We start from the raw sequence: 55,976 nt of genomic DNA on the forward strand, positions 1-55,976 counted from the left end.
ATCACGCCGCCGTCGTTGGCCTCGAAGAACTGGTACGGGTTGCGCGGGTTGGTGACCAGCGCGTGCTGGTCGGGGTGCAGGCCGTTGGGGTGCAGCTCGTCGGTGCCGTCGTAGGTCATGTCGGTGCCGCTGACCCCGGCGTCGGTCGACAGCACCACCGCCCGCTTGTGGGCGACGGTCTCGCCGTAGACGTAGGCGCCGCCGGTGTAGACGATGTCCGGGTGCCCGGCCGGGGTGTGCACGAAGACGTCGTACCAGCACTGGCCGGTGCACTGGTTGTAGGTCGCGAAGCCCGGGTCCGCCGGGTTGGCGCTGGTCAGGTCGGCGAACGCGGGGGCGCCGCCGGCCACGTCGTCGCTGCGGAACAGCCGCGAGTACGGGTTGCCGATGTTGCCCTCGTAGACGTACATCCGGGTCTTGCCGTTCGGCAGGGCGGTCACGTCGATCGCGGCCCGGGTCTGGAAGACGGCCGGGTTCAGCGACGGCTTGATCTGCGTCCAGGTGGCGCCGGCGTCCGCCGAGCGCCACACGCCCCGGGCGTACGAGGAGGCGTAGACGACGTTCGCGTCACGCGGGTCGAGCTTGACGTAGCGCACCCCGCGCGGCGAGCAGGCGGCGGTGTTGGCGTACTCCGCGGCGCTGCCGGTGCACTGGGTGGCGTCGGCCGAGCCGTTGTGGATGAACCTCCAGCTCGCGCCGCCATCGGTGGACTTGTAGAGGCCCCACTTCTCGGCGTCGGGCACCGGCCGCGTGACGCCGGTGCAGCAGGAGCCGGACATGCCCCGCAGCGCCGTGGTGGTGGCGACGTAGAGGGTCCTGGGGTCGCCGGGCTTGATCGTGATCTCGCCGATCCCCTTGCCGGCGAGCGCGTCCTTGCCCAGCGGGCCCGTCCAGGTGACCCCGCCGTTGGTGGACTTGTAGAGGCCGACGCCGCCGACGCAGCCGGAGGCGCAGGTGTTGGCCTCGCCCGTGCCGACGTAGATGGTCAGCCCGGTCTTGTCGTTACGGTCGATCTTGACCGAGCCGGCGGCGTTGATGCCGAGCGGCCCGCCCAGGTAGAACCACTTCGGCTCGGGCGCGAGGACGTTCAGGGTGCCCCAGACACCGCCGCCGGCCGGCGTGACGTACGCCCGGCAGAGCAGGGCGTTGCAGTCCGGCGCGATGTCGATCGAGGTGACCCGGCCGCCCGCGACGTACGCGTTCGGCACGTAGTTGCCGGCGTTGCGGAACTCGGTGAACGGGTAGAGGGCCTCGCTCGGGCCGACGTTGACCCAGCCCCGGCTGCCGCCGGCGCGCCGCTCCGCGGCCGAGTACGCCGCCTTCGACCGGTCCATCTGGGCGATGCTGATCGTGCTGGTCGGGTACGCGCGCTCCAGGAACTCCTGCTGCGCGGCGTTGCCCGGGCCGTCCGGCGACATGCCGTCGTTGCCCGGCGCGGCCTGGCGCAGCCGTTCCATGTGGGCGCCGAGCGCGCCGGGCATCTCCCCGTCGCCGGACGCGGCGGCGGGAGCCGGCACCTGGGCGCCGGCGAAGTGGATTCCGACGAGACCGGTCGATGCCACCAGGGCACCGACCGCCAGTCCCACGAGCAGGTGGCGACGTCTGCGCTTCACGAGGGTCCCTCCGGCAGTTAGGGGCCGCCGCACGGTCCTCCGGATTGGCGACCGTCGCTGGCAGCGTCCACGGTGGAGAATGGCAGAGCGCATCGACGTGGGCAATCCCCCGCATGGACCGGGATCAACGTATGGTTGCATCCGCATGGAACGGGCAGTGCGGCACCATGCCAGCGCGTTACGAGAACCACCCGAAATCGCCGTCGTCACCGGCGCCGACTCCGGCATCGGCAAGACCCGCCTCGCCCGCCGCGTACATCACCGGCGCGTCCTGCCCGTCGACGGCGGCATGTTGCCGATGGGACCGCAGGCCAACGCGCTCACCTCCCACGACTGGCGGTCGGTGCGAAAGTGGCGTGACGGCCGTCGACCGGACTGTCCAATCTCGAATCCTCTTGTAGGGTCTCCCCAGCTAGATCAACTACACGGGGAGATGTCGTGCGGGCAGTCAGCAGGAGGACGTTCGGAAAGCTCGTCGGCGCGGCCGGCGCCGGTGCCGCCGGTGCCGGCACGCTGCTCCACGGGCCGGCGCGGGCGGCGGACGGGTGGGTCGCCACCGGCACCGCGGTTGCCGGGCTGAGCAGCTTCGACGACGCCATGAAGTCGTTCATGCAGGCGCGCGGTGTCAGCGCCGGGCAGCTCGCGGTGGCGTACAACGGCCGGCTCGTGCTGGCCCGGGGCTACGGCAACAACTCGGCGGAGACGATCCAGCCGACGTCACTGTTCCGCATCGCGAGCCTCAGCAAGTCGCTCACCGCGGCGGCGGTGCTCCGGCTGGCGCAGGACGGCCTGGTCGGCCTCGACGACCCGGTGACCTCGGTGCTGGACTTCATCCCGCCGACCGGGCAGTCCGTCGACCCGAGGCTGCCGCAGGTGACCCTGCGGCGGCTGCTGCAGCACCTCGGCGGCTGGGACCGGGACCTCACCTTCGATCCCCTGCACGGCCGGGACCACGTCATCGCGCAGGCGCTGGGCGTGCCGCTGGAGCTGCGCAAGGAGGACGTCCTGCGCTACATGGCCGGCCAGCCGCTGCAACACAACCCGGGCAGCACCGTGGCGTACAGCAACTACGGCTACTTCCTCGCCGGCCGCGTCGTCGAGAAGGTCACCGGCCTGTCCTACGAGGCGTACGTCAAGCAGAAGCTCCTCGCGCCGTTGGGCATCACTCGGATGGCGCACGGGAAGGCCCTGACGCGGCTCGCCGGCGAGGTCAGCTACCGGTCGCAGTACACCGGGCGCACCGTGCTGGACGACTCGGGCACCATCGTGCCGGCCCCGTACGGCACCTTCAGCATGAGCCTGCGCGACGCCAACGGCGGGTGGGTCGCCTCGGCGGTGGACATGGTCCGCTGGGCCACCATGCTCGACGGGGCCGGTGGCGTGCTCGACGGCGCCTCGCTGGCCAAGGTCACCGCGGTGCCGTCGACCGGCGTGAACGGCAACGGCTGGTACTACGGCCTCGGCTGGGCCGTGCGCCCCTTCGCCACCAGCGGCGGGACGAAGTACAACGTCTGGCACACCGGCAGCCTGGCCGGCACCTACACCCTGCTGGTCAAGAGCTACCAGGGCATGAGCTGGGCGGCGCTGTTCAACCAGCGCGACGATCCCTCCGGCCTCAACTACGGCGACATCGACGGCGCGCTGTGGGCCGCCTCTCGCCAGGTGACCAGCTGGCCGACGCACAACCTCTGGTCGACGTACTTCAGCCCGTGGAGCGCGGTGGTGGACGACACCACGGCCGGGCGCTTCACCGCCAGCAGCAACTGGGCCGTCTCGTCCAGCCTCACCGGCCGGTACGGCACCAGCTACCGTCGGGCCGTCCCGGTCGCCGCCAGCGACGTCGCCTGGTACAAGGTCGACGTCCCCGAGACCGGCACCTACCGGGTCGACGTCTGGTACCCGGCGTCCACCGGCAACAGCGCCGCCACCCCCTACATCGTGGCCACCTCGACGGGCAACAAGACGGTGCACGTCGACCAGCGGAGCAACGGCGGGAAATGGGCCTCGCTGGGCACCTACACCCTCGCCCAGGGCGACGGCAACAAGGTGGGTGTGAGCCGGTGGACCTCGGGCACCGGCTACGTGGTCGCGGACGCCATACGCGTCACCCGGGTCTGAGCGTTTCGTGGCGGGGCGGGCGGGGCCCGACGCGCGCTCTGCGCTGGTGGCCCGGCCCGCCGAGCGGGCCACCAGCGCCGCGCGGGACAATGGGAGGTCCGCCCGCGTCCCGGCGAGCGGAAGGGTCACGATCGGCAGGAGAACGGTCAGCGTGTCGGAAACACCCCGGTCGTCATCGTCGGCGGCGGACGACCTGCGCGCCGACTGCGCCCGGTGCTTCGGGCTCTGCTGCGTCGCGCCCGCCTTCTCCGCGTCGGCCGACTTCGCCATCGACAAGCCCGCCGGGCGGCCCTGCCCGAACCTGCGGGCCGACTCGCGCTGCGGCATCCACGCCGACCTGCGCGACCGCGGCTTTCCCGGCTGTACAGTCTTCGACTGCTTCGGCGCCGGGCAGCGGGTGGCCCAGCACACCTTCGGCGGCCGGGACTGGCGCGACGCACCGGAGACCGCGGCGAGCATGTTCGACACGTTCGCGGTGATGCGGCCGCTGCACGAGCTGCTCTGGTACCTGACCGAGGCGCTCGCGCTGCGCCCGCCGCACCCGCTGCGCGACGAGCTGACCGGCGCGCTCGCCGAGACCGAGCGGCTGACCCGGGAGCCCCCCGAGACGCTGCGGGCGCTCGACGTGGACGCGTACCGGGGGCGGGTCAACCCGCTGCTGTCGCGCGCCGGGGACGCGGCCCGGGCGCGGGGCGGCCGGGCGGGTGCGGACCGGCGGGGCGCCCAGCTGTTCGGCGTCGACCTGCGCCGGGTCGACCTGCGGCGGGCGAACCTGCGCGGGGCGCTGCTGATCGGGGCCGACCTGCGCGGCGTCGACCTCGGCCTGGCCGACCTGACCGGCGCCGACCTGCGCGGGGCGGACCTGCGCGGCGCGGACCTGTCCGGCAGCCTGTTCCTGCACCAGTCGCAGCTCGACGCAGCCCGGGGCGACCAGCGCACCGCACTGCCGCCCGGCCGGACGCGCCCCGGGCACTGGTCACCGCTGGCGCTCACCCCGGTGCGCCACGCGCCGCGCTCCCCCGGGCGACCCGGCCGTCCCACCCGGCGGCGCTGACCCCGCTTCCGCCCGCCGGCCACCGTCCGGTGCCGCGGCAGGCCGACGTTTCACCCCGTCGGCGACGGGTAGCCGGGACCGGATGGCACGGCGGCGACGGGGAGGCAGCGGTGGGGTATCGGGCACGCGACGGCGAGCTGCCGGTCGACCCGGCGCACGCCGAGGACGAGGCCGGCCAGGCCCGGCTGGTCCAGGTCGAGGCGGACACCGACGTCCCGGCGCCGGACGACACGACGGCGAAGCCCGACCTGGTCACCGAGGACGACGGGTCCGGCGTGGCGGGCGGCGCGTCGGGCAGTTCCAGCGGCGGGTCCGGCATGCCGGGTCACCCGGACGCGGCGCGTTGAGCCCGGGACCGGGCGTTTGCGATCACCCCACGGGGGCAGGAGGGGCGGCATGACCGAACAGAACCGTACCGACCGGGCCGCCACCGACGAGCCGGACGGCGCGACCGCCATGCAGGCGTCGCTGCGTCCGCCGGGTGAGTCCCTGCACAGCACCGACGACACCGGCGACGACTTCGCGGACCTGCCGGCCGAGGACCGGCGCTCGGCCCGGGAGGTCAGCCGCGCCGGCTACGACGTGGCCGACGTCTCCGGCACCGTCGACCCGAACCGCGAATAGCGTCGGCGACGGCCGGCCGCTGACCGGGTCAGCGGCCGGCCGGGACCGCGGCGGCGCGGACCTCGGTCATGCCGCGGTTGGCCAGCGCGTCGGCGCGCTCGTTCTCCGGGTGGCCGTTGTGCCCCTTCACCCACAGCCAGGTGACCCGGTGCCGGGCGCACGCGGCCTCCAGCCGCTGCCACAGGTCGGCGTTCTTGACCGGTTGCTTCGCGGCGGTCCGCCAGCCGTTGCGCTTCCACGAGGCGAGCCAGCTGGTGATGCCGTTGCGCACGTACGTGCTGTCGGTGTGCAGCTCGACGGTGACCGGCCGGGTCAGGCTCTCCAGGGCCTGGATGGCGGCCATCAGCTCCATCCGGTTGTTGGTGGTCGGGGTCGCCTCGCCGCCGCAGAGCTCCCGCTCGTGCGCGCCGTAGCGCAGCACCACGCCCCATCCGCCGGGACCGGGGTTGCCGCTGCACGCCCCGTCGGTCCAGATCTGCACGACCCTGCTGGCCGTCTCGTCCGCCATGTCGGCAACCTACCGAATCCCGACCGGCTCTCCCGCCGTCGGGGCAGCCGACCCGGCGCCGTGGCTGTCGGTCCTCAGACGGGAAGGCCGGCCCGGCGCCACGCCTACCAGGACAACCACGCCCCCACCGTCAGCCGTCGACGTCGGTCCGGCCGCCGAGCATCGGCGGCGGGACCGTCCACGTCGCCGACCGGCGAGCCGGGTCGAGGCGGTCCCGGAGCCGGGCGCCGACGTCGCCGGCAGCGGCGGCGACCATCGGCAGCAGCCGGGTGGAGCTCATCACCGCCAGTTCCTCCGCCGGGGTGGTGGCGCCGTCGAGGAACCGCAGCACGCGCTCGGCCGGGTTGCGGTCGAAGAGCCGGTCGAAGAACTCCGGCCCGCCGACGCCGCCGGCGTCCAGCGCCCGGAGCGCGACCGCGTCCATCCAGCGGTGCCGGCGGGGGTACGCGGGCCCGGGTACCGGCGGCCGGCCGGCGGCGAGGGCAGCGGCGACCTGCTCGGCCTGGCGGCGCATGGCGGAGAAGGTGAAGCCGGTGGAGGGCCGGGTGGCGCCGCCCGCCGTGCCGAGGCGGACCACCCGGGGCGAGGGCCGGGCGTCGAATGGGCCGTCGGTCATGGGGATCACGCCGTTCTCCACCTCCCGCACCCGCAGCCGCGCCGGGTCGAGGCCGAGCAGGTCGCGGTAGCCGGCCAGCGTGGCGTCGTACCCGGCGTCGCTGAGCAGGTCGGGTGAGAACTCCGTGTACTCCACCAGGGCGTACCGGTCGCTGACGGGCAGGACGTAACCGAACGACACGCCCCGGGCGGGCTGCGGGGTGCGGAAGTCCATCAGGACGGCCCGGGCCGGGTCGAAGACCGGCGCCTCGGACTCCAGCCACCAGCCCCGGAAGTGCTGGAGCCAGTTGGTGCGGCCGGGCCGGCGGGGCGACCGGGGCCGGGAGTCCAGCACCCAGGACGCGCGGAGCGCCGGCCGGCCCCCGCCCACGTGCACCGTGACGTGCCCGCCGTCGTCGTGCAGGGTGTCGACGGGCGCGACGATCCGCCGTATGCCGAGCCGCCGCTCGGCCTCGGCAGCCCGGTCGTAGACCGGGCCCGAGCGCAGCATGGCGTACCGCAGCGGGGCGAGGTCCAGGACGCGGCGGCCGGCGGGCGTCGCGACCTCGACCTGTTGCCAGCTCGCGGCCAGCAGCGGGTCCAGGTCGTTGCCGGGGTGGTCCCAGAACGCCCAGGTGCGGTCCTGGCCGCGCCGGTGGACCGGGTCGACGACGGCGACCCGCAGGTCACGCACACCGTGCCGGTCCAGGGCGGCGAGCACCAGCGACGCGGCACCGCCGCCGCCGACCAGGGCCAGGTCGACGTCCAACGGTGCGGAGGCGGTCACGTCGACCACGCTGCCACACCTTCCCGACGACCGGCCACCGGCCGGCCGGGCCGGCGGTCGCGGGCACCCGCCGGGCGCCGGACGGCGGTAGGGTGCCGGCGGTCGCCCGACGGGCACCGTCGCCACCACCGGAGGGTCCGCACCCCATGAGCACCACGGCCGCCAACGCCCTCACCGCCCGCTGGGCGTCCAGCCTGGACGGGGAGCAGACCGTCCTGTCCGGTGCGGGCGTGTACCCGCTGCTGGCGCTGCTCGCCCCCTACGCCGGCGGCCCGGCCCGCGAGGAGCTGCTCGCGGTCGCCCCCGACCCGGCCCGGTTCGACCTGGACCGCTCCCCCACCACCCGGCTCGCGCTCGCCACCTGGGCGCGGCGGGACCTCCGGCTGACCGAGCGGTGGCTGCGGGAGGTGCCGGCGGCCATGCGCGGGGAGTTGACCGGCGACGGGGCGCAGGACCAGCGGGCCCTCGACGAGTGGGCCGCCACCCACACCGACGGCCTGGTCCCCCGGATGCCGGTGCAGGTCACCCCGGACACCGCGATGGTCCTGGCCAGCGCGCTGTCGCTGCTGACCGAGTGGGCCGAGCCGTTCCGGGACGCCCGGTGCGAGCCGGCCGGCGGGCCGTGGCGGGGCCGCCGGCTCGCCGGGCTGGGCCGGCTGAGCCACGACCTCGACGCGCTCGGGGTCGCCGACACCGCCGTCGGCCCGCTGAGCCTGCTGACCGTGCGCGGCGCCGCCGACGTCGACGTGGTGCTCGCCCTGGGCCCGCCCGGGCGCACGGCGGCGGAGGTGCTGCCCGCCGCGATCGGCGGCCTCGGCGCGCCGTCCGCGCTGCCCGCCGCCGCCGGCCCCGGGGTCACCGAACAGGTCGTGGACGCGTACGACGACCGGCCGGAGCTGTACGTCTCCACGGTCGGCTTCACCGTCTCCGCCGACCACGACCTGCTGGAGCGGCCCGCGACGTTCGGCCTGGCGACCGCCACCGGGGACGGCGACCACTTCCCCGGCATCGCCCGGCTCCTGTCCGTCTCGCAGGCGCGGCAGAGCGCGACGGCCACCTTCAGCGCGACGGGCTTCCGCGCCGCCGTGGTCACCGCCCTCTCCACGCGGGCGGGTTCCGCCCCGCCACGGCTCACCGCGCGCCGGCGGCGGGTGCGCCTCGACGTCGACCGCCCCTTCGGGTTCCTCGCCGTGCACCGGTTCACCGGGCTGGTGCTGCTCGCCGGCTGGGTGACCGATCCCGCGGTGCGGGACTGACGCCGAGAGGTCTGGGACACCGACGTCAGGATCGGGACCACGGGGCCGCTGCCTGGTCGCTGTCGAGCTGCCCTCACAGATGGGGCACACCGCGCCGCGCAGCCCGACCGGAGTGTGATGCGACGGGGCGGTCCTACAGACGGGGCAGCTCGACAGCGCCCATGGCACGCCACCAACCCATCGGCAGACCTGTCGAGGCGGTCACCACCCGACCGCCCCGCCCGCCGCCGCCGACGCCGACGGGCGCTGGTCTACCGTGCAGCCATGGCGAACACCGACCCCGATCTGGCCATCGCCGCGGCGGAGGCCGGCGCGGCCGTCGTACGGGCCCGCTACGGCGGCACGTTGGACCGGTTCGACAAGGGCCCCGGCGACTTCGCCACCGTGGCCGACCTGGAGTCGGAGCGGGCCATCCTCGACGTCCTGCGCGGTGCGCGGCCGAACGACGCCGTGCTGGGGGAAGAGAGTGGGCACAGCGGCTCCCGCTCAGCGACCCGGACCTGGCTGGTCGATCCGCTCTGCGGCACGCTGAACTACGCGGCGCGGACCCCGCTGGTCGCGGTGAACGTGGCGTTGCGCGTCGACACGGAGATCACCGCCGCGGCGGCCGCCGACCCGCTCGCCGGGGAGCTGTTCTGGGTCGGCGACGGCCGCGCCCACGTGCGCCGCGACGGCGTCGACGAGGCCCTGGTGCCGTCGGCCCGGTCGCGGCTGGTGGACGTCGACCTCGACCCGCCGTTCCCGAACGCCCCCGTGTTCGACGCGCTGCGGCTGCTCGCCGATCCGGAGTTCGCCACGCGGTTCCGTCCCCGGGTGCTCTCCACGACGCTGGCGCTGGCGTGGGTGGCCGCCGGGCGGCGGGCCGCGTACGTCACCGACCGGGACGTCCGGGACAGCGTGCACTTCGCCAGCGGCATCGCCCTGTGCCAGGCCGCGGGGTGCGTGGTGACCGGCCTGAGGGGGCAGCCCCTGCACACCGGCGTCGGCGGGCTGCTCGTCGCGGCGGACGCGGAGACGCACGCCACCCTGCTGGCCCTGGTCGACCGGCAGTTCCGCGCGACACAGGAGCGGACGGCTGTCCTGCCCTGACCGGCACGCCGGCCGACCGGGCGGCGCGTCAGGCGCTCAGCGGTCCCCCGCCCGGGTGCGGTAGACGACCAGCCGGCGCAGCGGGCCGGACTCGACGTCCGGGTCGTCGAAGTCGTCGGCCGGGTCGGTGGTCATGCCGAGGCGGCGCATGACCGCCTGGGAGCGTACGTTCGTCGCGGTGGTGATCGCCAGGATCTCCGGCAGCCCGACGGTGTCGAAGCCGTACCGCAGGACGGCCCGGGCCGCCTCGGTGGCGTAGCCGTGGCCCCAGGCGGAGCGGGCGAGCCGCCATCCGGCCTCCACCCCGCTGACCGGGAGCCCGTCGTCGACGCGGTCCAGGCCGGCGAAGCCGATGAACCGGCCACCGTCGCGGACCTCCACGGCCCAGAAGCCGTAGCCGAGCGTGTCGATGTCGGCCTGGAACGACCGCGCCGAGGCGGCGGCCTGCTCGGCGTTGAGCAGCGGGCCGAGGTGCTCGCGCACCTCGGGGTCGGCGTTCATCGCCGCCCACGGGGCGAGGTCGGAATCCCGCCAGCTCCGCAGCAGCAGCCGTTCGGTCCTGATCTCCGTCACCGGGCGACCCTATCGGCTCCCGCCGACACCGGGCACGCGGGATTCGCGCGACACCGGCACGCCGCCGTTGACAATAATTAGTTACATATGTCACCTTAAATGCGTACTGCCACGGGGCGGTACGCACGGGGAGGTCCATTACATGTTGAAGAGAGTCGTCGCCTCAGCTGCGGTTGTCGCCTCATCGTTGGCCGCCGGCGCACTGGCGGTTCCGGTGGCCGCCCAGGCCAGCACTCGTTACGGGTGCACCTATCCGCGCGTGTGCTTCTACCTGACCCCCGGGGACTGGACGGCACAGCGGCCGACTGCGGCGTATCAGGACGTTACCAGCACCTGGCAGACTCTCGGCTCGTCAAGCCGTGGCTCCGCCTACGCCTTCAACTCCCGCAACGACGACGTCGCCTACTTCCACTTCACCAATGGCAGGCAGATATGCCTCCGCCCGGACAGTCCGCTCTACCTGTCCCAGTACGGCACCGTTGACAAGATCCGGATTTCCAGTTCGTCAACCTGTTAGCCTCGACCTTTATTGAGGGCCGTCCGGCCGCTGGGCCGGGAGTCGCGAAGGTGCCTTCCGGGCTGGCACGACGAGATTTCTCGAGGTCTCATCTGCCTGTTCCGGAGGGCACTTTTCCGTGCAGGTTGAACACCTCACCACCGGTTCGATGCGCGCAGGGCGGCGGCGCGGACGAGACCGGCCCGCCCGCGCATCGTCCCCGCAACGGGGCCGAGACCGACCCAGCCCCGACAGCCCGGCACTGACGGCATCGACCCCGGCGAACCCTCGCGGGCGGGCCGTGCCGGCATTTCCGCTGCTCCCTCCGCCTCCGGGGTGGACACGTGACGGCAACGAGGATTTCTCATTTTCACCGGATCGGGGGTCCAACCCTCCTAGGGTTGGTCACACCGGTGCTAGTCACGGAGTTGGCCACCCGAACGACGTCCCACGCAGTCAGCGGACGAAAAGTGAGGGAAGACGCGTATGAAGGTCACAACAGTTCTCGTATCGGCGGCGGTCGGCGTGGGCCTCAGCACGCTCCTGCTCCCGGGCGCCGCGCTGGCCGACACCGTCGTGTCACCTGCCACCACTCCGGTCGGCGGGACGGTCGTGCTCACCGCGACGACGTGCAACCCCAAGTCCGGCGACGCGATCTTCCACGTCACCGGTCCCGACCGCGACCAGAACGTCCGGTCCACCACGGCGGCGGCCGGCGGCGGTCTGAGCGCGGAACTCTTCACCGCCGGGTTCACCCTGGGCACCTACACGGTAACCGCGACCTGCGGCGACGGCAGCGCGGCCGGCAGCGCGACGTTCACCGTCACCCCGATCGGCGGCGCCCAGGCCGGCGGCCGCGACGGCACCGACGGGGCCGGCGCGCTCGCCGCCGGTGGCGTCCTGCTCGGCTCCGCCGCCGGAGGCGCCCTGATCCTGGCCCGCCGCCGACGCCACATGGCCGGCGCCACGCTCTGACCGACGGCCGAGCCGTCCATCCTGAGGCGGGTGCCCGCACCGGTGAACGCCGGAGCGGGCACCCGGGCGAACGCGTACGGAGGTGGGAACGTGGGCTGGCGCAGGCCCGGGTGGGCGGTCGCGGTCATCGCCCTGCTCGGCACCACCGGGCTCGCCCTGGTCACCGCCGGGGTGGCGACGGCCCCGCCGCGCCCGCCCCGGCCCGGGGTCGCCGACGCGCCGCCCGGGGCCCGCCCCCCGGCGCCGTCGGTGCCGCCGCTGGACCGGGCCGAACCGGTGGACGTGCGGATCCCGGCCATCGACGTGCGGGCCCCGATCGTCCCGGTCGGCGCCGACGCCGACGGGCGCCTGGAGGTGCCGCCGCTGGACCGACCCACCCTCGCCGGCTGGTACCGGCACGGAGTGAGCCCCGGCGAGACCGGCAACGCGGTGATCGTCGGGCACGTGGACTCCGCCGCCGGGCCGGCGGTCTTCTTCGACCTCGGCCGGCTCCGGGCCGGCGACACGGTGCGGATCACCCGCGCCGACGCCAGCGTCGCGACGTTCGCCGTCGACGGTGTCGCGTCGTACCCGAAGGACCGCTTCCCCACCGACCTGGTCTACGGCCCCAGCGGGGCGGCCGGCCTGCGCCTGATCACCTGCGGCGGCCGGTTCGACCGGCGCGTTGGCAGTTACGTCGACAACGTCGTCGTCTTCGCCACCCGGGTGCCGTGACCCACGGTTCGCCGGGCCCGAGTACGGTGGCCGCGCGGATGCCGGCGACGCGGAGGTGGACGGGTGGCGCAGCGGGTGAGGGAGCGGCTGCGGTTGTCGGCCGTGTTCGACCGGCTGCTCGGCCGGCCGGTCCCCGGGCAGCGCGAGCGGGAGCCGCGACGGTCCAACCCGGACGCCGTGGTGGACTGCGCCGTCTACGTCGACGGACGGCGCGAGCCGGGTCGCCCGCACTACGCCGACGCGTACGCCCGCTGTCGCCGCAGCCGCGGCGCCTTCGTCTGGTTGGGTCTGCACGAGCCGGACCCGGCGGTGATGGCGGCGGTCGGCCGCACGTTCGGACTGGACGACCTGACGGTCGAGCAGGCGCTCACCGACGGCCACCGCCCCACGGTGCGGCGCGACGGCGGCGTGACCCTGCTGGTGCTGCGCACCGCCGGGTACGTGGAGCACGCCGAACTGACCGACACCTCGGAGGTGATCGACACCGGCGACGTGATGGTGTTGCTCGGCGACCGCTTCGTCATCACCGTGCGGCACGGCGCCGCGGGCGCGCTCACCCCGGTCCGCGCCGACATCGAGCGCCGCCCGGCAGTGCTCGCCGAGGGCCCGTGGGCGGTGGCGTACGCGGTCTGCGGCCGGATGGTCGACCTCTACCTGGAGGTCGCCGGGCACGTGGAGCGGGACCTGGAACGGGTCGAGGAGACGGTCTTCGCGCGCGACCGGTCCGCCGACATCCAGCACATCTACCAGCTCAAGCGGGAGATCGTGGAGTTCAAGCGGGCGGTGCAGCCGTTGCAGGCGCCGCTGCGGTCGCTGCTCGACGAGCGCCCCGACAACCCGCCGCGCGGCCTGCGCCGCCGGTTCGTCGACGTGGACGCCCGGCTGACCCGGGCGGTGGACCGGGTCGCCGCCTACGACGACCTGCTCAACTCGATCCTGCAGTCCCGGTTGGCGCAGCTCGCGGTGGACCAGAACAACGACATGCGCAAGATCGCCGCCTGGGCCGCCATCGCCGCCACCCAGACCGGGATCGCCGGGATCTACGGCATGAACTTCGCCACCATGCCCGAGCTGAACTGGCGCTACGGCTATCCGGCCGCGCTGGGCCTGATGGCACTGGTCGCGGTCACCCTGCACCGCCTCTTCCGCCGCTCCGGCTGGCTCTGACCGGAGGTCGCCACCCGCCCGGTCAGGCCGAGCCGGAGATTCCCCGGCAGCGGCCTCGCGAGTTGGCCTGACCGTCGGCCGCTACCCTCGCCCACGTGATGTGGCAGCGGTACATGGCGGCTGTGGAGCGACGACCGGCTGCACGCCAACAGCGCCGGCCACGAGCGGATCGCCGCCGCGCTCGCGCACACCGTCGGGCTGCCGGAGACCGACGACGGTTGGACGCGCCCGCTGGAGATCGCACCGCGCCGTCGGCGCCACGAGGTGTTCCGCGCCGAGTTGGCCTGGACCCGCCGGCACCTGCTGCCCTGGCTGGTCCGGCATGCGCGCGGGCGGTCCTCCGGCGACGACCGGTCGCCAGGCGACCCGTGCCGCTGCCGGTCGAGAAAGCGATGACCGAGAACACAGCAACTGAGGAGTTGCACCATGCCGGGTGACCTAGACACGTTTCACGGCCTACCGGTCGTCGACTTCACCAGTGACGGTGACCTGCGGGAAGCAGCGTCGGTGGCATGGCGCGTGAGTGGTGGCGGGTGCGACAGCGACCAGAGCTTCGCGGAGACGTGGCAGCAGTTCCTCCAGGCGGTCGACCTCGCCGGGGTACGAGCCCTGGTATTCGGCGGCTGGGCGGACGCATATGAGTTCGACCCCGCGCCCATTCTCGACCTGGCCGTCGCCGCAGCGGACCGACTGACCGGCCTGCGAGCCTTTCACTTCGGGGACATCTCCTACGAGGATTGCGACATCTCCTGGATCCGGCAGACCGATGTGACCCCCCTGCTGAGCGCCTACCCACTGCTGGAGCGGTTCGAAGCGCGCGGCGGGCCAGGCATGGCCGTCTCACCGCTGCGCCACACTTCGCTGCAGTACCTAGAGTTCGAGAGCGCTGGCCTTCCGGTCCAGGTGGCGCGCGGACTCTGCGCCTCCGAGTTGCCCGCGCTGAAGGAACTGGAGCTGTGGCTCGGAGTCCGGGATCGCGGGGGCGACACCGCCGTTGCTGACCTGGCAGCGCTGCTCTCCGGCGAACGCTTCCCTGCGCTGCGTCACCTGGGACTGCTCAACAGCATGCTGCAGGACGAGATTGCTGCGGCGGTCGCCGAGGCTCCCGTCGTCGCACAGTTGCGGTCCCTGGCCCTGTCCATGGGCGCCCTGTCGGACACCGGCGCCGCGGCGCTTCTCAACGGCCGGCCGCTCACTCACCTGAGGTGGCTCGACCTCCAGCACCACTACCTCAGCGCGGCCATGATGCGTCGGCTGCGGGATGCCCTGGAGCCTTCCGGGGTCGAGATCGACCTCAGCGACGGTAGGAAGGACCCGGGCGACAGCAGGTGGCGCTACGTCGCGCTCCCCAGATGACATGTCGGCGGTCGTCATTGCGAGGGTTCCAGTCCGTCGACGCTCGGGGAAAGTCCCTGCGAGCCTGACCGACCGATCGGCCCACCGGCAGGGCCGATTTCCGTCGCGCCGACTGGTCCGATCCGGCCCGCGCCACGCGCCCGCGTGTACCGGCCGGCCGGACGCCCAGCACCTGCCGGCGTTTGACCGCCGGGGCCGGGGGAAGACGGTGCGCCCAGGGCCGATTCCCGAGGAGCGACGATGGCGGACGCAGGACGGGCCAGGAAGGCCACCGGGGCGCGCAAGGCCCCGATGAAGCGGACGGCGGCGGCGAAGAAGGTGGCGACGGCCACGAAACGGGCCACCGGGACGACCGCGGCCAAGACCCCGGGTGAGAAGCCGACATCGACGACGCCCCGGGTGGCCCGGAAGAAGGCCACCTCCGCCACGGCGGCCCCCACCCGCACCCGGAAGGCGCCGGCCACGGGCGCGCCGGCGAAGAAGGCGCCCGCGAAGAAGACGGCGAAGGCCGCCGCGACCCGTGCCGGCGCGGCCACGAAGGCACCGGCCCGCAAGGCAACGACCATGGAGTCCTTCGGCAACCGGCGGACAGCCCGGACGAGCGGCCGCTGACCCGGCCCGCACGACGGTGTTCCGGCGGCGAACCGGCGGCGGACCGAGCCGTCGGCGTACGGCGCCGGGGTCGGACGCCCGCGTGCCGGGTCCGGACGCCGGTCGCGGCGGACCGTCGGCCAGAATGGGCCCGTGGCGACCAGACCCCGCCGGAGCGCGGCCGACGACCCCGACCGGACCTGCCCGTGCGGGTCCGCCCAGCCGTACGCGCGGTGCTGCGGGCGACTGCACCGGGGCGAGGCCGACGCGGCGACGGCCGAGGCGCTGATGCGCTCGCGGTACAGCGCCTTCGCCGTCGGCGACACCGCCTACCTGCTGCGGAGCTGGCACTCCTCGACCCGGCCGCGCCGGCTCGACCTGGATCCGAGCCAGCGCTGGACGGGGCTGGAGATCGTCGACGCCGACCGGGGCGGGCTGTTCGACACCACGGGCGTCGTCGAGTTCCGCGCCCACTACCGCGCGGGCGGTCGGCCGGGGACGCAGACCGAGCGCAGCCGATTCGTCCGCGAGGACGGGCGCTGGGTCTACGTCGACGAGTTGCCCGGCTGACACCGGCCCGGCAGCCGCCGGGCCGGTGCGCCGCGGCTACCCGCCGGTGGGGAGGCCGGTGCGCAGGCCGAGGCCGTCGACCGCCGCCGAGACGAGTTCGTCCGGCGCCAGCGAGACGTCGAGCACCAGCACCGACTCGTCCGGGTGGGGCTGCTCCAGGGTCGCCAACTGCGACTCCAGCAGGCTCGCCGGCATGTAGTGCCCGGCACGCCGGGCCATCCGGTCCCGGATCACCTCGGCCGGCCCGTCCAGGTGGACGAACTCGACGCTCGGCGGCCCCTGGCGCAGCACGTCGCGGTAGGAGCGCTTCAGCGCCGAGCAGGCCAGCACCGTCGACACGCCCTCGGCGGAGCGGGCCGCCATCCATGCGGCCAGGTCGCGCAGCCAGGGCAGGCGCGCGGCGTCGTCCAGCGGCACGCCGGCCCGCATCCGCGCCACGTTGGCCGGCGAGTGGAACTCGTCCGCCTCGGCGAAGGTCAGGCCGGTACGGTCGCTGATGCCCCGGGCCACGGTCGTCTTGCCGGCCCCGGACACCCCCATCACGACCACGTGCCGGGTCGCGGCCGGGCCGCCCGGGCGGCTCTCACCAGTCATGGACCGTCCCGTCCTTGAGCCGGTTGAACGGCAGGTAGGCCGGCACGTACGGGAACTTCGCCGCGGCTTCCTCGTCGAGTTCCACGCCGAGCCCCGGCTGCTCGCCCGGGTGCAGGTAGCCGTCGGTGAAGGTGAACGACTGCCGGAAGACCTCGTTGGTGAGCGGCCCGTGCTGCATGTACTCCTGGATGCCGAAGTTGTGGATGGCGAGGTCCAGGTGCAGCGCGGCGGCCATGCCGACCGGCGAGATGTCGGTCGGGCCGTGGATGCCGGACTTGATCTGGTACTGGGCGGCGAAGTCGAGCAGCTTGCGCATGGCCGTGATGCCGCCGGTGTGGGTGACGGCGGAGCGCACGTAGTCGATCAGTTGCTCGCGGATGAGGGTCTGGTAGTCCCACACCGTGTTGAAGATTTCCCCGATGGCCAGCGGGGTGGTGGTGTGGTGGCGCACCAGCCGCAGCGCCTCCTGGTTCTCCGCCGGGGTGCAGTCCTCCAGCCAGAACAGGTCGTACGGCTCCAGGGCCTTGCCCAGCTTCGCGGCCTGGATCGGGGTCATCCGGTGGTGGCCGTCGTGCAGCAGCGGCAACTCCGGGCCGAACTCGTTGCGGACCGCCTCGAAGACGCCGGGCAGGTGGCGCAGGTAGGCGCGGGTGTCCCAGTCCTCCTCGGCCGGCAGCGGGGTGCGCTGCGCCGGCTCGTAGTCGTACCGCTTGCCGTCGGCGCTGGGCTGGGCGGCGACGCCGTACACGGCGTTGATGCCCGGCACGGAGGTCTGCACGCGGATCGACCGGAAGCCGAGCTCCAGGTGCCGGCGGATCGAGTCGAACAGCTCCGGGATGTCGCGGCCGGAGGCGTGGCCGTAGGCCATGATGCCGGTGCGGGAGGCCCCGCCCAGCAGCTGGTACAGCGGCATGCCGGCGGCCTTGGCCTTGATGTCCCACAGCGCCACGTCCACCGCCGCGATGGCCGCCATGGTGACCGGCCCGCGCCGCCAGTACGCCGAGCGGTACAGGAACTGCCAGGTGTCCTCGATGCGGTGCGGGTCGCGGCCGATCAGCAGCGGGACGACGTGGTCGCGCAGGTACGAGGCGACCGACAGTTCGCGGCCGTTGAGGGTGCCGTCGCCCAGGCCGGTGATCCCGTCGTCGGTGGTGATCTTCAGGGTGACGAAGTTGCGGTCGGGGCTGGAGACGATGACGTCAGCGGCGACGATCTTCACGGGATGCCTTTCTTCTACAGGTGCGCGGGGCGGCTAACGGAGAACACTGCCCGTCTCGTGGCCGTCGAGAAGGGACAGTTCGGCGCGGCGGGGCAGCCCTTCGCAGTCGCCTCGGCTGGAGACCGCGAAGGCGCCGAGGGTGGCCGCGCGGCGCAGGCGACCGGCCAGGTCGAGCCCGTCGAACCAGCCGGACAGGTAGCCCGCGGTGAACGCGTCCCCGGCGCCGACGGGGTCGACGGCGGTCACGGTCAGCGCCCCGACGTGCTGGACGCCGTCCGGGGTGTGCGCCCGGGCCCCGTCGGCGCCCAGCTTGACCAGGACGGTGTCCACGCCCCGCCCGAGCAGGTCCGCCACGACCGTGGCCTCGTCGGCCCCCGGGTCGCCGACGAGGTCGAGCTCGTCGGCGGAGGCGATGACGACCGAGGCGTACCCCGCCAGCGGGGTGAGCACCTCGCGGGCGGCGTCGCGGGACCAGAGGCGGGCGCGGTAGTTGACGTCGAGGCAGACGGGGATGCCCGCCTCGGCCGCGGCCTCGGCGGCCCAGCGGGTGGCCGCGCGGGCGGTGTCGGACAGCGCCGGGGTGATCCCGGTCAGGTGCAGCATTCCGGCGCCGGCGGCCAACGGCGTCCGCAGGTCGTCGGCCCGCAGCGCCGACCCGGCCGATCCGGCCCGGTGGTACTGCACCCGGGTCAGGTCGGCGGTGCGCTGCTCCAGGAACATCAGGCCGGTCGGCCGGTCCGGGTCGCGGGTCACGCCGTCGACACCGACGCCCTCGGCGCGCAGCTGCCGCAGCGTGTACTCGCCGAACTCGTCGGTGCTCACCCGGCCGGCCCAGGCGGCCCGGTGGCCCAGCCGGGCCACCCCCACCGCCACGTTGGACTCGGCGCCGGCCAGGTGCATGGTCAGCGGCCCGCCGGCGGCGAGCGGGCCGGCGGAGCGCAGCGACACCATGGTCTCGCCGAAGGTGAGCAGGTCGGGCGCGGTCATGACGCGGCCGGCTCCCGCACGGCGGCGAGGTAGGTGCGGGCCCGCGTCCGCAGCGCGTCCAGGTCACCGCCGGAGGCGGCGTCGCCGACCAGCGGCCCGCCGACGCCGACCGCGATCGCGCCGGCCTTCAGGTAGCCGGGCACGTCGGCCAGGCCGACGCCGCCGACCGCGACGAACGGGATGTCCGGGAACGGATCGCGCACCGCCTTGAGGTACGCCGGGCCGCCGACCGACGACGGGAACAGCTTGATCGCCGACGCGCCCATCCGCATCGCGGTGTACGCCTCGGTCGGGGTGAACGCGCCGGCGGCGACCGGGATGCCCCGGCGGGCCGCCTCGGGGATCGACTCGACCACGGCCGGCGTCACCACGAACTGGGCGCCCGCGGCGGCCACGTCGGCCACGTCGGCGGCGGTGAGCACGGTGCCGGCGCCGACCAGGGAGCCGGCGGGGGCGACCCCGCGCAGCGCCTCGACGGCCCGCAGAGCGTCCGGCGTGGTGAGGGCCACCTCGACGAGGCGTACGCCCTCCTCGAGCAGGGCGGTGCCGGCGGCGATCGCGCCGGCGGTGTCGGTGCCCCGGATGACCGCGAGGATGCGGGCGTCGGTGAGTTCGGCGGTGAGGTCGAGGGTCATGTGATCACCATTCTGCGTAGGAGCCGTCACGGTGCCGCCACGTGGGGCTGCGCCACGAGTGGCCGCGCTTGTCCGCCGTTCGCACGGCGTGTTCGTCGATCTCGATGCCGAGTCCGGGCGCCGTGAGCCGCTCGACGTACCCGTCGACGAACGTCAGCGGGGTCTTGTCGAGGCAGTAGTCGAGCACCTCGGCGCCGAGGTTGTAGTGGATGCCGATGCTCTGTTCCTGGATCAGGTAGTTCGGCGTGGCGAAGCCGACCTGCAGGCAGGCCGCGAGGGCGATCGGCCCGAGCGGGCAGTGCGGGGCGAGCTGCACGTCGTACACCTCGGCCAGCGCGGCGATCTTGCGGACCTCGGTGATGCCGCCGGCGTGCGAGAGGTCCGGCTGGGCGACCGCGATGCCGGCCTGCAGCACCGGCAGGAACTCCTGCCGGCTGTAGAGCCGCTCCCCCGTCGACACCGGCGTGGTGGTGGAGCGGACGAACTCGCCGATGAGGTGCGAGTTCTCCGGGACCACCGGTTCCTCGAGGAAGAACGGCCGGTACGGCTCGAGCAGCGGGGCGACCCGGCGGGCGGTGGCGAGGGTGAAGCGGCCGTGGAAGTCGACCGCCACGTCCCGCTCGTCGCCGAGCACCTCGCGGGCGGCGGCCACCCGTTGGACGACGCCGTCGAGTTCGGCGACCGACGCGACCGGGCTCATCTTCCCGGACGCGTTCATCTTCACCGCGGTGAGGCCGGTCTCGACGGCGGCGGCGATCTGGTCGCGGACCTCGGCGGGTTCGTCGCCGCCGACCCAGCCGTAGACCCGGATCCGGTCCCGGACCGGGCCGCCGAGCAGCTGGTGCACCGGCGCGCCGAAGTGCTTGCCGGCGATGTCCCACAGCGCCTGGTCGAGCCCGGACACGGCGCTGGCCAGGATCGGCCCGCCCCGGTAGAACGAGCCCTTGGTCATGACCTGCCAGTGGTCCTCGATGCGCAGCGCGTCCTGGCCGATGAGCAGTTCGCTGAGCTGCTCGACGGCGGTGCGGACGGTCTCGGAGCGGCCCTCGCAGGTCGCCTCGCCCCAGCCGACGATGCCGGAGGAGGTCTGCACCCGGACGAACAGCCAGCGCGGCGCGACGAGGAAGGTCTCGACCTTTTCGATTGTCGTCATGGCGTCCTCAGCCCTTCGTGGCGCCGGCGGTCAGGCCGGAGACGATGTACTTCTGCACGAACAGGGCGATCACCATGATCGGCACGGTGACCACGGTGGCCGCGGCCATCAGGCCGCCCCAGTCGATGCTGGCGTAGCCGACGAAGTCGAAGATCGCCACGGGGAGCGTCTTGGTGTCGGCGCCGGAGAGCACGAGGGCGAACATGAAGTTGTTCCAGGAGAAGATGAAGGACAGGATCCCCGCGGTGGCGATGCCGGGCACCGACAGCGGCAGGGTGATCCGCCGGAACGCGCCGATGTGGGTCAGCCCGTCGACGAGCGCCGCCTCCTCGAGTTCGCTCGGCAGGCCGTCGAAGTAGCCCATCATGATGTAGACGATCAGCGGCAGCGACACGAACATGTGGCTGAGGATCAGCACGGTGAACCCGCCGACCATCTGCAGGTTCGAGAAGACGTAGTACCAGGGCACCAGCAGCGAGACGCCGGGGATGACCCGGGCCATGAGCACGACGAGCGCGGACTTCTTCATGTTGAAGCGGCTCATCGAGTACGCGGCGGGCACGCCGAGCAGGAGCGACAGCACGGTCGCCGCGAACGCCACCCAGAGGCTGTTGCCGATGAACTGGACGTAGTTCGCCTGCTCCAGCACCGTGCCGTAGTTGTCCAGGGTGGGCGAGAAGGAGAACGCCTTGTCGGTGTCGTAGATGTCGACGTTGGTCTTCAGCGACGCGAGGATCATCCAGAGCAGCGGCGCCATCAGCGAGAACACCACGACGACCAGGGCCACCGCCCGGAAGACCTTGAACGGCCTGCTCGGCTTCATCGGTCCAGCCCCTTCTTGCGGTAGGTCAGGGCCCACATCACCCCGATGATGATCAGGAAGAAGATGATGAGGACCGTCGACGAGACGCCGTAGTCGTTGTAGTCGAAGCTGAGGCCGTAGGCGTAGACGTTGAGGGTCTCCACCTCGTGGAACGACCCGCCGCCGCGCCCCTTGGTGGCGTAGAGGATGTCGAAGGTCTTCAGGGCGTCGATGCCGCGCAGCAGGACCGCGACGATCACGGTAGGCATCAGCAGCGGCAGGGTGACGTGCCGGAACCGCTGCCAGGTGCTGGCGCCGTCGATCAGCGCCGCCTCCTGCGGCTCGTCGGACAGCGACGTCAGGCCGGCGAGCAGGATCAGCACGACCATCGGCGTCCACTGCCAGATGTCGATGAACATCGTCGTGGGCAGGGCCGAGCTCTGCCCGGACAGCCAGGGCTGGGGGCCGATCCCGACCCAGCCGAGCACCTGGTTCGCCATGCCGATGTTGGGGTCGAAGATCAGCCGCCACATCATGCCGACCGCGACCGGGGTGGCGACCAGCGGCAGCAGGATCGCGACGCGGACCCACTTCTCACCGCGGAACGGCCGCCACAGCAGCAGGGCGATCGCCATGCCGAGCACGACCTCGAAGAGGAGCACGACGCCGGTGAAGAGGGCGGTGCGCCACACGGCCGGCCAGAAGCGGTCGGTGTCGGTGAGCACGTCGAGGTAGTTCTGGAAGCCGATGAACTCGCTCTCGGCGCGTACCGAGCCCTCGGCGTCGGTCAGGCTGAGGTACCCGGTCCAGGCCACCGGGAAGACGATCAGCACGGCGACGAACGCCATGGCGGGTGCCGCGAAGAGCCACTTGCGGTGCTCGTTGGCCCAGCGCGACCAGGCCGAGGTCTCCGGGGACGCCGGACGCGCCTCGGTCGATCTTTTGACTGGTGTGGTGACGGCTGACATGAGGTCTCCGGGTGGGGGGTCAGGGCCAGCGTCCCGACGCGGGGTGGCGGAGCCGGTCGGCTCCGCCACCTGCGCTTCGGGCTACTTCGCCTCGTCGTCGAGGAACTTCTGGAACGCCTCGTTGGCCGCGTCCGCCGAGGCGGCCGCGTCCTTGCCGGTGATCGCGTCGACGATCGGCTGGCCGACGATCTCCCGCGCCTGGGCGACCTTCACGACCAGCGGACGGTCGTGGCCCACGCCGTTGGCGGTGCTGACCGTGGTGGCCTCGGCGAGGTCCTTCGGGTAGCTCGCCGAGCCCTCCGGGTTCTCCCAGACGGACGTACGGGCGCTGGGAACGCCGGCCTTCTGCTGCGCCAGCGCCTGCTCCTTGCCGGCCGCCCACTGGATGAACTTCCAGGCGTTGTCCTGGTTCTTGGACGTCTCGTTGACGCCGAGCGCCCACGAGGGGATGTTGTACGGCTTCGAGCCGGCCGGGCCGGCCGGGAAGGCGGCGAACCCGACGGTCTCGGAGACCTTCGACTTGGCCGGGTCGGTGGCGTTCTTGTAGAGCGAGTTGGCCTCGGTGTAGAAGGCCGCCTTGCCCTGGGTGAAGATCGCCATCGCCTCGGACCAGCTCATGTCGGTGCTGATGTTCTCCGGGCCGTGCTCGCGCAGCAGCCCGCCGTAGTAGGCGTACGCCTGCTTGGCCTGGTCGGTGTTGACCGACGCCTTGCCGTTGGCGTCGACGAAGTCGCCGCCGAAGCTGTAGAGGAAGCTGGAGAACTGCGTTACGGCGGCCGCCTTGCCGGTGCGGGACACGAAGCCCGCAACGCCCGGGTTGTCCGCCTCGACCTTGGCCGCCTGCGCCTTGAGCTCGTCGAGGGTCTTCGGCGGGGCCGTGAAGCCGGACTTCTCCAGCAGGTCCTTGCGGTAGTAGAGGACCTCCTGCTCGGTGATGATCGGCACCCCGACCAGCTTGTCCTCGTAGCTGGTGGCCTGCACCGGCCCGGTCTGGAAGTCGCCGAACTCGAACGCGCTGTCCGACTTGGCCTTGTCGGTCAGGTCGGCCAGGTACTTGTTCTTGGCGAACAGCTTCCCCTCCTGCAGGGGCCGGTACATCATCACGTCGATGTCGCTGGATCCGGCGTTCAGCTTGACGTTGTACTGGTCGGAGAGCTGGTCCTCGCCGAGCTGGGTCACCTCGACCTTGAGGCCCGTCTGCTTCTCGAACTCCGGCAGCGCCTTCTTGATGTTGTCCGTCCAGACGTGGTTCACCAGCGTCACGCGCACGGTGTCCGAGCCGCCGGCGTCGTCCCCGCCACCGCAGGCGGACAGGCCGAGGGCGACGACCATCGCCAGGGAAGTCCCGATAACTGATCGACGTCTCACGTCCATCTCTCCTTATGCCGTGGCCGTGGCCGGGCCCGACGTGGGGCCGCCACCTCCCTGTTTACATCCGCTTAACGTCGGGATGCTAGGCCGAAAAAGCAGATTTATTCAAGAGGTAGACCCAACTGATATGATCCGCCGTGTGAAACCGTCCTCCCCAGGGGTCGCAGTCGCCCCGATCGCCCCTGCCGAGGCCGGGCTGCACGCACGCGTCCTCGACCACCTCGGCACGGCCATCTGCGGTGGCGAACTGGCGGCCGGGGCCGTCCTCAACATCGACGAACTGGTCGAGCGGTACGCCGTGTCCCGCTCGGTCGTCCGCGAGGTCCTGCGGGTGCTCGCCTCGATCGGGTTCATCGAGACCCGCCGACGGGTCGGCGTCATGATCCGTCCGACGGACGCCTGGAACGTCTTCGACCCGCAGGTGATCCGCTGGCGGCTCGCCTCGTCCGGCCGCATCGCCCAGCTCCGCTCGATCACCGAGCTGCGCACCGCCATCGAGCCGCACGCCGCCCTGCTCGCGGCCAGCCGGGTCGGTCACGACGAGGCGAGCGACCTCGTCGGGCTCGCGGCGAAGATGTGGGCCGCCGGCAAGGCCGGCGACGAGGAGCGCTTCCTGCGGCTCGACATCGAGTTCCACCGGCGGGTGCTGGTCGCCTCCGGTAACGAGATGTTCGTCCGGTTGCAGGAGCTGGTCGCGGAGGTGCTCACCGGCCGGCACCAGCACCACCTCATGCCCCACCACCCGCACGAGCAGGCCCTCCAACTGCACGCGGAGGTGGCCCAGGCGATCCAGCGGCGCGACGGCGAGCGCGCCCGGCGGGCCATGGTGCAGCTCATGGAGCAGGCCTTCGACGAGATGAGTTCGATCTGGGAGCAGACCGGCGAAACCGCCGGCCCCTGACCGCTGCCCCGACCCGTCCCGCTCCCGTCGTCCTTTCGCCCGGCGTATGCTGGTGGCGGCGCCGTCCCGCGCCTCACCTCCCTACCGGTGCTCACGCCACCGGCGTCGCGGAGGCAAAGGGAGCCTCGCGTTCTCGGGATGCCGTGCCACATGCCCTGATCCGGCGCGGTCGACGGGAGCGTGGGTCCCTGCGACCCGCGCCGTCGACGAGGGAGCATGTGATGACGCGTGACAAGTCGTTCAAGACCCGGGTCCGGGCCCGGATGGACAAGACCGGCGAGAGCTACACGACCGCCCGCCGGCAGCTCGTCGCCCGGTCGACCGCCGCCGCGCCCGAGCCCGCCGCCGCACCGCCCGCGCCGCCGAAGCCCGCGCCGCGCGCGACGTCGTCGGGCACGGCGGTGCAGACCGCGCGGATCTCCGACGCGCTCGTCCGGGAACGCACCGGCCGCGGCTGGGACGAGTGGTTCGCCCTGCTCGACGCCTGGGACGCCACCGGGCGTACGCACACCGAGATCGCCCGCTGGCTGGTCACCACGCACGAGGTGCCGGGCTGGTGGGCGCAGAGCCTCACCGTCGGGTACGAACAGACGCGCGGCCTGCGCGCCCCCGGTCAGCGGCGCGGCGGCGGCTTCTCCGCCGCCGGCAGCCGCACGGTGGCCGTACCGGTGCGGCGGCTCTTCGACGCCTTCGCCGACGACGCGCTGCGCCGCCGGTGGCTGCCCGACGCGGAGGTCCGGGTCCGCACCGCCACCGCGCCCCGGACGTTCCGCGCCGACTGGGGCGACGGGTCGACCCGGCTCGTGGTGGGCTTCGCCGCCAAGGGCGAGACGAAGTCCCGGGTGTCCGTCCAGCACGAGAAACTGACCGGGGCGGAACAGGCGGCCGAGCTGAAGGCGTACTGGCGGGACCGGCTGGCCGCGCTCAAGCACCTCCTGGAAGGCACGGGCCGATGAGCACACGTCCGTCGCCGGCACCACCCCTCCGATCCGGCCACCAGCGGTCGGACCGGCACCTCGCCGGCTGACGGCGCGCCGGCCCGGCGGCGGTCACGCCGACCGCCGCCGGGCCCGTCGTCAGCCGACGCGACCGGCGGCCACCCGACCCGGCCCGCCTCGGGACCGCCGGCCGCCGCCCGTCACCAGGAGCAGCGCGACGATCAGGTACGGCACAGCGGCCACCGCGAAGGCGAACCCGTTGCCGGCCCCGGTGGCGAGCAGGCCGTACCCGCCGTAGACGGCGATGATCGTCACGTCGGTGGCCATCCCGGCGAGCGAGGTGACCGTGGCCCGGCTGCTGCCGGTGACCCGGGCCTGCAAGCGGGCGTCGGCGAGCACGGTGGCGAGTTGGAAGCCGCAGAACGCGGCCGCGACCAGCACGAACCCGACGGGCCGGGCGAGCAGCGCCCCGGCGGCCAGGGCCACGCCGGACACCGCCAGCAGCCCGGCGTACCCGCGGGTGGTCAGCCGCTCCCCCGCCGGGGCGAGCAGGCCGCCGGCGCTCACCCCGGCCCAGATGAGCAGGAGCAGCAGCGGCACGCTCGCCTCGGCGACGCCGGTGTCCCGCGCCAGCAGCGGCGTGTACTCCTCGAGGGCCCCCCAGACCGCCGCGACCGCCGCGACCAGCAGCACCGCCGCGCGGACGGCCCGGTCGGCGTGCGCCTCGGCGAGCCCGGCGCGCAGGCTCGCCCACCAGCCGAGGTCGCCGTCCTCGTCGCCCGCGTCCCGTCCCGCCTCGGCGGCCCGCCCGGTCCACTCCTGGCTGGCGGTCGCGGCCGGGCCGGCGGTGGTGGCCGCTGCCGGCCCGGCTGCGGGAGCGGCAGCGGCCACCGGGGCGTCGCCCCGCCGGTGTTCGGGGAAGCGGGTGGCGACGGCGGCGGCGAGCAGGCAGGCGAGCACGCTGGCCACGCCCACCGCCGGGTAGCCGCCGACGGCGAACACCGGGCCGGCCAGGACGATCGAGGCGAGCACGCCGAGCGTCTCGGCCGTCCTGGCCCGGCCGATGACGCGGGCGTACCGGCCGGCGGCGTCGAGCCGGTCGAGTTCGTCGAAGACCAGCGCCTCCAGCGCACCCGAGGCGAGCGCACCGCCGGCGCCCCACAGCACGAACCCGACGGCGAAGGCCGGATACGAGGGGACGAGCACCCAGAGCGCGAAGCCGGCGGCCGTGACGAGCGGGGCGAGGGCGAGCAGCAGCCGCCGGGAGACCGCGTCGGCGAAGGCGCCGGAGGGCACCTCCAGCAGGATGCCGCTGGCCGACCAGATCACGAACAGCGAGGAGATCTGCCAGACCGACAGGCCGGTGTCGCTGAACAGCAGCGCGTACAGCGGATAGAGCAGAACGAGTTCACCGAGGAACGCGTACCCGTAGAGGATGGCCGCCAGCCGGCGGACACGCGGATCGGGCACGCGCACAGTGTGGACAGTCATGAAGCCTTCCCGTGGAGACGAAGCGGACGCCGGACGTACGGCGTCCGCGGCGGCCCACGGGGGCGACCGTCAGCGGTGCATCAACATCGCCACGTCATGCCGGCGATGTTAGGCGGCGGCCCTGACGGCCATGCCGTACCGCGACACGCGTCGGGGTGGGACCCGTGCGGATCCCACCCCGGAACGCGGCGGCGCGGTCAGCGGCGGAACTTCTCCTGTCCCATCGGCGGGATGACCATGGTGGCCTCGGCGTCCTGGCCGGTCGGCTGCGCCGGGACCGTGGCGCCCGTCGAGGTGACCTGGGTGGCGTCCGGGTCGACGTGGGGCGCGGCCGGGTCGGCGGGGCGCGGCACGACCTGGGTGGCGTCGGCGTCCACGGCCGGGCCGGCGGGTTCACCGGCACGGACGACCTGGGTGGCGTCGGCGGCCGGCTCGGTCAGGTGGGTCTCGGTGTCGCGGCGGCCGGCCTGGTAGGCGCGGGCGTGCGTGGCGATCAGGTGCGACTCCTGCTCGGCGCGGGTCAGCCAGGACTCCCAGCGGCTCTGCATCGGACGGACCAGACCGCCGCCGACCCCGACGACGAGGATGCCGCCGACGGTGGCGAGCACGGCGACCAGCACCGGGGTGGTCACGGCGGTCGCCACACCGATCTGGTTGAGGGCGGCGATGACGCCGAGGCCGAGGATGAACACCGAGGCGATGCTGGCCAGGATGCGGCCGTACGACAGCCCGCCCAGGGCGCCGCTGATGATGTCCTTGACGGCGTTGGCGATCGCGGCGGCGACCACGACGATGACGATCGCGACGAAGGCACGGGGCAGCCAGGCGATCACGCCGGCGATCAGGTCCGAGACGGGGTTCGGGCCCCAGATGCCGAACGCGAGCTGGAGGGTCACCAGCAGCACGCCGTAGTAGGCGAGCTTCGCGACGATGTCGCTGGCGTCGTACCGGGACCGGGCCAGGGCCCGGCGGATCCCGCCGCGCTCCACCGCGCGGTCGAAGCCCACCCGCTCCAGCACCTTGTCGACGATCTTGAGCACGGCCTTGGCGATCAGCCAGCCGACCACCAGGATCGCCACGAAGGCCACGGCCTTGGGCAGGAACAGCATCACCGAGCGGAGGGCGTCCCCCACCGCGTCGCCGAAGTCGTCTCTCATGGGAATCCTCCACACGGGTGTCCGTCTCGTCGCGCCCGACCTACCCTCGGCGCCGGCCGGGGAAACACCGGTCGGCGCCGGGCGGCGTCGCGTCGACGCGACGGTGCCGGCGGGGCCGCGCGCCCGCTCGGCCGGGAGGGTCAGCGGCGCCGGCAGTCGTAGGCGACCGGGGCCTGGGCCTGCACCGGGGACGGCGAGGTGATGTTGACCGTGGCCGTCTCGGTCGTGGTGCCCACGCCGCTGAAGGCCCAGCGCAGCGTCAACTCGACGGTGCGCTGGCCGCGGCCGACCCGCTCGGTCAGCAGGCTGCCGGGGGCGCTGCCACTGCGCAGCCACTGGTAGCGGATCTCCCCCGCCCGGCCGTTGGTCGACACGGTGGCCACCACGTCGACGGTGACGTCGCACCGGTCGCCGGCCGGCCGCGGCACCGCCACCGTGACCCCGGTGACCTCCAGAGGGCTGATCCGCTGCCAGAGATAGAGGCCGACGACGGCGAGCAGCGCGACGGTGAGCACGGTGGAGAGCACCGAGGTGACGGTCCGCCACGCCGGCCGCCGCCGGCGCGGGGGCGTCGGCACGGGCCAGGCGGGCGCGACCGGTGGGGTGGCCGGCACGCCCGGCCCGAACCGCACCTCGCCGCCCGCGGGCGCGGGCGACGCTCCCGTACGCCCGCCGAAGACCGTCCCCGGCCCGGCCCCGGTGGTACGCCCCGTCCCGACCGCGGTCACCGGGCCCGTCGGCTCCTGCCCGCTCGGCTGCGCCGTCCACGGCCCGGACCGCCCACCCGGATCGACCGGCAGCCGGCCGGGGTCCACGTGCGTGGACGGCACGGGACCGGCGGGCGGGGCTACCCGCCACCCCGGCGCGAGGTGCGCCGTGGGCTCTCCCCCGCCGAGGTGCCCGGTGGCGTCCCCAAGGTTCAGGTGCGCCGTAGCTTCCCCCTGGGCCAGGTGTGCCGTGCCGTCTCCGGCGGCCGGGTGCCGCGTCGTCGGTGCGCCGCCGAACAGGGGCGCGGCCGGCTCGCCGGAGCCGAGGTGCGCCGTGGGCTCGCCGGAGCCCGGGTACGCCGTCGGCTCGCCGGAACGCACATAGGCGGTCGGCTCGCCGGAGCCCGGGTAGGCCGTGGGCTCGCCGGAGCCCAGGTAGGCCGTCGGGTCACCAGAGGCCAGGTGTGCCGTGGGCTCGCCGGCACTCACGTGCGCGGTGGGTTCGTCGGAGGCGGGGTGTGCGGTGGGCCCGGTCGGCTGCGGGAGGCCGTCGAGCCGGGCGGTCGCCGCGCCGTCGACGGGCAGCCGGTGGGTGGGCAGCGCCTCGGTCTGGTCGTTCGGCTGGGTCACGGCGGCCCGCCCTCCGTCATCGTGGTCGACATCCGGGTCACCGATCAGCCCGGGGTGCAGAACGGGTAGAGCGTCACGTGGACCGGTGAGCTCTCGGGCGAGGCGTTGCCGGCCTCGTCGACCGCGACGACCCGGACCGGGATCCGGGTGCTGTCGCCCGGCCGGGGCAGGTCGCGCAGGACGCCGCGGAACAGTCCACGACGGTCGGCCGTCATGGGCACCTCCGTGGTGCGGCCGTCCAGGGTGTACCGGAAGCTGACCCGCAGTCTCCCGGCCGTCGTACGGTCGTCGGAGACGACGGCGGACACGGTGCTGGACGTGGGCCCGTACAGACAGCCCTCGGGGTCCATCGCGGTCGGGCTTGCCGCGACCTGCCCGACGGAGGGCGCGACGGTGTCCGCCGGCGGTGGCGGGCTGGTGCTGGCCGACGCGGTCGGCGAGGCGGAAGCGGACGGGGACGACGACGCGCTCGGGCCGGTTGACGCCGGGGCGGCCGTCGTCGCGGTGGGCGTGGCGGACGCCGGGACGGGGGTCGCCGCCGCCGTCGGCGTGGGCGGCGCGGCGGCCGGGGCGGACGCCTCGCCGGTCGGACCCGCCGTCGCCTGCGGGGCGGCCGCCGCCGGCACGGTCTCGTCGCGGCTGGCGTAGCTCAGCCCGGCCCCGCCGACCAGCAGTGCGGCGACCAACCCGCCGCCGAGCAGCGCCGCGCGGGCCCGGCCCGCGCGCAGCCAGGTCCACCGGCCGGTGCCCCCGCCCAGTGCGGTGCTGGCCAGGCTGGTGGCCCCGCCGGTGCCGTCGGGGAACGGGAAGAGGGCGGCGAGCAGGGCCGCCCGGCGGGCCAGCTCGCGCAGGCCGCGCTCCTCCCACTCCGGTCCGTACGCGCCGGCCGCCACCTGCTCCAGCACGGCGAGGAAGACCTGCGCGGGTTGCGGTCGCTCGGCCGGTTGCTTGGCCATGCCGTGCCGCAGCAGGTCGTGCACCGGCTCGGGAGCCGGGTCGGTGGGGATCGGCGCCCGAGCGTGCTGCTGGTGCAGGGTGAACAGGTCCCGCCCGTCGTAGGGCGGCCGACCGGTGAGGCACTCGTAGAAGGTGGCGGTGGCCGCGTAGATGTCGCAGGCCGGGCTGGCCGGGGCGCCCGTCCACTGCTCGGGGGCCATGTAGCGGGGGGTGCCGGTGACGCTGACCCCGGAGGTCTCCCCGACCGGCATCGCGATGCCGAAGTCGGCCAGCTTGCTGGTGCCCTCGGCGGTGACCAGCACGTTCTCCGGCTTGTAGTCGCGGTGCACCACGCCCCTGGCGTGCGCGGCGCCGAGCCCGGCGAGCGATCCCTTGAGAACGCACAGCGCCGACTCCGCGGTGGTGGGGCCGTGCGCGCGCAGCATCTGCCGCAGCGATACGCCGTCGACCAGCTCCATGACGATCGCCGCGCCGGCGGGCGACTCGACGTACTCGTAGAGCCGGGAGACGTGCGGGTCGTCGATCTCGGCCAGCAGCCGGGCCTCGTCCCGGAACGCGGTGCGGAACGAGGGGTCGTCACCGATGCCGCTGGTGAGGTACTTGATGGCGACCGGGGTGCCGGTCGCGTCGTGCACGGCGAGGTCCACCCGGCCGGACGCGCCGGCGCCGAGCTGCCGGACCGGGCGGTAGCCCGAGACCTGCCAGCCGGTCACGCGCTCACCTCCCCACCCCGGAACGGACAGCCTCCGTGGCTGCCTCGGTGGCCATTGTGGTCGCGCCGGGCGGTGGATCCATCGGCGCAACGGCTGCTTCCGGGCTCCGGACGTCCCGCTCGGCGCGGCGGGGTGACGGCATGGTCGGTAACGGACACCGCCCACTCGTAGCACCCTCTCGCAAGCGTCGTCGCCGAGCGGGCGGCCACCCGCCGGCTCGGCGGGCGGTGGTCGTACCCGGGCAGCCGGGCGAACCGGCGACGGAGGCGGCGGCGCGCCGAGGTCGGCAGGCGCGGGCCGGCGAGGGGTCAGGCCGGGGGTCGGTGGCGGCCGTCGCCGGGCGCGGCGGTGGGTGCCGGTGCGGCGCGCTCCGCCGCGGGGGGCTGCGCCGCCGGCGGCTCGGCTTCGCGCGTGGGTGCGGCGGCGTGGGTGAACTTGTCGAAGAAGCGCAGCAGCTCGACCGGGAACGGCATCACCAGGGTGCTGTTCTTCTCCGCCGCCACGTCCACGACGGTCTGCAGCAGCCGGAGCTGGTACGCCCCGGGGGTCGCCGCCATCGCCCGGGACGCGTCGGCGAGCCGGCGGGACGCCTGGTACTCGCCGTCGGCGGCGATCACCCGGGCGCGGCGCTCGCGTTCCGCCTCGGCCTGGCGGGACATCGACCGCTTCATCCCCTCGGGCAGCGCGACGTCCTTGACCTCGACCCGCTCGATGAGCAGCCCCCACGGCTTCTCGGTCGGCGCGTCGATGACGGCCTTCAGCTCGGTGTTGATCCGCTCCCGGTCGCCGAGCAGGGTGTCCAGGTCGGCCTTGCCGATCACCGACCGCAGCGCGGTCTGCGCCACCTGGAGCACGGCCGCAGGGTAGTCGCGGACGTTGACCAGCGCCTTCACCGGGTCGACGACCCGGTAGTAGACGACCGCGTCGACGGTGAGGGTGACGTTGTCCCGGGTGATGGCGCCCTGCGGGGGCACGCCGATCACGGTCGTCTGCATGCTGACCCGGACCATCCGGTCGGCGATCGGGACGATCAGGCGCAGGCCGGGCTCGCGGACCGGTTGCAGCACGCGGCCGAAGCGGAAGACGATGCCGCGCTGGTACTGCTGTACAAGCCGGATGCTCAGGGCGCCGACGAGCGCGAAGAACACGACCACGATCACCGCGCCGATCACGACGGCTTCCACGGCACCCCCGATCCGTTCGGCTCCCCGGGCCCCCCCTTTCCCGCTGCGTCGCCGGATAGTCCTGCCTCTCCGGCGGTCGTCCGGTCGGCCGCCGGCGTCCCTCGGGGCAGATCGGTGGTTGCCGGACGCCGGGCCGATTTCCTGGCTACGGTACGGGGAGCAGGCCGGCGGGGGCTGCCCGGCCGTGGGTCGGGCGGTCCGGCAGCACCGGGCCGAGGAAGGCCGATCGCTGGAGGCGATGCCGGTGACGATGGAAGCAGAGCGCACTCTCCGCGCCGACGAGATCACCGAGCTGGGCGAGCTCGCCGCGCAGTTGCGGGTGGACGCGATCCGGTGCAGCACCCGAGCCGGGTCCGGTCACCCGACCTCCAGCCTGTCCGCCGCGGACCTGCTCGCCGTGCTGGTCACCCGGCACCTGCGCTACGACTGGTCGGATCCGGGCGCTCGCGCCAACGACCACCTGATCTTCTCCAAGGGCCACGCCTCGCCCCTGCTGTACGCGGTCTTCAAGGCGGTCGGGGTGATCAGCGACGAGGAGCTGGTGGAGACCTACCGCCAGTTCGGCTCGCGCCTGCAGGGGCACCCGACACCGGTGCTGCCCTGGGTCGACGTGGCCACGGGCGCGCTCGGCCAGGGGCTGCCCGTCGGTGTCGGGATCGCGCTGGCCGGCCGGTACCTCGACCGGCTGCCGTACCACGTCTGGGTGTTGTGCGGGGACAGCGAGACGGCCGAGGGCTCCATCTGGGAGGCGCTGGACAAGGCGAGCCACTACGGGCTCGGCAACCTGACGGCGATCGTGGACGTGAACCGGTTCGGGCAGCGGGGGCCGACCGAGTTGGAATGGGACCTGGACACCTACCGGCGGCGGGTCGAGGCGTTCGGCTGCCGGGCGGTCGTCGTCGACGGTCACGACCTCGCCGCCGTCGACGAGGCGCTGGGCCGCGCCCGGCAGGCGACGGGCCCGACCGTGGTGCTCGCCCGAACCGTGAAGGGCAAGGGCGTACCCGAGGTCGAGAACAAGCCGGGCTGGCACGGCAAGCCGTTCAAGCCCGACCTGGCCGACCGCGCCGTCGACGCGCTCGGCGGCGTACGCCAGATCCGCGTCGCCGGCCCACGCCCCGAGGCCGCTCCGCCGCCCGCCGCTGCCGCCGGCGCGCCACCGGAGCTGCCCCGGTACGACCGGGGGGCGAAGGTCGCCACCCGCAACGCCTACGGCGACGCGCTGCGCGCGCTGGGCGCCCGGCCGGACGTGGTCGCGCTGGACGGCGAGGTCAGCGACTCGACGCGCGCCGACCGGTTCGCCGGGGAGTATCCCGACCGGTTCTTCGAGATGTTCATCGCCGAACAGCAGCTGGTCGCCGCGGCGGTCGGGTTGCAGGTACGCGGGTACCGGCCCTTCGCCTCGACCTTCGCGGCCTTCTTCTCCCGCGCCTACGACTTCATCCGGATGGCCGGCATCTCCGGGGCCGACATCGCCCTGTCCGGCTCGCACGCGGGGGTGGAGGTGGGGGCGGACGGCCCCTCGCAGATGGGGCTGGAGGACCTGGCGGCGATGCGCGCCGTCCACGGGTCGACCGTCCTCTACCCCAGCGACGCCGTGTCCTGCGCGGCCCTGGTGCGGGAGATGGTCGACTGCGGGGGCATCACCTACCTGCGGACGACCCGGGGGGCGTACCCCGTCCTGTACGGCAACGACGAAGACTTCCCGGTGGGCGGCAGCAAGCTGCTGCGCGGCGGCGACGACGACCGGGTAGCGCTGGTCGGGGCCGGGGTGACGGTGCACAACTGCCTCGCCGCCGCGGACCGGCTGGCGGGCGAGGGCGTCGCGGCCCGGGTGATCGACCTGTACTCGGTGAAGCCGCTGGACCGGCAGCGGTTGCTGGACGCCGTCCGGGTCACCGGCGGCCGGCTGGTGGTGGTGGAGGACCACTATCCGGAGGGTGGCCTCGGCTCGGCCGTACTGGAGTCGCTGGCCGACCTCGCCGAGCCGGTGCGGGTGACGCACCTGGCCGTCCGCGGCCTGCCCACCTCCGGGACGTCGAGCCAGCTCATGGACCAGGCGGGAATCGGGGTGGAGGCGATCGTCGCGGCGTCGCGCGCCGCACTGTCCGGCGACTGAGCGGGCGGGCGACGGGTGGCCGCGCAGCCGGGTCGGTGAACAGAGCGCCGACGAGTGCTTCCGGTGCGATGGTGACCGGCCGGTCGCTGACCTGCCCGTCGCCGAGTTCGACGATCCGCCACACCCCGTCGGCGCGCAGGGCCAGATCCACCGTCACGAAGGGCAACCGCAGCGCCGCGATCGACGCGCCCAGCGGACACGGGTCGAAGTCCGCGGGCGGGGTGTCGTGCGGGCTGTCCGGGTGCGCGCCGACCAGGACGCAGCCGCCGTCGATCCACCACGTGCGGACCTCGGCGCCGGCGAACCGCTCGAACCGGCGCAGCACGAGGCCACCGACGACGTCCTCCGCGCGCAGGTCGAGGAACCGGCTCGCGATCGCCCAGGCGGCGTCACCGTCGTCCAGGTTCGGGATGAACGCCGCCTCGTGCCAGTGGTGCTTCATCGACTTGGTGAAGTCGCGTAGCACCGCTGGCCCGCCGCCGAGGTCGCACCGCGCCCGCTCGAAGTCGGCGCGCCGTGTCCCGACCGTCCACGTCGTACGCGGCGTCAATTCGGCGAGGTCGGGATACCAGCCGGGCAGCTCGTGGGCCCGCATGTACTGCTCGGCGCTCGTCCGCAGCGTGACGCCACGGCCGGCCAGCGCTGCGGCGAAGGCGGCGTACCGCTCGCTGCGCAACATCCACCCGCGGTAGACGGCCTCGCCCTCCACCGTTATTCGGGACACCGCCCGCGGCACGTCGTCGCCACGGGCCAACGCGTCGTGGTCGACGAGGGCGACCGCGACGCCGGCGTCCCGGGCCGCGCGTGTCTCCGGCGCGAAGTGGTCATCCGGACGACGCGGCCGCAGCGGGTCCGCGGGAACGATCAACAGCATCCGGTGGATGTTGCCTGATCGGCCCGTGGGACGCGACCGCGTTCCCGTCGGCGATGCCGGCGGTGGTGCCGGGCGACGGCGACTTCCCGTCGCCGCGCACCAGGACAACCGATCGGCGGGCGAGTGCGTCCTTAGTCCGAGCAGTCGGATAGGGCGGTGTGGAGGTTCGATGGACGAGGTTGCCGAGGACGCGTTCCGGTCGTTCGTCGCGGCGCGTTCGGCGGCGCTGCTGCGCAGCGCTTACCTGCTGGTCGGCGACCGCGACAGGGCCGAGGACCTGCTGCAGACGGTGCTCATCAAGACGTACGTCAGGTGGTCGCGCATCCGGGACCCCGCCGCCGTCGAGGGGTACGTGCGGCGGGCGCTGGTCACCACCGCGACGTCGTGGTGGCGGGGCCGGGCGTACCGGGAGCGACCGGTCGACACGGTGCCGGACCGCGGCGGCGTGGACGAGACGGACGCGCGCCTGGAGCACGACGCGATGTGGCAGCGCCTGCTGACGCTGCCGCCGAAGCAGCGGGCCGTGCTGGTGCTGCGCTACTACGAGGGCATGGCCGAGGCGGAGATCGCCGAGGTGCTGGACATCCGGCGGGGCACGGTGAAGAGCCACGCGTCGCGGGGTCTCGCCGCGCTACGCCGTCAACTGGAGGAACAGGATGCGGAGAAGGGGGCGGTGACGCCATGAACGACCGACCGGACCGGGGACTCGCCGACGCACTCGAGCGGCGGGCCGACTCGATCGCGCCGGGGCCTCGGCTCTCCGCCGAGGAGATCGTGCAGGCGGGACGCCGAGCGGCCCGACGACGGACCACGCGGATCCGGGTGTCCGCGGCGGCAGCGGTCACCGCGCTGGCGGTCGTGGCCGCGCCCGCCGTGATCGACGCCGTACGACGTCCGACCCATCCGGCGCCGGCCGCGTCCAGGTCGGAGCCGCCGCGCGGCCTGCCCACGGCCTGCCCGGTCGAGCGGCTGCCGGTGCCGGCGGGCAGCGTCATGGACATGGTGATCGGCATGGATCCGACCGGTCGCTACATCGTGGGTCGGACGAACCCCGGCCGCGGCGGCACCGGTCTCGACATGTTGATCTGGGACAACGGCCGCCTCCAGGTGATCCCGGTGCCGGGCGACCAGCAACTGCCCACCGACATCAACTCCCGCGGCGAGGCGGTCGGCGTCAGCGGCACCGTCGGTGAACGGGCATGGATCTACCGCGACGGCACCGTGACGCATCTGCCCGGGCAGCCCTCGACGCGGGCCAACGCGATCAACGAGGGCGGTGTCGTGGTCGGTGCGAACGGGCTCCGACAGCCCCTGGTCTGGCGAACCCCGACGGACCAACCGACGGTGCTGCCGATGCCGGACGGCGACTGGGAGGGCGAGGCCAGCGACATCTCCGCCGACGGCACGATCGTCGGCACGCTCAACCGCCAGCGCACCACCCTGTTCCAGGCGTACGCCTGGTTGCCCGACGGCACGCTGCGGGAACTGCCGCCACCGGTCGTCGACGGCGAGAGGGCCGTCGCCACACGCGCGATGTCGATCTTCGGGGACTGGGTGGCCGGCACCGCGGATGGGCCACGCGGTGACGTCCCGACGCGGTGGAACCTGCGCACCGGCGAGGTCCAGACCTTCCCCGGGATGCGGATGGGCGGTCGCGGCGTCAGTGCCGACGGCTGGCTCGTCGGCAGCCGGGAGGGGCAGGGACTGCTCGCCAGCCACCAGGGCATGGTGACGCTGCCGGACCTGCACGACCACGACACCAACATGTCGAACTACGCCGTGGCGATCAGCCGGGACGGTCGCCTCGTCGCGGGTGGCGGGTCGGTCGGCGGTCCCCGGGCTGTCCCGGTGGTGTGGCGCTGCCGGTGACACTCCGACCCGGGGAGGCGCGGCCGGGCCGGGGTTGCCGTCGCGACGACCGTCACCGGCAGCCTCGGCCCGCCGCCGCGAAAGTTCGCGGCCCTATGCTGAGCCGATGGACGTGGAGTTCAGCGGCGAGATGTTCTTCTGGAGGGGCCCCGCGCCGTGGCACTTCGTCCCCGTGCCGGAAGACGACTCCCGCGAGCTGAACGCGACCTGCGCGTCCGTGAGCTACGGCTGGGGCATGATCCCGGTGACGGCCCGGATCGGGGGCACCGGGTGGCGGACGTCGCTGTTCCCCAAGGACGGGCGTTACCTCGTGCCGGTGAAGGCCGGGGTGCGCGAGGCCGAAGGGCTCGCGGTCGGAGACGCCGTCACGGTGCGCCTGGTCGTCGACGTCTGACCCGGGTGACCGGGTCGGGCCGGAGGCGTCCCGGCCGGGACCCTACAGCGCTCCGCCCCAGTTGTCGGTGGTGAGTCGGCCGGTGGTGTCGTCGATGAAGCGGTGTTCGAGGGTGCCGTTCGTCGTCCGGTAGAACACGTGGTGCTGGTTCGGAGTCGACAGTCCCGCCGGGTCGTCGGTCACCACACCACGGGCGCCCCAGTCGTCGACGCCCGGGTTGATCCCCGGCCACCAGTACCAGTGGACCAGGTCGCCCGAAGCCGTACGGGCGAAGACGTGCTGCTGATCGCGGTGCACGAACGCGTGCGGGTTCCCCACGAACCCACCACCGGGCCACACGCCACCGTTGAGCGTGCCGGACGGATCGTCGAAGAACCGATGCTGCAACCTGCCGTCGGCATTGCGGAAGAACACGTGGTGCTGGTTGCCGCCGTAGGAGAACCCGGTCGGGTCCGACGCCACACCCGAGGTCACACCCCAGTTGTCCGTAGCGGGGTTGATGCCCGGCCACCAGTACCAGTGGATCAACCCACCCGAGGCCGTACGGGCGAAGACGTGCTGCTGGTCCCGATGCACGAACGCGTACGGATTCCCCACGAACCCACCACCCGGCCACACCCCACCGGCGATCTGGCCCGTGTTCAGGTCGTAGAAGCGGTGCTCCAGGTTCCCCTCCGGATTGCGGTAGAACACGTGCTGCTGACTGCCGTACGCGAAGCCGGTCGGATTCGACATCACCCGCCCGACCGTGTTCCAGTCGTCCAAGCCGGGAGAGGCCATGCCCGGCCCGAACCACCAGTGTCGCAACGTGTTGTCGCTCCCCCGCGCGAACACGTGCTGCTGACCGGCGTGCGAATACCCGACCGCCTTGCCCGTCAGCGGGCCCCCGCCCCAGTCCGCCCGCACCAGTCCCGCACCCGGCGACCACGACAGGTTCACCAACGACCCCGCCGCACCCACCGCCACGACGTGCTGCCCGTCGCCGAAACCGAACGCCCGACCGGCGACGGGCTCGGCGGGGCGACCGCAGTTGTCGCTGGTGAGGTACCGCTGGTGGTAGGAGCCCGGATACGGCGCGAGGGAGATGCCGTTGATGACGATGCTCTGCCCGACGCCGTTGTACAGCTGCTCGTAGTGGATGTGCGCGCCGAAGGAGTTGCCGGTGTTGCCGGTCAGCCCGATCTGCTGGCCCTGGGCGACTGTCGCGCCGTTGGCCACCGAGTAGGCGGCAAGGTGGAAGTAGTAGGTCTTCCATCCGCCGCCGTGCTCGATGGCGATGTAGTTGCCCGCGCCGCTGGGCTGCGAGTAGCGGTAGGCGGTGCCGGCTGCCGAGGCGAGCACGGGGGTGCCGTCGGTGACCCCGCCGTCGGCCCGGACGAAGTCCAGCGCCTGACGGACCTCGCTGCTGTGGTGGCTGTAGGTCCACCGTTGCCCGCACGGGAACGGGGCTTTGAAGGTGGGCGCGGCGGCGCCGGCGGGTGTGCCGGCCGCCACGGCCAGCGCCGCCCACGTCACCACGGCGGCCACGAGCGCCACGCCCAGTCGGCGGACGATGCCTACGGTACGCACGGGCGGCTCCTCGCTGCGGTGGTGGCGGCTGCGGAAACGGGCCGTGCGATCTGCGGTCGCGCCGGCCCGACGGTCGGTCTGGGCGGTGCTCGGAGCGCGGGCGAGCGGGGCTCCGATGGCGCGAGTCTGGAGAAGGGCGGTGACGTCTGTCAATGGATTGACGAAAGTTTCCGGCAGGGTGTCACTAGCCACCCGCAAACATCCTTCGACGCCGGAGCGCGCTTGACCGCGCCGGACGTTGGCCGTAGCTTCCAGCTATACATCGACGAGGGTCGCTTGATCAGGTCGGCATCCGTTCCGGCGCCACAGTTCTCCGCCCTGCCCGCCGCACGCTCGCGACAAGGACGGTCATGACGATCAACCGCCGCTCACTGCTCGGGAAGGTCGCCGTGGTCGGCGCGGCCGCCGCGGTCGCGCCGGCCCTGGCCCCCGGCGCGGCCCAGGCCGCCTACTGGAAGAAGCGCCTCACCGGCGCCGACCTGGACACCAACCACCGGTGGCAGGTCGCCGGCACCGACCTCGGCATACCGTACGTGCTGGAGAACGGCTCCATCGGCTACCTGTTCGGCGACACCTTCAACACGCCGTGGCCGGAGGGCCCGCCGCTGCCCAACGACTGGCGCTCACCGGTGATGCTGCGCTCCTACGTCCACCCGGGGTCGAGCGGTGGGATCGTCTTCGACAGCGCCGCCCGGGTCGCCGGCAACGGGCGGGCTCCCGAGCTGATGCACAACGGCCACAACGGCGTCGGCATCGACGGCCTCTGGGAGGTGACCGTCATCCCCAACGACGGCATCAGCTTCCCCGAGACCGGCCGCCAGCTCGTCTCGTACATGAGCATCGAGAACTGGAACTCCGCCGGCCCCGCCGGGCCGCACTGGAAGTCGCGCTACGCGGGGCTGGCCTACAGCGACAACGGCAACGACTTCGTCCGTACGCCGCTGAAGTGGTGGAACGACGGCACCAACACGGACCCCTTCCAGATGTGGACGATGCAGCGCGACGGAGACTGGGTGTACGTCTTCTCGGTGCGCTCGGGCCGGCAGGACGGCCCGATGATGCTGCGCCGCGTTCGCTGGGACCGGCTCTTCTATCCCGAGTCCTACGAGGGCTGGGGCTGGAACGGCACCAACTGGGGCTGGAGCCGCCCGTGCACGCCGATCCTCACCGGCCGGTTCGGCGAGCCGTCGGTGCGGCGGCTCGCCGACGGCACCTGGGTGATGTCCTACCTCAACTGCGCGACCGGCTGCATCGTCACCCGCACCGCCGGCGGGCCGGACCAGGTCTGGACGGCGGAGAAGGTCCAGGTCACGCCGTGGCAGGAGCCCGGGCTCTACGGCGGCTTCATCCACCCGTGGTCCAGCCGCCGGGCCAACGACCTGCACCTGATGGTGTCGAAGTGGACCAGGACGCCCGACAACCGGAGCACCGCGTACCACGTCAGTCAATTCGTCGCGTCGGCGTGAACCCGCCGGACGGAGGCGGGCGCGCAGCAGTCGTCACGCCGGGTCGACGCGGCCCCGGCGCTGGAGGGAAACCATGAGTGAGAGTGGCAACGTCCGTCGTCGAGTGAGCCGCCGGCGCCTGCTGGCCGGCACGGCGGGAGTCGCCGCCGCCGGAGCGTTCGTCGGGGCGTTCTCCGCGTCGTCCCCCGCGGTCGCCGCTGTCGACGGCCACGGCCTGCACATCGTCGACCGCAACGAGAACCCCGGCCGGCTGCAGTACTACCGCTTCGCCACCGCCGCCGTCGAGTGGGACCCAGCGGTCAACGTCCTGCTGCCCGACGGCTACCACACCAGCGGCAGGCGCTATCCCGTGCTGTACCTCCTGCACGGCGGCGGAGCCGACTTCCGCACCTTCCACCTGCAGGACAACATCATCAATCTCACCGCCGGCCGGGAGATCATCGTCGTCATGCCGGACGCCTCGACCGGCTGGTACTCGAACCCGGTGCACAGCAACACCGGCCCCCGCAACTGGGAGACCTTCCACATGGCGCAACTGCTGCCGTGGATCGAGTCGAACTTCCGCACGTTCCCGGAGTACGACGGACGCGCGGTCGCCGGGTTCTCGATGGGCGGGTTCGGCGCCCTCAAGTACGCCGCGAAGTACTACGGCCACTTCTGTTCGGTCAGCTCCCACTCCGGTCCGGCCAGCCTGCGCCGGGACTTCGGCCTGGTCGTGCACTGGGCCAACGCCACCTCGGCGGCGCTGGACCTGGGCGGCGGCACGGTCTACGGCGCACCGCTGTGGGACGAGGCCCGGGTCAGCGCCGACAACCCCGTCCAGCGCATCGGCAGCTACCACAACAAGCGCGTCTTCCTCGCCGCCGGCACCTCGCCCGACCCGGTCAACTGGTTCGACACCGTCAACGAGACCCAGGTGCTGGCCGGCCAGCGCGAGTTCCGGGCGGCTCTCGCCCGCGCCGGCATCCCGCACGAGTGGCGCGAGGTTCCCGGGGGCCACTACTTCCGGCACGAGCTCTTCGTCCAGGACCTCGACGGCATGCTCCGCCGCCTCCGCCGCGCCGGCTGACCTCGTCGACGTCCCCGCCGCGCCACCCGAGCCGTGGCGCGGCAGGGACGTCGTCGCAGGCTGCGCGGTGCACGGAATCCGCGCCGGCGGGCACTCACCGCGGCGCGGCGGGCTGCCGGCCGGAATCGTCGGGCGCGGTGATGGTGACGTCGAAGACGTCGAGGAGGCCGAGCAGTCCCGCGAGGGCGACGGCTTCGTCGCGTTTGAGGATGATGCTGCGGGTGGCGTCGGGGTCGTCGCCGTCGTGGTAGACCAACTCGCGCCGGCCGCCGGCGTAGTGGGTCACCACCCCGACGCGGCATCCGGCGTCGGTGGTGAACATGCGGCGAAAACCGATGCCGGGCAGCGGTGTCAGTTCGACGTCCATCGGAACTCCAGGTAATGAGGGAACCGCAGCCGGTGGGCGCGGTGCGGTGACGGCCGGACGAGGGGCACGTCCGGCCGCGGCGGCGACGGCAGGCACGGTGCGTCGTCGCCGCGCCGTGCGGGGACCGTCGCGCGGGGTCAGCCGGTGAGCAGCAGGCGCAGGCCGGCGAGCGTGGCCAGGTGCGGATCCGGGGGCATCGTGACGGTGCGGCCGGTCAGGGCGGCCAGCCGGGCCGCGAGCCCCGGATGCGCCGCCCCGCCACCGGTGATCAGCAGCCGACGTCGACCCGGGCCGACCGGGCGGGCGCCGACGCGGCGCACGGCGGCCGCGATGAACGGCACCTGGTCGACGGCGTTGGGCACGTCGACGTGCTCGGCGGCGGCGACCGCGCGGTCGGCGATGCGGGCGATCTCGGTGCGGCCGTGCCCGATGTCGACGGCGACGACGTCGTCGCGGTCCAGGTCGGCCTGGCAGGCCAGGGCGGCCGCCAACGGCTCCTCCACGGTGGCGACGCGCCCGCCGAGCGCCCGGCGGACCACCGCGACGAGGAGGTTCTTCTGCTGCAACGTGGCGGTGGCCGGCACGCCGACGACAACCGGTGAGACGTCGTCGCCCGGCCGCCCGGCGGCCGCCGCCACCACCCGCAACAGGTGTACGCAGGTGAAGAAGTCCTCCACCACGCCGTGCCGCACCGGCCACAACAGCTTCGCGCCGCTGGTGGCGCGCAGGTCCATCGCGGCGCGCCCGACGGCATGGCCGCCGGAGGGTATCCGCGCGACGACGGCGGGTTCGGTGACGACCTCCCCGTGCACCGGGGTCCACACGCGCACCGTCGACGTGCCGAGGTCGAGGGCGACGGGATGCCGTACGCCGAGGCGGGCGTACGCGCCGGGAGCCAGCATGCTCATCGCCCCCGCGCCGGAGCGGGCGCGGCGGCGCACGTCGTCGGTCGGGGCGGTCCGTCACCGACGGACAGGGAACGGGGGCGCGTGTCGTGACGCAGGGTCGGCATGGTGCTCCAAGCCACGGGCCGGCGCCGTAGGGCGTCGGGAGGCGAACAGGCTTCAGACGGCGAACGTCAGCCTGGGCGGAGCACGGTCCGCCGACCACGCCGGCACGCAACCGGGGACGGCCCGCCGCGTGCACCGGAACACGATGCACAGCCCGACGGCCCGCGCCGCCGACAGCACCATGACCAGCACGGCCAGCATCAGCAGCGCCGACAGCGAGACGCGCTTGCCGACGCGGCGGAGACCGTGCCGATCCTGCATGGCCGACACCATAGCCGGGCGACCGGCCGCTCGGCCACGGCGTTCGACGGGCGCCACCCGGCCGCCGGTTCCGCAAGCCCTGGCGCCGGGACAGATAGCTGACTAAAGTCAGGTTTCATGACCTCGGATCAGCTCGTCGCCGCGGTGCGGCGGTTCAACCGGACGGTGACCCAGCGGGTGGGCGCCCTCGACGACGCGTACATGGCGCGCGGGCGTCCCCTCGCGCAGTCGCGGGTGCTGTGGGAGATCGGCCCCGGTGGCAGCGAGGTCGCGGCGCTCCGGGCCCGGCTCGGGCTGGACTCGGGCCACCTCAGCCGGCTCCTGCGCACCCTGGAGCACGACGGGCTGGTCACCGTCGGGCCCTCCGACCCTTTCGGGGGCGACGGGCGGGTACGGGTCGCCACGCTCACCGACGCCGGCCGGGCGGAGTGGTCCGAACTCGACAGGCGCTCCGACGAGTTCGCCTCGTCGATCCTCGCGCCGCTGTCCGCGCGGCGCCGGGAGCGGCTCGTCGCGGCGATGGCCGAGGTCGAGCGGCTGCTCGTCGCGTCGATGGTGGTCATCGCACCCTGCCCGCCCGGCGACCCGCGGGCCCGGGCCTGCACGCGGGCCTATGCCCGGGAGGTCTCCCGACGCTTCGACGACGGGTTCGATCCGAGCCGGAGCAACCCGGTGCACGACGAGGACCTCGTCCCGCCGGCCGGCCTGTTCCTGCTCGCCACCCTCAACGGCGAGCCCGTCGGGTGCGGCGCGGTCAAGCTCCACCGCGACGCGCCCGCCGAGATCAAGCGGGTCTGGGTGGCGGACACCGTACGCGGGCTCGGGGTCGGGCGGCGGATGCTCGGCGAGCTGGAACGACACGCCGCCGCACGGGGCCGGACCGCCGTCCGGCTGGACACCAATCGCAACCTCACCGAGGCGATCGCGATGTACCGCGCGGCCGGCTACCGGGAGATCGAGCCCTACAACACCGAGCACTACGCGCACCACTGGTTCGAGAAGCGCCTGACGCCGTGACGTGTCGACCGCCGCGCCGCCGCCCGACGGCGAGCCCGGGCGACGGGCGGACGGGCAACGGGCGACGGGCGGAACGACGCCAGCAGGGCGACGGGAATGGCGAATCAATTGACGCCGGCCCTCGTTCCCGCTGCGCGCATTCTGCTCTGACCGCCATGGGCCGGGGCACCAATCCGGGTAGTTTCTCCGTGTGGTCTACCCCCATTGCCGTGTGACGATGACGACGGTGGGGAATTGCCGTCTCCGGCGTACCGAATGACGGGCCCGGCATTTCTTCCGGGCCGGCTCGGCGGGCGCGGAACCACCGCGGAGCGTTGATCGGAGTGGTCACGACACGGCGCCTTCCGGCCGAACGGCCTCGCCAGTGGGCGGTCGGCAGGCAAGCGGCTCCCGGTCAGCGCTGGGGCGGCGCGGACGACTCCGGGACCAGCGGGTCGTGCGCGGCGTGCCGCAGTTGGCGGGTGCCGACGGCCTCGGCCAGCGCGAACGCGCACAGGGCGCCGGCGAGGACGGCCAGCCCCGCCAGCCGGGACACCGCGGTGGTCACCGCCGTCAGCCCGACCAGCGCCACGATCGCGACGAGCCGCAGGCCACGGACCCGGTGCTGGATGCGCCACCAGAAGGCCTGGTCGGCGAGGAGGAATACGATCACCCCGCCGTAGAGGGTGAGGTGGGACATGTCCCACCACCCGACGGGTCCGGCGACCCGCTCGACCTCCGCCACCGTCTTGCGCAGCCCGAGCGCGACCAGCACGACCCCGACGATCATCGGCAGGTGCGAGTACGTGTACGCCTCGAGCGCGAGCCGGCTGCGCCGGCCGTCGTGCAGTCTCTGCACGCCTCGCTGCCCCGCGGTGGCGTCGACGTCGAAGTACGCCCACCAGAGCATGGCGACCACCACCAGGCTCAGCACGGAGGCGACGGCCACGGGCACGGAGACCGCGCGGTTGCTCACCGAGGCGCCGGTCGAGACGATCGCGCCGCCGAGCGCGACGAGGATGATCAGGCCGAACCGGTCGGCCCAGTGCTCGGCGGAGCGGACCGGCCAGTGCCGGGCGTTGAGCAGGTAACCGCTGCCGAGTTCGACGATGACGGCCGCGGCCCACAGGGCGGCACGGACGGGTCGGAAGGCCTGCGGATCGTCCGACGGCGGCGGGACGATGGCGGCGGCGTAGAGCAGCGCGAGCGCCACGGCGGCCGACACCGCGAGGCGCACCAACTGGCCGCGGAACAGCCGGTCCTTCCTGGCGACCGTCCAGAACGCGACGAAGTTCAGGGCGCGCACGAGGCCGTAGCACGTCACGAAGACCAGCGGTCCCGGCAGGCCGCCGGGCAGGCCGATGAAGACCGCGGGCACGGCGACGGCGATCACCAGGATGCTCGCCGCGGCGCCGAGGAGCAGGAGCCGGGCGAGGGCGTTCTCGGTGCGGAACGAGCTGCCGAGCCAGGCGTAGCTGCACCACGCCCACCAGAGCAGCACGAGCACCGCCAGCCCCTGGAGCAGCCCGCGCCAGCCGGGTTGCGCGGTCATCAGCTCGGTGACCTGGATGAAGGCGTAGACGAAGACCAGGTCGAGGAAGAGTTCCTTGGGCGTGACTCCGGTGGAGCGCTCGGTGACCGGCTCGATCGCCCGGTGCAGCGCCCGGTGCCGCACCCGGAAGACGGTGCGGTCGAGCAGGACCAGGCTGGCGACCGCGGCGGCGAGCAGCCCCAACTGGGCGACCACCGGCGCCCGCGCCGCCACCGGGACGAGCGCCAGCACCAGGACGAGGCCGACGAGCGGCCCGCGGCCCCAGATGCCGATCGTCCGGCGCTCGAAGGCGATCAGGGCGAGCAGGTACAGTGCCACCCCGCCGTACAGGGCGAAGAGGCCGAGCGCCGGCTCCGACCGCACCGACTGGAACGCCACACTGTTGAACGTGTGCTTGAGCCCGAGCGAGAGCAGGATCAGCCCGACGATCATCGGCAGGTGCAGGAACGTGTACGCGTCCCGGGCGAGCCGCGAGCGGGCGACGCCGGAGGCCTGTTCCAGCGCGTCCTCGGCGGAGAACCTGGCGATGTCGAAGTACGTCCACCAGAGCACGCCCACCAGCAGCATGCTGAGCACGGCGCCCCCGACCACCGCCCAGGTGACCGGGCTGGCCCAGCCGACACCCTGGCCCGTGCCGGCCGAGATGATGATCTCGCCGAACGCCACCAGGATGATCAGATGGAACCGTTCGGTCCAGTGCTTGACGGACTGGACGCGCCACCAGCTCACGCCGATGATCGCTATCCCGAGGTACTCGACGAGGAAGGCGGCCAGCAGCAGCGCGAAGCGGGCCCACTCCCGGGCTTCGCCGGCGGCACCGAACGCGCCGACGGGCAGGAGGCCCGCGGCCAGCAGCAACGGCGCGGCGGCAAGCAGGGGCACCCAGACACGCGGGTACGTGCGCCGGGCGGCGGGATCCCGCCAGACGGCGACGGTGGCCACCAGCAGCGCGCCGGAGCGGACGACCAGGTAGCAGACCACGACGACCAGCGGCCCGTGCAGGCCGCCCGGCTTGTCGGAGAACGTCTCGTTGAGGGTCACCCCCACGACCAGGATCAGCGCCGCCAGGCCGAAGATGACCACCGGCATGACGCCCCGGTCCACCCGGACGACGTTGCCGAGCCAGGCGTACGACAGCCAGCAGGTCCAGAGCAGGACCAGTAGCACCACGCCGTGCAGCAGGCTCGCGACGGTCAGGTCGGACGCGGCCGTGCTGGACACGGTGATGAAGGCGAAGACGAAGATCAGGTCGAGGAAGAGCTCCAGCCGGCTGACCGCGCTGGACTCCCCGACCAGCTGGATCCGGCCGGCCGCCACCGTCGGCCCCTTCTCGGTCACGTTCCCCACTCTGCCAAGGCCCGGCGGGGTGGACAGCGGATCCGGGAAGCGGGCCCGGGAGTCGGCGCCGCCCGGCCGGCACGCCCGGCGGTCTGCGGGGCGGCGACGGCAGGCCCCGCATTTCACGCCGTCGCTTTCTGCGTCATTTCCCTGCCGGCCCACCCGGATTTTCCAGTCGTCCACCGAAATCGTCGCGGGCGAGCCGTCGGGCGCCGCCGCATTGGCGGCGGCGGCCCGTGGTGGAGTCAAGAAGACGAAAATCACGCTTTCTCGGATTTCCCGCGCGGCCCGTCCCTTTGTAGGCTCTGTGGGCCGGTTTCCCGGCCCGGTCGGCGCGTGATTTCCGACGCCGAGGCACTACCCGCCACCCGTCCCCGCCCATCCAGAGGGGCGGCGCCGTCGGCTGCGGTGACGCGTGTCCGGGCATGCCGGGGCGCCGGCCAGGTCCATCGACGACACGACACGGGAGCACGACACATGCAGGGGACATCCGCAGCACGCTGCCGGGCGACGCCGGCCCGACGGCGCCTTCTCACCGCACTGCTCGCCGCCACGGTGGGCGTCGTCGCGGCGGCGCCCCCCGCCCGGGCCGCGGACACCGGCTACGTGTCGGCGACCTCGGTGGAGGCCCTCGGCGGCGACCTGTCCACGGTGAGCCCCACGGTGCAGACCACCTATTCCGGCGACCCGCTGCGCCCCGCCGACTACCTCAAGCCCATGGGCCCGCTGGGCCACTACGGGCTGATCGGCCCCTGGGGGCCGCTCGGCGTCGCCGGTCCGATCGGCGTCGAGCCGTGGCACCCGTCAAGCTGGATCACCGGGACGGCCTGGGACGACTGGGCAGGCATGCTCGGCTGGTACGGCGGGCCGATGAGCGAGTGGGGCCCGCTCGGCCCCGACGGGCCGCTGTCGCCGGAGGCGTACCACGGGACGCTGCCCAGCCTGGGTGACTTCAGCAAGCAGGTCCAGGCCGGCGGCGTGTGGGGCGTGCTGGGCCCCGTCGGGCCGCTCGGCCCGCTCGGCCCGTTGGGTCCACTCGGCCCGGCCGGCGCGCACGGGCTCGGGCGCACGGCCGACGGCGCGTACGTCACCAGCGGCGGCGCGGTACGCCGTACCGCGACCGTGCCGTACGGGACCTCCACCCGCAGCTACGAGCTGTACGAGCAATACCGCGACGAGTACGCCCGCGGTCTCGGCTACGGCAACGACACCTCGTTCATGGTGGAGCGCAGCACGCTGTCGCCCGGCAGCTCCGTCGACTACCGGTTCACCTCCCAGAGCACCCAGTGGGTCACCGTCAACGTCGTCCCGCAGTGGATGCGCTACGACCTCGCCACCCTGTCGGGGTACGTGACCAGCGCCGCGAACAACCACCTGGACTACCCGAGCGGCGCGGCGGGTGGCACGGCGCTCGTGGACGACTTCGACCTGCGGCTGACCGATGACACGGGGCGGGTGCTCGCCGTGTCGAACTCCGTCGAGCTGGCCGACACGATCCAGGTCCAGGTTGCCGCCGGCACGCGGCTGAACCTGCGGGTGACCCACCACCAGCGTGGCTCCTACCTCGGCTACCACGACGGCTACCGGCTCTTCGTCACCGGCTCCACGCCGCACATCGCCGGCACCGACATCACCGGCGCCCACCAGCGCCCCGTCGGGACGGTGTGATCCCGCCCGGAGGTCGTCCCGCCTGATGCGCGGGCCGTACCCGGTGGCGCCGTCGGTTCGCTCCGCACGGCGCCACCGGGTGGCGCCGTGCGGAGCGAGGATCGAGGTCCGCTGCCGTAGCGCGCGGCTCCGTCGACAGGGTAAAAACATGCCACGTCAAGAGAGCGCTCTCACGGAGAGGACGGTCCACATGAGAATCCAGTCCACCCGCCGACGACGACTCGGCCGGGCGCTCGTGCTCGGCCTCGTGTTGACGACCGCCGCCAGCACGGCCGGCCCGGCCGCCGCCGGGCCGCCCCGCCCCGGCCCGCCGGACTTCGGGCCCCACGTGACGATCTTCGACCCAGGCATGCCGGTCGGCGAGATCCAGGCGACCCTGGACGCGGCGCACGCCCGGCAGGTCGACGACGAGATGGGCACCGCGCGGCACGCGTACCTCTTCATGCCCGGCACGTACGGCACCGACGAACAGCCGTTGCAGGTCAGGGTCGGCTACTACACGGAGGTCGCCGGCCTGGGTGCCTCCCCCACCGACGTCGGCGTCAACGGCAAGGTCGAGGTCTACAACCGGTGCCTCTCCGGCGGCGGCACGGGCAACTGCATCGCCCTGGTCAACTTCTGGCGCACCCTGTCCAACCTGTCGATCGCGGTCAACGCCGCCGGCCAGGACGGCTGCCGCTCGTCGGCCAACTTCTGGGCGGTGTCGCAGGCGGTGTCGATGCGTCGCCTCGACATCAGCGGCGGTGGGCTGTCCCTGATGGACTACTGCACGGCGGGCCCGCAGTACGCCAGCGGCGGCTTCATCGCCGACTCGCGGCTGCCCCTCACCACGAACGGCTCGCAGCAGCAGTGGCTGACCCGCAACAGCGAGGTCGGCGGCTGGTCCAACGCGGTGTGGAACCAGGTCTTCGCGGGCACCGTGGGCGCCCCCGACGACGCCGGCTTCCCCGACCCGCCCTACACCACGCTGCACACCACGCCGCTCAGCCGGGAGAAGCCCTACCTGTACGTCGACGCGAGGGGCGGGTACCACGTCCGCGTGCCCGCCGCCCGGCGCGACAGCCGGGGCATCTCCTGGGGCGCGGGCACGACACCGGGCCGGAGCATCCCGATCCGGGACTTCTTCGTCGCCCGGCCGTCGGACCCGGTGCACGTCATCAACCGCCAGCTCGCACGCGGCAGGCACCTGCTGCTCACCCCCGGCGTGTATGACATCGCGCACAGCATCGAGGTCAGGCGGCCCGACACCGTGGTCCTCGGCCTCGGCCACGCGACGCTGACCGCCGTGGACGGCGCCGTACCCCTGGACGTCGCCGGCGTCCCGGGCGTGGTCGTCGCCGGCGTCACCGTCGACGCCGGCCCCACCGAGTCGCCGGCGCTGCTGCGGGTGGGCCGCGAGCACGGCCGCAACGCCAGCACCCCACGCGACCCGATCACGCTGTCCGATGTGTACCTCCGGGTCGGCGGGCCGCATGTCGGCAGGGCGGACACCGCGCTGGAGGTCAACGCCGACCACGTCCTCATCGACCACACCTGGGTGTGGCGCGGGGACCACGGCGTCGAGGGCTTCACCGAGGGCGTGAACGGTGACACCGATCGCTGGCGGACCAACACGGGCCGTCACGGCGTCGTCGTCAACGGCGACCACGTGACGGCCACCGGCCTGTTCGTCGAGCACTTCCAGCGGTACAACACGGTCTGGACCGGCGAGCACGGCACGACGATCCTCTACCAGAACGAGCTGCCCTACGATCCGCCGACGCAGGCGGACTGGATGAACGGCGACGTCGAGGGCTGGGCCGGCTACAGGGTCGACGACCGGGTGCGGCACCACACCCTGCACGGCGGCGGGGTCTACGTGTTCAACCAGAACAACCCGTCGATCCACACCGAGAACGGTTTCGAGGTGCCGGTGACGCCCGGCGTGCGGCTGCACCACGTCATGACCGTGAACCTCAGCGCCGGCACCATCGACCACGTGGTCAACGGCGTGGGCGGGCCGGCCGACCCGACCCGGGTCGGCGCGCCGGTCTACGTCGCCCGGTATCCGACGCCCTGACCGGCGGCTCTCGGCACGGGCCGGAGCCGTGCGGCTGCGGCCCGTGCCGGCGGGCGTCAGCCGGCGCAGTTGTAGTTCTGCACCGGCTGGGTCAGCTTCTCCTGGCTGCCGAACTTCGCGTAGACCCGCAGGTAGCACGGCAGTTCGACGTCACCGTAGTAGCTCTGGACCGCGTTGTCGTAGTGCGTGGTGCCGCTCTGCGCGACCTGCCAGCCACCCGCGTCGCCCGACTGGATCTCCCAGTAGACGTCACCCGAACAGCCCTGCAGCCCCTGGGACCAGGCGATCATGTTGGCGCCGTTGTAGATCTCGGACTGCACGAGGGTGCAGCTCGCCGCCTGCGCCGGGGCGGCGCCGGCCAACAACCCCACGGTCAGCAGGGCCCCCGCTCCGACCGCTGACATCAGCTTGCGCATGACCAGTCTCCTCCACGATGGACGGTAGGTGGTCCCCAGGAGGGTAGTCGCTCTGGAGATAAGTTCCAAGAGGATCATCAATGGAGACGAAAACTTTTATCGAGACGTCCCGCCGCCGGCGAAGACGAGGTCGAGGTGGGCGTCCAACGCGGCGAGCGCCTGCTCGGCGGTGTAGTGGCCGCCGAGCAGGTGGACACCCAGCCCCTCCATCAGCGCCAGCACGCCGGCCGCGTACTCGTCCCGCCGGGGACCCGGGATGAGACCGGCGACGAAGGCGCGCAGCTGGTCGGTGTCCTCGCGCATGCCGGCGGCCACGTCCGGCCGCACCGCCGCGTAGGCGAGGAACGCCAGGGCTACCCGCCCGTCGGCGAGCGACTCCTCGGACAGCGGTAGCAACGCGGCGACCATCGTGCGGAGCAGCAGCCGGGGGGCCGGGTCCTCGCCGAGCCGGGCGATCGCGTCGGTCACCCGGGCCTGGCTGCGCTCCCGCACGACGGTCATGGCGAAGGCCATCATCTCGTCCTTGGTGCGGAAGTAGTGCTGGACCATTCCGGCCGAGACCCCGGCCTCGGCCGCCACGTGACGCAGGCTCACGGCCTCCACGCCCTGACGCGCGGCCACGCGCATCAGGGCGGCCGCGATCAGCGTGCGCCGTTCGTGGCGGTCGACCTTCTTCGGCATGGCCTCATGCTGTCACGACGCGGACGCCTCGCCGACCACCGACGGCTCCTCGGCCCCGGGGGCGGGGTGCAGGGTCACCGTCCCGGCGGCGGCGTCCACCGTGACGAGTTGGCCGGTCCGGATCCTGCGGGTGGCGTCGGGGACGCAGATGACGGCGGGGATGCCGTACTCCCGGGCGACCGTCGGGCCGTGCGCCATCACCGCCCCCGTCTCGGTAACCAGCGCGGCGGCGGTGAGGAACAGGGGCGTCCAACCCGGGTCGGTGGTGGCAGCGACCAGCACGTCGCCGGGTTCGACGTGGGCGGTGGCCGGGTCGTGGACCACCCGGGCCGGGCCGGTCGCCCGGCCCGCCGCCGCGCCCACCCCCCGGAGGGCGCCGTCCGGGGCCGGCGGCGGCGCGAGGACGGCCTCGATGTCGGTGCCGTCGGAGAGCAGGGCCACCGGCACCGCCGGGCGGCGCAGTTCCCGCCGGTACGTCGCGCGGCGCGCGGCGACCGTCGAGCGGTGGTCGGCGCCGTCATGCACGGCCGCGTGCGCCTCGTCGAGGGTGAGGAACATGATGTCGTCGGGCCGCCCCAGCAGCCCCCGCTCCGCCAGCTCGGCGCCGACGAGCAGCAGTTGACGGCGCATCTCCCGCAGCCGGTAGAGGCCGGCGAACTTGCCGGCCTCCCGCAGGCCGGCCAGCATCCGTGCCCGGCGCAGGAGGAATCCGGCGATCCGGCCGCGGACGGGCCGGCGCCGGCGCGCCCGGGCGACGAGGTCCGCGCAGGCGGCCTCGGCGGCCTCGGCGGCGCGGGCGAAGCGCCGGTCCGGGGCCTGCTCCGGGTCGGTGACGCGCAGGTAGTTGGCGATCATCGCGAAGACCGGGGTCGGGTCCTCGTCCCAGCGCGGCACCCCGAGGTCGACCTCGGCGGCGGCGCGGTGGCCGTAGCGGTCCAGGAACGCCGCCAGGCCGATGTCGGGCAGCGTTCCCCGCGCGTACGCCGTGGCCAGGTCGTGCGGCGGGGTGGTGAGCAGCAGGTGACGGTGCGCGGCGGCCTGCTGGCTCAGCCGCCACAACGCCAGGTCCATCTCGATGGTGACGTTGTGCGGCATGCCGCCCAGCACCGTGTCGATCTCGCCGGGGCCGGCCACGCCCCGCAGCAGCGCGGCCGGCAGCGTGGCGGCGAGCATCCCGGCGACGATCGGCCAGACGATGTCGTCGGGGCCGGCCGACGGGTCCTCGTCGCGCACGTACCGCAGCCGTTCGGCGGCGGTGTCCAGCCCGGCGGGCGCGGCCGAGCCGACCCGGAGACGTTCGACCTCCCGGAACAGTCGGGCCCGGGCGGCCTCCGGGCGGGCCAGCGCCCGCACGACCCCGGTCGCCGCGCGGGCGGCGGTCCGCAGCGCCGGGCCGGTGGCCCTACGCCCCGGACCGGAAGCCGGCAGCGGCGCGAAGCGCGGGTCGGCGAGCACCTGCTCCATCACCGCCTGGGCCCGCGGCCCGAAGTCCACCGCCATCAGCTTGACCAGCCGGTTGCGGGTCGACGGGTGCCGCGCGAGGTCGGTCAGGTCGCCGTAGAGGCGCCCGCCGATGTCGGTGATCTCCACGGTCAGGCCGAACGACGCCAGCATCGCCGCCACCAGCGACTTCAGGGTGGACATGCCCATCGGGGTGGCGGGTTGCCGCATGCCCTGCACGTGGCCGAACTCCAGGTAGACCCGGGGAGCCGGCCGCCCGGTCTCCGGCGGCAGCGGGAACAGCGTGGTGATCGGCCGCGACTGGAGCAGCCAGAGCACGCCCTGCCGGTCGTAGGCCCACTCGACGTCCTGCGGGCAGCCGAACCGTTCCTGGAGACGACGACCCGCGTCCCGCAGCTCGTCCAGCCGCTCGGCGGTGAGCAGGCCGGCACCGGCCCGGGGCGGTCCGTCGAGGACGTACCGCTCCACGGCGGCGCTGCCGTCCACGACGGCCGTGCCGAGCCCCTCGGCGGCCTCCACCATCATCTCGGTGCGGCAGCCGGTGAGCGGGTTGGCGGTGAACAGCACACCCGCGGTCACCGGTTCGACCATGCGCTGCACGAGGACGGCCATCCGCGCCGACGCGTGGTCGATCCCGTGGGCGTCGCGGTAGGCGACGGCGCGGGGGTCGTGCAGCGAGCGCCGGCATCCCTCGATCGCCGTCAGGAGATCGGCGATCCCGGTGACGGCGAGGAAGGTGTCCTGCTGCCCGGCGAAGCTGGCGTCCGGGAGGTCCTCCGCGGTCGCGCTGGAGCGCACCGCCACCGGTCCCCCGCCGAGCCGCTCGTACGCCTGCGCGATCTCGGCCCGCGGCGCCACGCCCCGCTCGTGGGCGGCGGTGGTGACGCAGAAGCCGTCCGGCACCCGCTCGCCCGACCGCGCCAGCTCCGCCAGCCGGGCCGCCTTGCCGCCCACCAGCTCGGTCATGTCCCCGGTCACCTCGGACAACGCGATCACACGCATGCCGACCCCTTTTTGCAATACGCCTGCATTGCTATCACCGTACGTCGTTCGCAATGCAGGTGCAATGCCATGCCTCCGGCGACCCTCCCGAGCGAAACACAAATGGAAACCGTTATCGTTTCGGCGACCGCCCGCACGACTGTCCACCTGCCTCCGGAAGGACCCGCCAGCATGGCCCTCTCGCCCTCCGCCACGCCGAGGCTGACCCGCCGCGGTTTGCTCGGCGCCGCCGCCCTCTCCGCCGCCGCCTCGACCGGTGTCGCGCTGACCGGCTGCGGCGTCCACACCGGCCCGGACGCCGCCCCGTCCGGCCGGCCCCGGCGCGGCGGGCGGCTGCGGGCGGCGTTCGCCGGCGGCGGCGCCAACGAGACCCTCGACCCCCACCTGGCGAACCTGTTCAACGAGGCGTCGCGGGCCAAGGCGATGTTCGACAAGCTCGCCGACTACGGCCCCGACGTCTCCATCCGGCCCCGCCTCGCCGAAGGCTGGGAACCCAGCGCCGACCTCACCCGGTGGCGGATCACCCTGCGCCAGGCCACCTTCCACGACGGCCGGCCGGTACGCGCCACCGACGTCCTGTACAGCTACGCGCGCATCACCGACCCGAAGCGGGCCTTCCGCGCCCGGGCGAGCCTCGACATGGTCGACCTGGCCGCGAGCAGGGCGGTCGGCGACCGCGTCGTGGAGCTGGCCCTCAAGCGGCCCTTCGCCGAGTTCCCCAACGCCCTCGCGGCCTTCGGCGCCTACGTCGTCCCCGAGGGCACGGAGACCTTCGAGCGTCCCGTCGGCTCCGGCCCGTTCACGTTCGACACCTGGCGGCCGGGCCGGTCGCTGCTGCTGCGGCGCTACGCCGACCACTGGGACGGCGCGGCCCACCTCGACGAGCTGGAGTACCTGACCAGCAACGAGGAGTCCGCCCGGGTCAACGCCCTGCTCGCCGGCCAGGTGGACTACGCGCACGACGTCACCCCGACCACCGCCCGCACGTACGCCGCCGACCGCCGGATGACCGTCACGCGGATGCCGAACAGCACCATGCAGTCCTTCGCGATGAAGGTGGACCGTCCCCCGTTCGGCGACCGCGACCTGCGCGAGGCCATGTTCCTGCTGACCGACCGGCGGCAGCTCGTCGACACCGTGCTCGCCGGCTCCGGGCAGGTCGGCAACGACCTGTTCGGCAAGGGCTACCAGCACTACGCCGACGACATCGCCCAGCGCTCCCACGACCTCGACCGGGCCCGGTTCCTCGTCGACCGGGCCGGCGCCCGCGGCCTGCGCGTGCCGCTCGACACCGCGCCGGTGGCCAGCGGCTT

51 protein-coding genes (2 of these 51 running past the window's edge) are annotated in these 55,976 nt (G+C 73.4%); 25 read left to right on the forward strand and 26 right to left on the reverse strand.

Annotated elements, in window-relative coordinates; genetic code table 11:
• Positions 1-1,613, reverse strand: the 5' portion of a protein-coding gene (locus ACZ6Q9_RS01080) for an exo-alpha-sialidase (protein WP_396826927.1). Its footprint begins 1,180 nt before the window's first position; 1,613 of the gene's 2,793 nt are visible here — the first part of the coding sequence; it begins with the start codon at positions 1,611-1,613; its stop codon lies beyond the left edge, outside the window.
• 438 nt (positions 1,614-2,051) lie between these two features.
• Here ACZ6Q9_RS01080 and ACZ6Q9_RS01085 point away from each other — a divergent pair, with 438 nt between their 5' ends.
• From ACZ6Q9_RS01085 to ACZ6Q9_RS01100, 4 genes are all read left to right on the forward strand, one after another.
• Positions 2,052-3,731, forward strand: a complete 1,680-nt coding sequence (locus tag ACZ6Q9_RS01085; protein ID WP_396826925.1) for a serine hydrolase — start codon at positions 2,052-2,054, stop codon at positions 3,729-3,731.
• Positions 3,732-3,882: 151 nt separating this feature from the next.
• Entirely contained in the window at positions 3,883-4,785 is a 903-nt protein-coding gene (locus tag ACZ6Q9_RS01090) for a pentapeptide repeat-containing protein (RefSeq protein ID WP_396826923.1), read from the forward strand.
• A 110-nt stretch (positions 4,786-4,895) separates the two neighbouring features.
• Positions 4,896-5,132: a preprotein translocase YidC gene (locus ACZ6Q9_RS01095; protein ID WP_396826921.1), complete on the forward strand. Its 237-nt coding sequence runs from the start codon at positions 4,896-4,898 to the stop codon at positions 5,130-5,132.
• Positions 5,133-5,181: 49 nt separating this feature from the next.
• The gene (locus tag ACZ6Q9_RS01100; RefSeq protein ID WP_363706472.1) at positions 5,182-5,409 is read left to right on the forward strand and encodes a hypothetical protein; all 228 of its coding nucleotides are present in this window, start codon (positions 5,182-5,184) and stop codon (positions 5,407-5,409) included.
• 28 nt (positions 5,410-5,437) lie between these two features.
• On the opposite strand, the gene rnhA is transcribed toward ACZ6Q9_RS01100, so the two are convergent.
• Together rnhA and ACZ6Q9_RS01110 are read right to left on the reverse strand one after the other, a co-directional pair.
• The gene (rnhA, locus tag ACZ6Q9_RS01105) at positions 5,438-5,917 is read right to left on the reverse strand and encodes a ribonuclease HI (protein WP_396826919.1); all 480 of its coding nucleotides are present in this window, start codon (positions 5,915-5,917) and stop codon (positions 5,438-5,440) included.
• 130 nt (positions 5,918-6,047) lie between these two features.
• Positions 6,048-7,298, reverse strand: coding sequence for a lycopene cyclase family protein (locus tag ACZ6Q9_RS01110; protein ID WP_396827117.1), 1,251 nt, complete (start codon positions 7,296-7,298; stop codon positions 6,048-6,050).
• A 146-nt stretch (positions 7,299-7,444) separates the two neighbouring features.
• Between ACZ6Q9_RS01110 and ACZ6Q9_RS01115 the strand changes: the two genes are divergently transcribed.
• Positions 7,445-8,554: a hypothetical protein gene (locus tag ACZ6Q9_RS01115; RefSeq protein ID WP_396826917.1), complete on the forward strand. Its 1,110-nt coding sequence runs from the start codon at positions 7,445-7,447 to the stop codon at positions 8,552-8,554.
• A gap of 264 nt (positions 8,555-8,818) precedes the next feature.
• Positions 8,819-9,643, forward strand: a complete 825-nt coding sequence (locus tag ACZ6Q9_RS01120) for an inositol monophosphatase family protein (RefSeq protein WP_396826915.1) — start codon at positions 8,819-8,821, stop codon at positions 9,641-9,643.
• A gap of 36 nt (positions 9,644-9,679) precedes the next feature.
• Here the strand turns inward: ACZ6Q9_RS01120 and ACZ6Q9_RS01125 are convergent, their stop codons facing one another.
• Positions 9,680-10,216 carry a GNAT family N-acetyltransferase gene (locus ACZ6Q9_RS01125; protein WP_393454277.1) on the reverse strand — a complete coding sequence of 179 codons (537 nt, stop codon included), beginning with the start codon at positions 10,214-10,216 and terminating at the stop codon, positions 9,680-9,682.
• A 142-nt stretch (positions 10,217-10,358) separates the two neighbouring features.
• Here ACZ6Q9_RS01125 and ACZ6Q9_RS01130 point away from each other — a divergent pair, with 142 nt between their 5' ends.
• From ACZ6Q9_RS01130 to ACZ6Q9_RS01160, 7 genes are all read left to right on the forward strand, one after another.
• Positions 10,359-10,733, forward strand: a complete 375-nt coding sequence (locus tag ACZ6Q9_RS01130; protein ID WP_393454274.1) for a hypothetical protein — start codon at positions 10,359-10,361, stop codon at positions 10,731-10,733.
• 465 nt (positions 10,734-11,198) lie between these two features.
• On the forward strand, positions 11,199-11,687 hold the full coding sequence (locus ACZ6Q9_RS01135) for a hypothetical protein (protein WP_393263980.1): 489 nt from the start codon (positions 11,199-11,201) through the stop codon (positions 11,685-11,687).
• 90 nt (positions 11,688-11,777) lie between these two features.
• The gene (locus tag ACZ6Q9_RS01140) at positions 11,778-12,401 is read left to right on the forward strand and encodes a class F sortase (RefSeq protein WP_466021386.1); all 624 of its coding nucleotides are present in this window, start codon (positions 11,778-11,780) and stop codon (positions 12,399-12,401) included.
• A gap of 63 nt (positions 12,402-12,464) precedes the next feature.
• Positions 12,465-13,568 (forward strand): magnesium and cobalt transport protein CorA, encoded by a 1,104-nt coding sequence (locus tag ACZ6Q9_RS01145; RefSeq protein ID WP_393263984.1) that lies wholly within the window; start codon positions 12,465-12,467, stop codon positions 13,566-13,568.
• Between the two features lie 426 nt (positions 13,569-13,994).
• Positions 13,995-14,924, forward strand: coding sequence for an STM4015 family protein (locus ACZ6Q9_RS01150; protein WP_393454268.1), 930 nt, complete (start codon positions 13,995-13,997; stop codon positions 14,922-14,924).
• 240 nt (positions 14,925-15,164) lie between these two features.
• A complete protein-coding gene (locus ACZ6Q9_RS01155) occupies positions 15,165-15,536 on the forward strand; it encodes a hypothetical protein (protein WP_396826912.1) in 372 nt (123 codons plus the stop codon).
• A gap of 132 nt (positions 15,537-15,668) precedes the next feature.
• On the forward strand, positions 15,669-16,085 hold the full coding sequence (locus ACZ6Q9_RS01160; protein WP_393454262.1) for a YchJ family protein: 417 nt from the start codon (positions 15,669-15,671) through the stop codon (positions 16,083-16,085).
• Between the two features lie 36 nt (positions 16,086-16,121).
• Here ACZ6Q9_RS01160 and ACZ6Q9_RS01165 read toward each other — a convergent pair whose 3' ends face one another.
• From ACZ6Q9_RS01165 to ACZ6Q9_RS01200, 8 genes are all read right to left on the reverse strand, one after another.
• On the reverse strand, positions 16,122-16,679 hold the full coding sequence (locus tag ACZ6Q9_RS01165; RefSeq protein WP_393263991.1) for a gluconokinase: 558 nt from the start codon (positions 16,677-16,679) through the stop codon (positions 16,122-16,124).
• Positions 16,669-17,898 carry a D-mannonate dehydratase ManD gene (gene manD, locus ACZ6Q9_RS01170; RefSeq protein WP_350708225.1) on the reverse strand — a complete coding sequence of 410 codons (1,230 nt, stop codon included), beginning with the start codon at positions 17,896-17,898 and terminating at the stop codon, positions 16,669-16,671. The genes ACZ6Q9_RS01165 and manD overlap by 11 nt, the downstream gene beginning before the upstream one ends.
• A gap of 33 nt (positions 17,899-17,931) precedes the next feature.
• Positions 17,932-18,885 (reverse strand): sugar kinase, encoded by a 954-nt coding sequence (locus ACZ6Q9_RS01175; RefSeq protein ID WP_393454259.1) that lies wholly within the window; start codon positions 18,883-18,885, stop codon positions 17,932-17,934.
• Positions 18,882-19,520 (reverse strand): bifunctional 4-hydroxy-2-oxoglutarate aldolase/2-dehydro-3-deoxy-phosphogluconate aldolase, encoded by a 639-nt coding sequence (locus ACZ6Q9_RS01180; RefSeq protein WP_393263995.1) that lies wholly within the window; start codon positions 19,518-19,520, stop codon positions 18,882-18,884. Before ACZ6Q9_RS01180 ends, ACZ6Q9_RS01175 begins: the two co-directional genes overlap by 4 nt.
• Positions 19,521-19,524: 4 nt before the next feature.
• The gene (dgoD, locus tag ACZ6Q9_RS01185; RefSeq protein WP_393454253.1) at positions 19,525-20,673 is read right to left on the reverse strand and encodes a galactonate dehydratase; all 1,149 of its coding nucleotides are present in this window, start codon (positions 20,671-20,673) and stop codon (positions 19,525-19,527) included.
• A 7-nt stretch (positions 20,674-20,680) separates the two neighbouring features.
• Complete coding sequence (locus ACZ6Q9_RS01190; protein WP_357700978.1) at positions 20,681-21,496, reverse strand: carbohydrate ABC transporter permease; 816 nt, start codon at positions 21,494-21,496, stop codon at positions 20,681-20,683.
• Positions 21,493-22,443 (reverse strand): carbohydrate ABC transporter permease, encoded by a 951-nt coding sequence (locus ACZ6Q9_RS01195; RefSeq protein WP_363706493.1) that lies wholly within the window; start codon positions 22,441-22,443, stop codon positions 21,493-21,495. Before ACZ6Q9_RS01195 ends, ACZ6Q9_RS01190 begins: the two co-directional genes overlap by 4 nt.
• Positions 22,444-22,524: 81 nt before the next feature.
• A complete protein-coding gene (locus tag ACZ6Q9_RS01200) occupies positions 22,525-23,817 on the reverse strand; it encodes an ABC transporter substrate-binding protein (RefSeq protein ID WP_466021376.1) in 1,293 nt (430 codons plus the stop codon).
• Positions 23,818-23,953: 136 nt separating this feature from the next.
• Here ACZ6Q9_RS01200 and ACZ6Q9_RS01205 point away from each other — a divergent pair, with 136 nt between their 5' ends.
• Together ACZ6Q9_RS01205 and ACZ6Q9_RS01210 are read left to right on the forward strand one after the other, a co-directional pair.
• Positions 23,954-24,715, forward strand: a complete 762-nt coding sequence (locus ACZ6Q9_RS01205) for a FadR/GntR family transcriptional regulator (RefSeq protein WP_396826908.1) — start codon at positions 23,954-23,956, stop codon at positions 24,713-24,715.
• A 221-nt stretch (positions 24,716-24,936) separates the two neighbouring features.
• The gene (locus ACZ6Q9_RS01210; protein WP_396826906.1) at positions 24,937-25,671 is read left to right on the forward strand and encodes a hypothetical protein; all 735 of its coding nucleotides are present in this window, start codon (positions 24,937-24,939) and stop codon (positions 25,669-25,671) included.
• A gap of 120 nt (positions 25,672-25,791) precedes the next feature.
• Here ACZ6Q9_RS01210 and ACZ6Q9_RS01215 read toward each other — a convergent pair whose 3' ends face one another.
• The 5 genes from ACZ6Q9_RS01215 to ACZ6Q9_RS01235 form a co-directional block, all read right to left on the reverse strand.
• Positions 25,792-27,144: an MFS transporter gene (locus tag ACZ6Q9_RS01215; RefSeq protein ID WP_393454247.1), complete on the reverse strand. Its 1,353-nt coding sequence runs from the start codon at positions 27,142-27,144 to the stop codon at positions 25,792-25,794.
• Between the two features lie 197 nt (positions 27,145-27,341).
• Complete coding sequence (locus ACZ6Q9_RS01220) at positions 27,342-28,301, reverse strand: mechanosensitive ion channel family protein (RefSeq protein WP_393264006.1); 960 nt, start codon at positions 28,299-28,301, stop codon at positions 27,342-27,344.
• A 140-nt stretch (positions 28,302-28,441) separates the two neighbouring features.
• Positions 28,442-29,638, reverse strand: coding sequence for a hypothetical protein (locus tag ACZ6Q9_RS01225; protein WP_396826905.1), 1,197 nt, complete (start codon positions 29,636-29,638; stop codon positions 28,442-28,444).
• Positions 29,639-29,682: 44 nt separating this feature from the next.
• Entirely contained in the window at positions 29,683-31,308 is a 1,626-nt protein-coding gene (locus tag ACZ6Q9_RS01230) for a serine/threonine-protein kinase (RefSeq protein ID WP_396826903.1), read from the reverse strand.
• A 308-nt stretch (positions 31,309-31,616) separates the two neighbouring features.
• On the reverse strand, positions 31,617-32,492 hold the full coding sequence (locus ACZ6Q9_RS01235; RefSeq protein ID WP_396826901.1) for an SPFH domain-containing protein: 876 nt from the start codon (positions 32,490-32,492) through the stop codon (positions 31,617-31,619).
• A gap of 250 nt (positions 32,493-32,742) precedes the next feature.
• Between ACZ6Q9_RS01235 and ACZ6Q9_RS01240 the strand changes: the two genes are divergently transcribed.
• The gene (locus tag ACZ6Q9_RS01240) at positions 32,743-34,611 is read left to right on the forward strand and encodes a transketolase (RefSeq protein ID WP_396827115.1); all 1,869 of its coding nucleotides are present in this window, start codon (positions 32,743-32,745) and stop codon (positions 34,609-34,611) included.
• Here the strand turns inward: ACZ6Q9_RS01240 and ACZ6Q9_RS01245 are convergent.
• Positions 34,541-35,485 carry an ATP-grasp domain-containing protein gene (locus ACZ6Q9_RS01245; RefSeq protein ID WP_396826900.1) on the reverse strand — a complete coding sequence of 315 codons (945 nt, stop codon included), beginning with the start codon at positions 35,483-35,485 and terminating at the stop codon, positions 34,541-34,543. The two genes, ACZ6Q9_RS01240 and ACZ6Q9_RS01245, sit on opposite strands and share 71 nt — an antisense overlap.
• Before the next feature lie 169 nt (positions 35,486-35,654).
• Here ACZ6Q9_RS01245 and ACZ6Q9_RS01250 point away from each other — a divergent pair, with 169 nt between their 5' ends.
• The 3 genes from ACZ6Q9_RS01250 (at position 35,655) to ACZ6Q9_RS01260 (ending at position 37,748) form a co-directional block, all read left to right on the forward strand.
• A complete protein-coding gene (locus ACZ6Q9_RS01250; RefSeq protein ID WP_396826898.1) occupies positions 35,655-36,170 on the forward strand; it encodes a SigE family RNA polymerase sigma factor in 516 nt (171 codons plus the stop codon).
• Entirely contained in the window at positions 36,167-37,354 is a 1,188-nt protein-coding gene (locus ACZ6Q9_RS01255) for a hypothetical protein (protein ID WP_393454229.1), read from the forward strand. The genes ACZ6Q9_RS01250 and ACZ6Q9_RS01255 overlap by 4 nt, the downstream gene beginning before the upstream one ends.
• 106 nt (positions 37,355-37,460) lie before the next feature.
• Positions 37,461-37,748: a DUF1905 domain-containing protein gene (locus ACZ6Q9_RS01260; RefSeq protein WP_393264019.1), complete on the forward strand. Its 288-nt coding sequence runs from the start codon at positions 37,461-37,463 to the stop codon at positions 37,746-37,748.
• Between the two features lie 42 nt (positions 37,749-37,790).
• Here the strand turns inward: ACZ6Q9_RS01260 and ACZ6Q9_RS01265 are convergent, their stop codons facing one another.
• The gene (locus ACZ6Q9_RS01265; protein ID WP_393264440.1) at positions 37,791-39,275 is read right to left on the reverse strand and encodes a peptidoglycan DD-metalloendopeptidase family protein; all 1,485 of its coding nucleotides are present in this window, start codon (positions 39,273-39,275) and stop codon (positions 37,791-37,793) included.
• Positions 39,276-39,667: 392 nt separating this feature from the next.
• Between ACZ6Q9_RS01265 and ACZ6Q9_RS01270 the strand changes: the two genes are divergently transcribed.
• Positions 39,668-40,783: a DUF4185 domain-containing protein gene (locus ACZ6Q9_RS01270; protein WP_393454225.1), complete on the forward strand. Its 1,116-nt coding sequence runs from the start codon at positions 39,668-39,670 to the stop codon at positions 40,781-40,783.
• Positions 40,784-40,856: 73 nt separating this feature from the next.
• Complete coding sequence (locus ACZ6Q9_RS01275; RefSeq protein ID WP_393264023.1) at positions 40,857-41,852, forward strand: alpha/beta hydrolase; 996 nt, start codon at positions 40,857-40,859, stop codon at positions 41,850-41,852.
• 94 nt (positions 41,853-41,946) lie between these two features.
• Here ACZ6Q9_RS01275 and ACZ6Q9_RS01280 read toward each other — a convergent pair whose 3' ends face one another.
• The 3 genes from ACZ6Q9_RS01280 to ACZ6Q9_RS01290 all read right to left on the reverse strand — a co-directional run bounded on the left by ACZ6Q9_RS01280 (position 41,947) and on the right by ACZ6Q9_RS01290 (position 43,490).
• Positions 41,947-42,219 (reverse strand): cation:proton antiporter regulatory subunit, encoded by a 273-nt coding sequence (locus ACZ6Q9_RS01280; protein ID WP_393454223.1) that lies wholly within the window; start codon positions 42,217-42,219, stop codon positions 41,947-41,949.
• A gap of 137 nt (positions 42,220-42,356) precedes the next feature.
• Positions 42,357-43,127: a rod shape-determining protein gene (locus ACZ6Q9_RS01285; RefSeq protein WP_357702800.1), complete on the reverse strand. Its 771-nt coding sequence runs from the start codon at positions 43,125-43,127 to the stop codon at positions 42,357-42,359.
• Positions 43,128-43,283: 156 nt separating this feature from the next.
• Positions 43,284-43,490 carry a hypothetical protein gene (locus ACZ6Q9_RS01290; protein WP_357702798.1) on the reverse strand — a complete coding sequence of 69 codons (207 nt, stop codon included), beginning with the start codon at positions 43,488-43,490 and terminating at the stop codon, positions 43,284-43,286.
• 117 nt (positions 43,491-43,607) lie between these two features.
• Between ACZ6Q9_RS01290 and ACZ6Q9_RS01295 the strand changes: the two genes are divergently transcribed.
• A complete protein-coding gene (locus ACZ6Q9_RS01295) occupies positions 43,608-44,507 on the forward strand; it encodes a bifunctional helix-turn-helix transcriptional regulator/GNAT family N-acetyltransferase (RefSeq protein ID WP_393454221.1) in 900 nt (299 codons plus the stop codon).
• Between the two features lie 394 nt (positions 44,508-44,901).
• Here the strand turns inward: ACZ6Q9_RS01295 and ACZ6Q9_RS01300 are convergent, their stop codons facing one another.
• Complete coding sequence (locus ACZ6Q9_RS01300) at positions 44,902-47,376, reverse strand: low temperature requirement protein A (protein ID WP_393264028.1); 2,475 nt, start codon at positions 47,374-47,376, stop codon at positions 44,902-44,904.
• 477 nt (positions 47,377-47,853) lie between these two features.
• On the opposite strand from ACZ6Q9_RS01300, the gene ACZ6Q9_RS01305 reads away from it, so the two are divergent.
• Complete coding sequence (locus ACZ6Q9_RS01305; RefSeq protein WP_396826894.1) at positions 47,854-49,044, forward strand: hypothetical protein; 1,191 nt, start codon at positions 47,854-47,856, stop codon at positions 49,042-49,044.
• A 190-nt stretch (positions 49,045-49,234) separates the two neighbouring features.
• Entirely contained in the window at positions 49,235-51,103 is a 1,869-nt protein-coding gene (locus tag ACZ6Q9_RS01310) for an adenylyl cyclase (RefSeq protein ID WP_396826893.1), read from the forward strand.
• Positions 51,104-51,159: 56 nt separating this feature from the next.
• Here ACZ6Q9_RS01310 and ACZ6Q9_RS01315 read toward each other — a convergent pair whose 3' ends face one another.
• From ACZ6Q9_RS01315 to ACZ6Q9_RS01325, 3 genes are all read right to left on the reverse strand, one after another.
• A complete protein-coding gene (locus ACZ6Q9_RS01315) occupies positions 51,160-51,519 on the reverse strand; it encodes a hypothetical protein (protein WP_357702788.1) in 360 nt (119 codons plus the stop codon).
• A gap of 96 nt (positions 51,520-51,615) precedes the next feature.
• Entirely contained in the window at positions 51,616-52,200 is a 585-nt protein-coding gene (locus ACZ6Q9_RS01320) for a TetR/AcrR family transcriptional regulator (RefSeq protein WP_350708174.1), read from the reverse strand.
• A gap of 12 nt (positions 52,201-52,212) precedes the next feature.
• On the reverse strand, positions 52,213-54,663 hold the full coding sequence (locus tag ACZ6Q9_RS01325; protein ID WP_396826890.1) for a PEP/pyruvate-binding domain-containing protein: 2,451 nt from the start codon (positions 54,661-54,663) through the stop codon (positions 52,213-52,215).
• Between the two features lie 171 nt (positions 54,664-54,834).
• Between ACZ6Q9_RS01325 and ACZ6Q9_RS01330 the strand changes: the two genes are divergently transcribed.
• Positions 54,835-55,976 carry the 5' portion of an ABC transporter substrate-binding protein gene (locus tag ACZ6Q9_RS01330; protein ID WP_393454202.1) on the forward strand. The gene runs 436 nt beyond the window's last position, so 1,142 of the gene's 1,578 nt are visible here — the first part of the coding sequence; its start codon is at positions 54,835-54,837; the stop codon falls past the right edge of the window.

The organism is Micromonospora sp. NPDC049139 (assembly GCF_055586845.1).

Excerpts from the sequence above, each read along its gene's own strand:
- ACZ6Q9_RS01100 (WP_363706472.1), top strand. The coding sequence starts at position 5,182 with ATGACCGAACAGAACCGTACCGACCGGGCCGCCACCGACGAGCCGGAC.
- rnhA (WP_396826919.1), bottom strand. The coding sequence starts at position 5,917 with ATGGCGGACGAGACGGCCAGCAGGGTCGTGCAGATCTGGACCGACGGG.
- ACZ6Q9_RS01115 (WP_396826917.1), top strand. The coding sequence starts at position 7,445 with ATGAGCACCACGGCCGCCAACGCCCTCACCGCCCGCTGGGCGTCCAGC.
- ACZ6Q9_RS01120 (WP_396826915.1), top strand. The coding sequence starts at position 8,819 with ATGGCGAACACCGACCCCGATCTGGCCATCGCCGCGGCGGAGGCCGGC.
- ACZ6Q9_RS01130 (WP_393454274.1), top strand. The coding sequence starts at position 10,359 with ATGTTGAAGAGAGTCGTCGCCTCAGCTGCGGTTGTCGCCTCATCGTTG.
- ACZ6Q9_RS01135 (WP_393263980.1), top strand. The coding sequence starts at position 11,199 with ATGAAGGTCACAACAGTTCTCGTATCGGCGGCGGTCGGCGTGGGCCTC.
- ACZ6Q9_RS01150 (WP_393454268.1), top strand. The coding sequence starts at position 13,995 with ATGCCGGGTGACCTAGACACGTTTCACGGCCTACCGGTCGTCGACTTC.
- ACZ6Q9_RS01155 (WP_396826912.1), top strand. The coding sequence starts at position 15,165 with ATGGCGGACGCAGGACGGGCCAGGAAGGCCACCGGGGCGCGCAAGGCC.
- ACZ6Q9_RS01165 (WP_393263991.1), bottom strand. The coding sequence starts at position 16,679 with ATGACTGGTGAGAGCCGCCCGGGCGGCCCGGCCGCGACCCGGCACGTG.
- ACZ6Q9_RS01175 (WP_393454259.1), bottom strand. The coding sequence starts at position 18,885 with ATGACCGCGCCCGACCTGCTCACCTTCGGCGAGACCATGGTGTCGCTG.
- ACZ6Q9_RS01180 (WP_393263995.1), bottom strand. The coding sequence starts at position 19,520 with ATGACCCTCGACCTCACCGCCGAACTCACCGACGCCCGCATCCTCGCG.
- dgoD (WP_393454253.1), bottom strand. The coding sequence starts at position 20,673 with ATGACGACAATCGAAAAGGTCGAGACCTTCCTCGTCGCGCCGCGCTGG.
- ACZ6Q9_RS01190 (WP_357700978.1), bottom strand. The coding sequence starts at position 21,496 with ATGAAGCCGAGCAGGCCGTTCAAGGTCTTCCGGGCGGTGGCCCTGGTC.
- ACZ6Q9_RS01195 (WP_363706493.1), bottom strand. The coding sequence starts at position 22,443 with ATGTCAGCCGTCACCACACCAGTCAAAAGATCGACCGAGGCGCGTCCG.
- ACZ6Q9_RS01200 (WP_466021376.1), bottom strand. The coding sequence starts at position 23,817 with ATGGACGTGAGACGTCGATCAGTTATCGGGACTTCCCTGGCGATGGTC.
- ACZ6Q9_RS01210 (WP_396826906.1), top strand. The coding sequence starts at position 24,937 with ATGACGCGTGACAAGTCGTTCAAGACCCGGGTCCGGGCCCGGATGGAC.
- ACZ6Q9_RS01215 (WP_393454247.1), bottom strand. The coding sequence starts at position 27,144 with ATGACTGTCCACACTGTGCGCGTGCCCGATCCGCGTGTCCGCCGGCTG.
- ACZ6Q9_RS01220 (WP_393264006.1), bottom strand. The coding sequence starts at position 28,301 with ATGAGAGACGACTTCGGCGACGCGGTGGGGGACGCCCTCCGCTCGGTG.
- ACZ6Q9_RS01240 (WP_396827115.1), top strand. The coding sequence starts at position 32,743 with ATGGAAGCAGAGCGCACTCTCCGCGCCGACGAGATCACCGAGCTGGGC.
- ACZ6Q9_RS01245 (WP_396826900.1), bottom strand. The coding sequence starts at position 35,485 with ATGCTGTTGATCGTTCCCGCGGACCCGCTGCGGCCGCGTCGTCCGGAT.
- ACZ6Q9_RS01250 (WP_396826898.1), top strand. The coding sequence starts at position 35,655 with ATGGACGAGGTTGCCGAGGACGCGTTCCGGTCGTTCGTCGCGGCGCGT.
- ACZ6Q9_RS01255 (WP_393454229.1), top strand. The coding sequence starts at position 36,167 with ATGAACGACCGACCGGACCGGGGACTCGCCGACGCACTCGAGCGGCGG.
- ACZ6Q9_RS01260 (WP_393264019.1), top strand. The coding sequence starts at position 37,461 with ATGGACGTGGAGTTCAGCGGCGAGATGTTCTTCTGGAGGGGCCCCGCG.
- ACZ6Q9_RS01270 (WP_393454225.1), top strand. The coding sequence starts at position 39,668 with ATGACGATCAACCGCCGCTCACTGCTCGGGAAGGTCGCCGTGGTCGGC.
- ACZ6Q9_RS01275 (WP_393264023.1), top strand. The coding sequence starts at position 40,857 with ATGAGTGAGAGTGGCAACGTCCGTCGTCGAGTGAGCCGCCGGCGCCTG.
- ACZ6Q9_RS01280 (WP_393454223.1), bottom strand. The coding sequence starts at position 42,219 with ATGGACGTCGAACTGACACCGCTGCCCGGCATCGGTTTTCGCCGCATG.
- ACZ6Q9_RS01285 (WP_357702800.1), bottom strand. The coding sequence starts at position 43,127 with ATGAGCATGCTGGCTCCCGGCGCGTACGCCCGCCTCGGCGTACGGCAT.
- ACZ6Q9_RS01290 (WP_357702798.1), bottom strand. The coding sequence starts at position 43,490 with ATGCAGGATCGGCACGGTCTCCGCCGCGTCGGCAAGCGCGTCTCGCTG.
- ACZ6Q9_RS01295 (WP_393454221.1), top strand. The coding sequence starts at position 43,608 with ATGACCTCGGATCAGCTCGTCGCCGCGGTGCGGCGGTTCAACCGGACG.
- ACZ6Q9_RS01305 (WP_396826894.1), top strand. The coding sequence starts at position 47,854 with ATGCAGGGGACATCCGCAGCACGCTGCCGGGCGACGCCGGCCCGACGG.
- ACZ6Q9_RS01310 (WP_396826893.1), top strand. The coding sequence starts at position 49,235 with ATGAGAATCCAGTCCACCCGCCGACGACGACTCGGCCGGGCGCTCGTG.
- ACZ6Q9_RS01315 (WP_357702788.1), bottom strand. The coding sequence starts at position 51,519 with ATGCGCAAGCTGATGTCAGCGGTCGGAGCGGGGGCCCTGCTGACCGTG.
- ACZ6Q9_RS01320 (WP_350708174.1), bottom strand. The coding sequence starts at position 52,200 with ATGCCGAAGAAGGTCGACCGCCACGAACGGCGCACGCTGATCGCGGCC.
- ACZ6Q9_RS01325 (WP_396826890.1), bottom strand. The coding sequence starts at position 54,663 with ATGCGTGTGATCGCGTTGTCCGAGGTGACCGGGGACATGACCGAGCTG.